The following is a 42,595-nucleotide window of genomic DNA, read 5'->3' as shown; positions in this document are numbered from 1 at the left end:
CCTCAACCAGCCGATGACCATGTATTATTTTGTGCTGGCGGTGTTCGTGCTGGGCGTGTTCGTCATCTGGCGCATCATCAACTCGCCCTTCGGCATGATCCTGAAATCCGTGCGCGAAAACGAAAACCGCGCCATCTCGCTGGGCTATTCCGTCAACCGCTACAAGCTTGCAGCCTTCGTCATGTCGGCAGCGCTTGCCGGCCTTGCGGGCGGCCTGAAGGCGCTCGTCTTCCAGTTTGCAACGCTGACCGATGTCGGCTGGCAGATGTCGGGCGAAGTGATCCTGATGACGCTTCTGGGCGGCATTGGCACGCTCATCGGCCCCATCGTCGGCGCCGCCTTCGTCGTCGCGCTGCAGAACTATCTCGCAACATCCGACTTCCCCGTCACGATCGTAACCGGCGTCATCTTCATGGCGTGCGTCCTCCTCTTCCGGAAGGGAATCATAGGCGAGTTCTACGCATCGCGCCTGGGAAAGAGGCTTTTCGGATAACCGACACTGCGGGGCCGCCCGCGCGTCCGGCGGCTCCCACCTTTTACTGGATATGAGATCATGACCGACACCTACGATTACATCGTGGTTGGCGCGGGCACGGCAGGTTGCGCCCTCGCGAACCGGCTCTCCGCAGACCAGAACCGTTCCGTGCTGCTGCTCGAGGCGGGCGGAAAGGACAATTATGCCTGGATTCACATCCCCGTCGGCTATCTCTATTGCATCGGCAATCCGCGCACTGACTGGTGCTTCACCACGGAAGCCGAAGCGGGGCTGAACGGCCGTTCGCTCGGCTATCCGCGCGGCAAGGTGCTGGGCGGCTGCTCGTCCATCAACGGCATGATCTATATGCGCGGCCAGGCCCGCGATTACGACCTTTGGCGTCAAGCCGGATGCGACGGCTGGGGCTGGGACGATGTCCTGCCGCTCTTCAGGAAATCGGAAGACTATTTTGCCGGTGCAAGCGACCTGCATGGCGCGGGCGGCGAATGGCGTGTCGAGAGCGCCCGCCTGCACTGGGATATCCTCGATGCCTTCCGCGACGCGGCAGTCTCTGCGGGCATCCCCGCCACCGACGATTTCAATCGCGGCGACAATGAAGGCGTCTCCTATTTCAAGGTCAACCAGAAGCGCGGCATCCGCTGGAACACCGCCAAGGCCTTTCTGCGCCCGGCATTGGGTCGCAAGAACCTCACCGTTGAAACCGGCGCGCATGTCCGCCGCATCGAGATCGAGGACTTGCGCGCCACCGGCGTCACCTTCGACCAGAACGGCACGACCCGGACAGTGAAGGCACGGCGCGAAGTCATTCTCGCCGCCGGTGCGGTCGGTTCGCCGCAAATCCTTGAATTGTCGGGCATCGGGCGCGGTGATGTGCTGCAGCAGGCAGGCATCCCGGTCAAGCTGGAGCGCAGGCAGCTCGGCGAAAACCTGCAGGATCACCTGCAATTGCGCTGCGCCTACAAGGTCACCGGCATTCCGACGCTGAACGAGAAGGCAAGCAAGCTGGTTGGCAAGGCCATGATCGGGCTTGAATATTTCCTCCGTCGCTCCGGCCCCATGTCCATGGCGCCAAGCCAGCTTGGTGTATTCACCCGCTCCGACCCGTCCTACGAGACCGCCAATCTGCAATATCACGTGCAGCCACTCAGCCTCGAAAAGTTCGGCGAGGCCGTGCACCCCTTCCCCGCCTTTACGGCAAGCGTGTGCAATCTGCGCCCTGACAGCCGCGGCTCGATCCACATAAAGTCGCCGGACCACCGGACACAACCGGCGATCAGGCCGAATTATCTCGCCACCGAGAGTGACCGCCGTGTCGCCGCCGACGCCATCCGCCTCACCCGCCACATCGTGGCGCAGCCGCCCTTGCAGAAATTCCACCCCGAAGAATTCAAGCCCGGCCCTGCCTACGAAACGCAGGAACAGCTGGAAAAGGCGGCGGGCGATATCGGCACGACGATCTTCCACCCCGTCGGCACCTGCCGCATGGGGCAGGATGCAGAAGCAATCGTCGATCCGCGCCTGCGCTTCAACGGCATTGCGGGCCTGCGCGTTGCCGACGCTTCGGTCATGCCGACCATCACGTCCGGCAACACCAACTCGCCCACTCTCATGATCGCCGAGAAAGCCGCGCAGATGATTATTGCTGACAATCGATAAGCAAGCCGGAAGAGCGGAAATGGCAATCCGCTCACCGTCTCGTGAACGCAATTTCGGCATTATCGCTTCGGCAAATTCTGAAATAATTTTCCTTGTTTATTGCCCGACAAAAGGGAATTATCGGCAACAAGGTGGGCAGGGGGAGAAAGATCATCTCAAAAGATCGCTTTCCGGGACCGGCTCTCCAAAGTCTTTGAACAAGGAAAACAAAATGTCGTCAGTCCTTTCCCGCTATAATCTGACCCGCCGCGCCGGTCTGAAAGCCCTTCTCTTCACCGCAGCCGCACTGACCGTCGGCTTCGCGTCGGCCCCGAGCCGCGCGGAAGACAAGACCATCAAGGTCGGCATCATGGGCGGTGAAGACGAAGACGTCTGGAAAGTCGTCGCCGAAGAAGGCAAGAAGCACGGCCTCAACATCGAGCGCGTGACCTTCAACGACTACAACCAGCCGAACGAAGCTCTGGAACGCAAGGAAATCGACGCCAACGCCTTCCAGCACAAGCCTTATCTGGACGAGCAGATCAAGCAGCACGGCTACAAGATTTCCGTTGCCGGCTATACCGCCGTCTGGCCGATCGGCATCTATTCCCGCAAGCACAAGAGCCTTGATGATCTGAAGGAAGGCGCGGTCGTCGGCGTGCCGAACGATCCGTCGAACGAAGGCCGCGCGCTGCGCGTGCTGGAAGAAAAGGGCCTCATCAAGCTGAAGCCGGATGCAGGCATTCTGGCAACCCCGATCGATATCGTTGAAAACCCGAAGAAGCTTGAGATCAAGGAACTCGACGCCGGTGTCGTCGGCCGTTCCATCGACGACCTCGATGCAGCCATCGTGAACAACGACTGGGCCGCGAAGGCCGGCCTCAAGAAGGAAGAGGCAATCGGCTGGGAATCGAAGGAAAACAACCCGTACAACAACTTCATCGCGGTGCGCACCGAAGATGAAAACGCCGAATGGGTGAAGAACCTCGTGGCTTCGTTCCAGAACGACGCCGTGAAGGCCGAAATCGACCGTGCCTACAAGGGCACCGGCATCCCGGCCTGGAAATAATCGCTTTTGAAGCTTGAAAGACCGCGCCGGAACCGTTTCCGGCGCGGCTTTTATTGACGTACCGACAAAAATTGCCCTAAAGCATCGCCACAGCAAAAGCTGATGGCTTGAGCGAGGCATCATCCTTCCTTGAACCTTAATAAAACAGCCGCTGTTCGCAGCGGCCTATCCAGACATAGAAGAAACGACCGTGACCATTGAAAAGCCACCCGCCACATCAGCGCCCATCGTCGAGATGAAAGACGTGCGCCGAATGTTCGGCGAAACGGCAGCCATCAACGGCGTTTCGCTTTCGGTCTCACGCGGCGAAATCCTCGGCATCATCGGCCGCAGCGGCGCGGGCAAGTCCACGCTGATCCGCTGCGTCAACGGCCTTGAAAAGCCGGATACCGGTTCGATCCTGATCGAAGGCCGTGAAATCACCGGCCTTGGCGAAGATGCGCTGCGCCCGGTGCGCCGCCGCATCGGCATGGTGTTCCAGCACTTCAACCTGCTTTCGGCCAAGACGGTTGCCGAAAACATCGCCTTGCCGCTGAAGATCGCGGGCAAGCCGAAGCCAGAACGCGCCCGGCGCGTGGCCGAACTTCTGGAACTGGTCGGCCTTTCCGACAAGGCGACGCATTATCCGGCCCAGCTTTCCGGCGGCCAGAAACAGCGCGTCGGCATCGCGCGTGCGCTTGCCGCCGAACCCGCCGTGCTGCTTTCCGACGAGGCGACATCCGCGCTCGACCCGGAAACCACACAGTCCATTCTGGCCCTGCTGAAAGACATCAACACCAAGCTCGGCCTTACCATCCTGCTCATCACGCATGAGATGGAAGTCATCCGCCGCATTGCCGACCGCGTGATCGTGCTCGACCACGGCATGATCGCCGAGGAAGGCCCGGTCTGGAAAGTCTTCGCCAATCCGCAATCGCCTGTGACGCAGAGCATGTTGCAGGTGCTGACACCGGAACTGCCTGTCGTCTGGCGCGACCGGCTGCAAAATTCGGGCAATCTTGCCGTGCTGAAAGTCAGACTATCAGGCGCGGCGGCAAAAGGCGCGTTCTTCAATGACATTGCAGCCGCTACGCAGATAGCGCCGCAACTGATCCATGGCGGCATGGACACGATCCAGGGCGAGCCGGTCGGCACGCTCTTCATCGGCCTGCCCGCACTAGAAAAGGCGAAGCTCGACGCCGCCATCACCTATCTTGACACCCATGCAGACGCCACGGAGGTACTCGGCTATGTCTCAGGCGATGCTTGATCTTCTCTGGCGCTCCTTCTGGGAGACCATCATCATGACCGGCTTTTCGAGCCTGATTTCGCTCGTCGTCGGCCTTCCGCTCGCGCTCATCATGATCCTGACGGAGCGTGGCGGCCTTGCCCAGAACCTGACGGTCAACACGATCCTCGGCGCCATCATCAACGGTTTCCGCTCGGTTCCGTTCATCATTCTGCTGGTGGCGCTCATCCCCGTCACGCGCTTCATCGTCGGCACGTCCATCGGCACATGGGCCTCCATCGTGCCGCTGTCCATCGCCGCGATCCCCTATTATGCGCGCATTGCGGAAGTGTCGCTGCGTGAAGTCGATCATGGCCTCATCGAAGCCGCCCGCTCCATGGGCGCAAACCGCTGGACCATCGTGCGCGAAGTGCTGGTGCCCGAAGCCCTGCCCGGCATCGTCGCGGGCTTCACGGTGACGATCATCACGCTCGTCGGTGCATCGGCAATGGCGGGCGCCATCGGCGCGGGCGGTCTTGGCGACCTTGCCATCCGCTACGGCTATCAGCGCTTCGAGACGCAGATCATGATCGCGGTCGTGATCATCCTCATCATCATGGTTTGCGGCATCCAGTGGATCGGCGACCGGCTGGTAAGCCGTCTCGACAAGCGCAACCTGCGGGCCTGAGCCCTATCTCTTCCTCTCACGGAAACCCGCTTCGAGCGTGTTTCCGTCGGGGTCGAAGACCAGCGCTGCATAATAGCCCATCTCTTCCGGTCCCTGATAGGCGGGGCCGCCGCTATCCCTGCCGCCTGCCTCGAGTGCTGCCTGATGAAACGCCTCCACGGCCTCGCGGCTTCCGGCGGTAAACATCAGGTGCAGGCGGTCGCCGGGCTTGTCCTCGCCGTCGGCTACCCCATCGGCACTGCCGTGGATCCACAGAAACGGAACCGGCGCCCGCTCTCCCCCGCTGACGAAGAAGCCGCTGCCGGAACGGGCAATGACCTCAAGGCCAAGTTCGGGCATGCAGCTTTCGTAAAACGAAAGGCTCCGGTTGACGTTGCGGGCTTTGAAACCGATGTGATCGAAGAGCGACATGAGATGCAATATATCGCGGCCAATTATAAAGAAAAGCGGCGCTTCCCAATTTGAAAAGCGCCGCCATCAATCTTCAATACTTCGCTATATGAGAGCGTGAATCAAAAAGGCGGCATGTGCGCGCGAAAATGGTGATTTTCGAGTACCGGAGCGGAGCGTACTCAACGTACGTGAGCACCGGAACGCAGATAAATTGCCATTTGCAGCCACACAAGGCGACTTTTGGAACAGGCTCTAAAGGTTATCCGCGCGTGCGAGCGAGACCATCCTTTGCAGGCTGGTATTTCGGGTCAAGCTGCACGGCGCGTGAATAGGAATTGGCAGCCTTGGCCTTGTCGCCGTTATGCTCATAGACAAGCGCCTGATTGGCCCAGCTTTCTGCCACGTTCTGGTCGAGCGTGATGGCGGTGTTGAAATCGTCGAAGGCGTTGTCGTAATCGCCGAGCGCCACATAGGAAATGCCGCGGCCATTATAAGGCTCCGGCGCGGTCGAATTCAGCGAGACAGCCTTTGAGAAATCCTCGATGGCCTGCTTGTGCTGGCCTTTCGCCTGATAGATCAGGCCGCGATTGTGATAGGCGCGACCGTCGGTCGTCTGCAGGGCGATGGCCTGATTGAAGTCGCTCAGCGCCTGATCGAGACGGCCTGCCTGACGATAGACATTGCCGCGCCCGATATAGGCGGCGTCATATTGCGGATTGAGCTGGATAGCCTTGCTGTAATCCTGCGCGGCCCTGGTGCTGTCGCCCATATAGCGATAGACCAGCGCGCGGTTGGCATAGGCCTGATAGAAATTCGGGTTGAGCGCAATTGCCTGGTCGAAGTCGCGCAGCGCTTCCTTGTAGCGGCCGGACTTGCCATAGGCGGACCCGCGCACATTATAGCCTTCCGGATCGCGTGGATTGCTCTGGATCACGCTCGTCAGCGAACTGATGTTCTCGCTCGACCCTTGCGCCTTGTCCACCGTGCTGAGCGCGGTGGTGGAGCTTTGGCAGCCCGCAATGGTTAAAGCCAGAAGTGCGGTGGCAATGAGAAGGCCGTTCCGGCCTGTTCCACCCAATGCCTCAATTCCCGAAACTTTCGTTCCAGACGATTGCATCATCTTCAAGCGCGTGGGCAACGACTGCATTCCTTTCAGCTCGCATCGGGTGCCAGGACCCTGTTGCTTCTTCTCCATCCCGTGGCCAGCCTGCCCGCAAGGGCTTGCTCCTGCCGGACTATTCTGCCTGTTACGGTACTATACTGGCCCCAAGCAGCAGATAAAAACAGCAAAAAGGCGGCATTGTCTTGCGCTTGTTTTATCTCTGGATGGCGCGCCGCACAGGCGGATATCCTAATTATTTGTTTTTACACATAATGACGCCCGATAAGTCCAGAAACTTTTCGTAACGCTGCATTAAAAATGGAAGCGGGATAAAGAAAATATGTCTGCCGTGGTCATGTCGACCCTTCGTTTCACATCGGAAACGAACACGCAAACTGAAGTCAAAACATGCAAAATCCGGCGCGGGCGAAAGCCGACACCGGAAAGCAGAAAAGGCGCTGTTCAACAGCGCCTGATTTCAAGGTCGATCAACGAGCGCCGGCGCGGCCGCCGACGAGGCCTTCACGCTGAGCGCGCTTGCGGGCCAGCTTGCGTGCGCGACGAACGGCTTCTGCCTTTTCGCGGGCGCGCTTTTCGGACGGCTTTTCATAGTGGCCGCGCATCTTCATTTCGCGGAAGATACCTTCGCGCTGCATCTTTTTCTTGAGAGCGCGGAGAGCCTGATCAACATTATTATCGCGGACGAGTACCTGCACGTGTATTCCCGTATCGGTTAGAATTTCGGTTAAGCCTGAGGCCGTTAGGGGGTCTTTTAACGATTTCAGCCGGTCTGACCGGCCGATCAACGCCCAAAGGCTCCCAAGCTTCGCAACGGATACGCTGCAAATTGGTCGTGGCTATTATCAGAAAGAGCCTCGCCTGTCCACATCAAGATGCAACTTTGCCCACCGGCTTGCGCGAAATACCGGCTTGCGCACGATTTACTATGGCCGCGACGTGCGAATAGGCTAAGCCGCACGGGTTTCTCGCATAAATCGGCCTTAATGGCACCCCATAGCACTTTGCCAGCAAACCGATAATGCCTCCTCTTATTATATCCGATTCTCCTTATGCCCCTCCGCAAGCGACTCGTTATCCAGTTCACAGGCTATGAAGGCCTGCATCCCAAGGCCGTCCGCGTGCGCCATGCGCAGGCATTGAAGGATTTCGACCGCCTGTGGAACGCCAGGACCAGGCTTCCGCCCATGGTGGATGAACCTGACGATTGCGGCACGACGACCGCCTTAACCACGGGTAATGGCTGGCAAACAGAAACCGAGTTCTGCCAGTTCGGCACTGCCGATATTTTCGACGATTACGCCGCGCGCTCGACGCCGAAGCGCATACTGACCGGCTTTCACGCCTTCCTGAACATCCTCTTCACCGGAACGCTGTTGCGCTATCTGACGACGAGCTGGCGCTTCGTCCTGTTTTTCCTGTGGCCGTTTCTGCTGTCGCTGGCGATTCTGGCCGTCGCCGCGCTGATCGCCCTTGCACCGCTGGCGGCGGGTCTCTCGGCCCTGCATCTTTTCTGGTCGACACCGCTGGCCGTCTTCATCGCCACCTTGCTGGTGCGCAAGCCCGGCGACCGGTTTTTCATGTCCTATCTGCTCGACGACTGGTCTGCGGCCTATGATCGTATCCATGGCCGCAACGAGAAGCTCAACCAGCGGCGCAAGGCTTTTGCCGAAGCCCTGAAACGGAAGATCGAGGCCAGCAATGCCGATGAAGTCGTCATTGTCGCGCATAGCCTCGGCACGGTTCCGGCGGTGGAAGCGCTCGCCGATCTCCAGCGCGAACGCCCCGACCTTCTGAAAAAACAGCCGGTTTCGATGCTGGCCATCGGCTCGTGCCTGATGATGATCGCGCTGCATCCCAAGGCAAAATCCCTGCGCGAAGATGTGCGCGTGGTGATCGAGGAAAGCCCCGTCCTGTGGTCGGAATTCCAGGTGCTGACCGATATCATCCACTTCTACGGTTCGGACCCGGCAAAGGTACTGAAGCTGAAGACCGCCAATCCGCCGCTCATCAACCGCATCCGCTTCAAGCATGTGCATAGCGAAAACCGCTACAAGCGCTCGAAGGGTAATTTCTTCCTGATGCACCTTCTTTATATGCGCGGTGCGGAGAAGAAGAATTTCTACGATTTCGGCATGTTCCTGCACGGCCCGTTCTTCTTCCGCGACCTGATGACCGGGCATAAGGGAAAAGCCGCCCCTCTCGATGAAGAAGGACGGCTTCCGGTTTCGTATCGCGAAGCGGCTTGAACCCCGATTGCTTAGCCTTCGGGCGGCTCCACCACGGCAATCGTCAGCCAGGTCGCCGTCAGCGCGGGCTTCAGCGAGTTTTCGATTTCGAGCGTCACATCATAGTGATTGACCACGCGGCCCGACGGACGGATATCCGCATCCGCCAGTTTGAAACGGGCGCGCACGCGGGAGCCCGTCTTGACCGGCGACAGGAAGCGCAGCTTGTCGAAGCCGTAATTGATGCCCATCGTTGCGCCTTCCAGCATCGGCAGCGCCTCATAGGCCAGCGTCGAAAGCAGCGACAGCGTCAGGAAGCCATGCGCGATGGTGCCGCCGAAAGGCGTTTCCTTCGCGGCGCGTTCCGGATCGACATGGATGAACTGGTGATCATCGGTCGCATCGGCGAACTGGTTGATCATTTCCTGCGTGACTTCGCGCCACTCCGAACATCCGATTTCCGTGCCGATTGCCTCGCGCAACTGGTCGAGCGTGATTGCGTCTTTCATTCGCTGGCTATTCCTGCTGATGTGATTTGCCTTGTGTTTAACCAATAAAGCCTGGTGTCTGAATCAAAAAGTGGCAGGCCATGGCGAAAATGGTGATTTCGAGAACCGGAGCGCAATGTACTTAAATGTACATGAGCACCGGAAGCGCAGAAATTGCCATTTGCAGTCTGGCATGGCGACTTTTGGATCAGACACTTAGGCGGCAACCAGAATTTCCCGTGCAATATCATCCCAATGCGAGAAAACCTGATGCGCACCCTTGCCCGCCAGTTTTTCTGCATGACCCTCATAGGTGTGCCCGCCGCCCGTATAACCGAATGCCGTCATGCCTGCTGCAATGGCACCTTCCACGCCGAAAGGCGAATCCTCGATCACCACGCAACGCGCCGGATCAACGCCCATCTTGGTCGCAGCAAACAGGAACAGGTCCGGCGCCGGCTTGCCGCGCTTGACCATGCTGGACGAATAGACCGCATCGCCGAAATACTGGCTGATGCCGGTCTTTTCCAGACTGAACGCAATGCGCTCCGGCTGCGACGACGAAGCCACGCAGCGCTTCTGCGGCAGTTCGCGCAGGAAGTCGGCGATACCCACGGTCGGCTGCAGGCTTTCCGCAAACAGGATTTTCGTGGCGGGCCAGAACAGGTTCGTCGCCTCCTCCGGCAGGCGGTGCCCGGTCATATCCTCGATCATCTTCATGATATCGGCCTGCTTCATGCCGATGCCTTTCGCGACCGTCCCTTCCGGCAGCTTCATGCCGTGATCGGCATAGACCTGCTCGAATGCAAGGCAGGAAAGCGGCTCGCTATCGACAAGCACGCCGTCGCAATCGAAGATCACGAGATCGAAGGGGGAAACGCTGCTCATTTTGGCTCCAGTGACATGCATATTTTGTCGCGCAGTTTGGAGGTGCGCGTCCGTCAGTGTTGATATAGAGACTGTTCGTCTATTACGCACCTATATCAACACAAGCGTGACAAAATTACCTCGCTTGCTGGGTTTCGAGATTTTGCGGAGATTTTCATGACGACAAATGTGGCACTGGTTGGACTGGCGCGCGATCTCGCGGCGCGGGCTGAAACCGGCAAGCCGATCCGCATCGGTCTTATCGGCGCTGGCGAAATGGGCACCGACATCGTAACCCAGGTCGCGCGGATGCAGGGCATCGAAGTCGGCGCGCTTTCCGCCCGCAGGCTGCCCAACACCTTCAAGGCTGTCCGCACCGCCTATGGCGACGAGGACAACGCGCAGGAAACCGCCACCCAGTCCGCAATGACCCGCGCCATCGAAGCGGGCAAGATCGCCGTCACCGACGACAATGACCTCATCCTTTCCAACCCGCTGCTCGATGTCATCATCGATGCGACCGGCATTCCGGAAGTGGGTGCGGAGACCGGCATCAAGGCCATCCGCAACGGCAAGCACCTCGTCATGATGAATGTGGAAGCCGATGTCACCATCGGCCCTTACCTCAAGGCCGAAGCCGACAGGCAGGGCGTGATCTATTCGCTGGGCGCAGGCGACGAGCCTTCATCCTGCATGGAGCTGATCGAATTCGTTTCCGCCATGGGCCACAAGGTCGTTGCCGCCGGCAAGGGCAAGAACAATCCGCTCAATTTCGATGCGATCCCCGACGACTATCAGGAAGAAGCCGACCGCCGGAACATGAATGTCCGCCTGCTGGTGGAATTTGTCGATGGCTCCAAGACGATGGTCGAAATGGCGGCGATTGCCAACGCCACCGGCCTTGTGCCGGATATTGCAGGCATGCACGGCCCCAGGGCAGCAATCGACGAGTTGAACCGCACCCTGATCCCGAAGGAGGACGGCGGCGTCCTGAACAAAACCGGCGTGGTCGATTATTCCATCGGACGCGGCGTGTCGCCCGGCGTCTTCGTCATCGCGAAGATGGAACATCCCCGCCTTGTGGAGCGTCTGGAAGACCTGAAAATGGGCAAGGGCCCCTATTTCACCTTCCACCGTCCTTTCCACCTCACCTCGCTGGAAGTGCCGCTGACGGTTGCCCGGGTCGTGCTGCACGGCAAGACCGACATGGTGCCGCTGCCGAAGCCTGTGGCGGAAGTGTGCGCCGTCGCCAAGAAGGACTTGCGGCCCGGCGATCATCTGGATGCCATCGGCCAATATTGCTACCGCTCATGGATCATGACGACACCGGAGGCCCGCGCGGCCAAAGCCATCCCCTGCGGCCTGCTGCAGAACGGCACGGTTATCGCGCCGATCCGCAAGGGCGAACTCATCACCTATGCCAATGCGGCCCCGAAGCCCGGCTCGAAGATCGCCGAACTGCGGGCCTTGCAGGATGCCATGTTAGGGCAGTAAGGCAGTAGGGCAATAAGACAGTATGTTAAGGGAGTAAGGCGAAGACGGGCAGCATGTCCACAAGTCCAACATACTGCCCTAATGCCTTACTGCCCTATTCCCTTCCCTAGTGATCGAGCGCCTTCACAATACTCTCCACCATCTTCTTCGCGTCGGCAAAGAGCATCATGGTGTTGTCGCGGAAGAACAGCTCGTTTTCCACGCCCGCATAGCCCGACCCCATGCCGCGCTTGATGAACAGGACCGTGCCAGCCTTGTCGACATCGAGGATCGGCATGCCGAAGATCGGTGACTTCGGATCGGTCTTCGCCGCCGGATTGGTGACGTCATTCGCGCCGATCACGAAGGCAACATCGGCCTGCGCGAATTCCGAATTGATGTCTTCCAGTTCGAACACTTCATCATAAGGCACGTTGGCTTCGGCCAGAAGCACGTTCATGTGCCCCGGCATACGGCCCGCGACCGGATGGATGGCATATTTGACTTCCACGCCTTCAGCCTTGAGCTTGTCGGCCATTTCGCGCAGCGCGTGCTGGGCCTGGGCCACCGCCATGCCATAGCCCGGCACGATGATGACTTTCGAAGCGTTCTTCATGATGAAGGCCGCATCGTCGGCAGAACCCTGCTTGACCGGACGCTGCTCCACCTCGCCGCCGCTGGCAGCGGATGTATCGCCGCCAAAGCCGCCGAGAATGACCGAGATGAACGAGCGGTTCATGCCCTTGCACATGATGTAGCTGAGGATCGCACCGGACGAGCCGACCAGCGCGCCTGTGATGATCAGCGCCAGATTGCCGAGCGTGAAGCCGATGCCTGCCGCAGCCCAGCCCGAATAGGAATTGAGCATGGACACGACAACCGGCATGTCTGCGCCGCCAATCGGAATGATGATGAGCACGCCGAAGGCAAGCGCCAGCAGCACGATCAGCCAGAACACGAAATGGCTTTCCGTGTTGGTGAGCACGACGATCAGCAGCACGATCGCCACGGCCAGAGCCGCATTGATGACATGGCGTCCCGGCAGCATGATCGGCTTGCCGGACATGCGTCCATCGAGCTTCAAAAAGGCAATGATCGAGCCGGTGAAGGTGATCGCGCCGATGGCGACGCCGAGCGACATTTCGACCAGCGCCTGACCGTGGATCTGGCCCACTTCGCCAATCCCGAACGAATGCGGCGAATAAAGCGCGGCAGCGGCCACCAGAACAGCGGCAAGACCGATCAGCGAGTGAAAGGCGGCAACAAGCTGCGGCATGGCCGTCATGGCGATGCGGCGCGCGATGACCGCACCGATGCCGCCGCCAATGGCGATGCCGATGACGATCAGGACCAGACCGCCGAAGCTCGGACGCGCCAGCAACAATGTGGTGAGGATGGAAATCCCCATGCCGATCATGCCGTACATATTGCCCTGACGGCTGGTCGTCGGATGCGACAGGCCGCGCAGCGCCAGAATGAACAGCACGCCGGAGACGAGATAAAGGAAGGCTGCGAGATTAACGCTCATGTTCGTTCAGCCTCACTTTTCTTTTTTCTTGTACATGGCGAGCATGCGCTGGGTGACCAGAAAGCCGCCGAAGATGTTGACGCTGGCAAGGATCAGCGCGATGAAACCGAAGCCGGTTGCCCAGCCGGAAAGCGACAGGCCGACGGCCAGAAGCGCACCCACCACGATCACCGATGAAATGGCGTTGGTAACAGCCATCAAAGGCGTGTGCAGCGCGGGCGTGACTGACCAGACGACGTAATAGCCGACGAAAATCGACAGGATGAAGATCGCGAAGCGAAACACGAACGGATCGATTGCGCCGCCCGATGCGGCATGCGCGGCAGCAGCCGCCGCATCGCCCAGACCGCCCGCATTTTCCGCCGCCTGACGCACGGCGTCTGCGGCCTGGTTCAGGCTCTCAAGAGCTTTATCGAGACTAGTTTCGGCCATTATGCCTCTCCTCCATCAACTGGAGACTTGGGGGATGAAGAAGACTTTGCAGCAGCCTTCGGTGCTTTTGCAGGCGCTTTCTTCGCCGTTTCCTTCGCCGTTTTCGGGGCTGCAGGTTTCGCAGCATCGCCAACGACTTCTGCCTTTGCAGCCCTGGGCTTCGGTGCGGCTTTCGGTTTTGCAGCCGGCTTTGCAACAACTGGCGTGGTTGCGGCAGGTGCTGCCTCAGCCTTGGCAAAAGCCGGATGGAGGATTTTGCCCTGATGGGTGAGAAGCGTCGCCTTCACCAGCTCTTCTTCCGGATCGATTTTCAGAAGCTTCGTTTCCTTGTCGACCAGCGTTTCGACGAAGGCGATCAGGTTGCGCGCGTAAAGCTGCGAGGCGCTTGCCGCAATGCGGCCCGGAACGTTGAGATGGCCGACGATCTTGACGCCGTTCACATCCGCAATCTGGCCAGCGACGGCGCCTTCGACATTGCCGCCGCGCTCGACCGCGAGATCGACAAGCACCGAGCCGGGGCGCATCGAAGCGACCATTTCCTTCGATACCAGCCGCGGCGCCGGACGGCCCGGAATGAGCGCCGTGGTGATGACGATATCCTGCTTGGCGATGTGGTCGGCAACAAGTGCCGCCTGTTTCGCCTGATATTCCTTCGACATTTCCTTGGCATAGCCGCCAGCGGTTTCCGCTGCCTTGAACTCCTCGTCCTCGACCGCGATGAACTTCGCGCCAAGCGAGGCGACCTGTTCCTTCGCAGCCGGGCGAACATCGGTGGCGGTCACGACGGCGCCAAGGCGACGGGCCGTTGCAATGGCCTGAAGACCGGCAACCCCTGCCCCCATCACGAACACCTTGGCGGCAGGCACGGTGCCAGCCGCCGTCATCATCATCGGCATGGCGCGGTCATAGGTTTCCGCCGCGTCAATCACCGCCTGATAACCGGCGAGATTGGCCTGCGAAGACAATACGTCCATCACCTGCGCACGGGTGATGCGCGGCATGAATTCCATCGTGAAGGCAGAAATGCCAGCTCTGGCAAGCGCCGCAACGGCATCTTCATGGCCGTAAGGATCGAGCATGGCGAAGAGCGCCGCGCCCGATTTATACCCCTTCAGTTCCGCATCGGATGGACGGCGCACTTTCAGGACGACATCCGCCGTTCTGGCATCCGCCACCGTGCCGATCCGGGCACCGGCTGCGGTAAACTCGGCATCGGGAATGCGCGATTTCTCGCCCGCGCCTTTTTCCACCACGACATCGAAACCGAGCGCGATGAACTTCTTCACCGTCTCCGCCGACGCCGCGACACGGCTTTCATTGGGGTCGCTTTCTTTCGGGATAAATAACGTCTGGGCCAAGCTGGTTTCCCTTTCGTGGCGTTCTTCCGGGATTGATTCCGGTCATGCACAGTTACGAGCTTCCGGGGCGAAGCCCGTTCAAATAACCTGAACTATAGACATGCATAAAACCTCGGCACGGTATTCCATGCCAAGGCATTCGATCAAATCGTGCGGGTTGACCCCGGTTCGCGCTTCAGTTCAACGATACTGCGCCGGAAGCTGAAATCCGGCGGCAGTGGTCACGAAAGAATGAACCAGGCAGCGACACAGACTAGGATGAAAAGAACGGTCGCGGAGAAGAAACCACCAGCAAAAAAGCCGAACGCCATGGCAATCATAAGGGCGATAAGCGCCACCGTGCTCCATTTAACCAGGCCCGTGAAACCGGCATAAGTTTTCTCATGCTCGGAATAGTCCATCGGTGCGCCAAGTTCAGCCGGAGCCGTCGTATGATGTTCTGCCATTTTAGTTCCACCCATTTAAAGCATGTCTCCCAATAGTGGGAACCGGTTTCGGGACAAAGACATGCGTGAAAACAAGATTAAAGCGCAACACGCTTTAAAATTTCCGCCCATACACCGTCATGTTAAGCGGAAATGCCTGCAATCTTCAATGTGCGAGCGAACAAACCGATGCATTGACCGCAAGGCTTTTCGTCGCAGCTACCCTCTCTCCGCAGAAGCGGTTCCGCAATCTTCGTAAAGCGAAACTGCCCTTCTGGCTATATTTAATTGTTTAAGCTCCGGCGATGTTTTCAGATTCCTATATGCCGAGCCCGGTATATTTCGCCGTCGGCAGGATTGTCAGCGGCACGGAACTGTCCCGCATGTCGGCAAACATGGCGCGGCGCTCATGCGGCTGCGATTTGAAGAATGGAAAGCGCACGGCCACCGCATCGCGGATATTGCGGATGGGTGCAGCACCCAGCCCCACCCTGATTCCATAGCCTTCATGCTCGCGGGCATCGGCCATGACCGAAGTGCCGAAAATGCGCTTGTAAAAGGCCATATGCTCGGGCTTCACCGAGGCAAGGCATTGATCCGCCGCGAAAAATTCCGACGCCATCGCCGCGATGCGCAAGGTGATATAGGGAATGGCGGGATATTCGCTCAACAGTTCCGGATCAGCCGCAAAGCGGGTCGGATCGACAAAATGCATGCCGCTGTTGAGCAGCGGATCGAGGATATCCGGGAAAAGCGCATAGCTCGTGCCGCGACGATGATCGGGCGTGATGTGATGGATGCGCAGCGTGCTGACCAGTTGCCCATCCACATGCACGCCATAGACGAAAGCATGGCTGTCACGGTCGATATCATCGACGATGGACGGCACTTCCGCCTCGTGCATCACATTGCGCGTGCGGTAGGAACGATAGCGCAGGCGGCCGATTTCCTCGAGGTCCTCCGCATGTACGATACGGCGATATTCCACCCGGTCGAGAAACTGCAACAGCTGCCGCGCAAAATTGGACAATGGCGGTTTATCGCCTGTAACAGCTGTATTCGTCATGCAATCGATTTTTCCGCACCCCGCAAATCAGTGTGCAGAATATGCGCCTTTATCAGCATGTAAAGATATAACTTTGTGGGCTGCCTTTTTGTCGCCGCACAATGAACGTTCGTTCGCCACAATTGAGGTGGGCTTTTACGCAGGAATATCCGACGAAAAGTGCAAAATGGCCCGATTACGGGCCATTTCAGCGTTCTGCCTTAATTTGAAAAAGGCTCTTCAAAGTGCGTTGGCGATCGCCTGAAACGCATGCATGGTTTCGTCTTTCATATCCTGCCCGTCGACATTGTAACTGGCATGGGCAGAAGTCTTGGCAATCACCACCCGCCTGGCGGGATTGACATAGATGAACTGCCCATAGATGCCGGCAGCGCTGAAATCGCCCTGCCAGTCAACCGGCGTCCACCACTGATAGCCATAGCCGAACGGAATCTTGCCGAACGCATCCTCGCGGCCGGGCATCAGATAGGGCGCATCCGGCGTCACCGAATCATGCACCCATTGCGCGGGCACAAGTTGCTCGCCCTTGAAGTTGCGGCCTTCGTTGAGATAGAGCAGCCCGAACCGCGCATAATCGCGCAGCACGGCATTCATCCCGCCTGCTGCGGCAGCCTCCCCGGTCGGGTCCACGATCCAGAAGGCATCGGCTTCGGCGCCAAGCTTCGACCAGAGCCTGTCCTTCATGTAATCCTGCAAGGGAATGCCCGTCGCGCCTTCCAGAACCAGCCCGAGGGCCTGCGTATCCGACGAAACATACTGGCTGAGCGTTCCTTGCGGACGCACGCTTTTCAGATGCGCGGTGAAATTCGTGATCGAGCCGGTCAGAAGCTCCACGGCATAGCGGACAATATCGGAATTGAGATCGCCATAGTTCTCGTTGAACCCGATGCCGGATGCCATCTGCAGCACGTTCTTGACCGTCACACCCTTGTAGCCGCCTTCGGCCAGCACCGGCGCATAGCGGTCGACCGGCTGGCCGATATCGATCAGGCCATCCCGGACGGCATTGCCGATAAGGAAGGAAACGACTGATTTTGAAACGGAAAATGCGATGGACTGGGTGGCCTGGCTGTTGCCGTGGTCATATTGCTCGTGGACGATGACGCCATCCTTAAGGACGATGAGGCCGGTGGTGCCGCCACGCTCCAGCCAGTCGGAAATCTTGCGGGTTTCGCCCTTGTAGACGAAAGTTTCCGGCAGGGGCTGGTCCGCCTTCGCAAGCGGGCTGACCTCGCCTTCATGCGGAATGCGCACGGACGGATAACGCTTGTAGACATTGCGGAAATTTTCAAAAATCTCCGGCCCCTTGAACATCTGGGCATATTGATAGACGGCCCAGGTTTCATGGATTTTCTTCCAGAAGACCGCCGTGCCGACACCGGCAACAACAACCAATGCGACCAGAACGTATAAAGTATAGTGATACAATCGTTTCATTAGCCTCCCCTCAAACAACAAGATTGAGCCGAATATCTTTTCTATAAGCACATGAATGAATACTTATATTCACTCCTCCAATCTATTATGAGCATGATAGTTCCCCGGAAGAATATCCCTATTATTCAGATTTATTCAGATTTATGTGTACTATAAATGAACCGCTGCAATGCACTGCGGAGAATACCGGGTAAAGCGCTTTTGCAGCGCAGCCCCCAACTGGAGGCACGCGCCCGAACGGTTCAAGTGGGGCGACTGGCGGGGCGATCTGGCGGGGCGTTTCAGCCCGAAAGATTCAGCCCGACGATCAGGTGGAATCGCAGCCGCTTCATTTCCTGTTTTCTGGAGTATTCCGCCTGAAAGGCGGCAATAGGCAAGCCCGCTCAGGCGACGGTTCGCCCACCATCGCGGCGCGCTGCGGCCTTCGCGGTCATGGCGCTGATTGCCTCCACCGGCACCGGCATGCCGAGCAGATAGCCCTGGACGAGATCGGCGCCCGCCGCCACGCGGATGAGCGCAAGCTGTTCCTCGGTTTCTACACCTTCAACCGTCACGCCGAGCCCCAGCTCATGCGAAAGCTGGGTAACGCCGCGAAGCAGCATCAGCGACCGCCGGTCGGTGGTGATGTCGCGCACGAAGGAGCGGTCGACCTTCACCTTGGTCAGGGGCAATGTATTGAGATAGCTGAGGCTGGAATAGCCGGTTCCGAAATCGTCGAGCGCGATATTGATCCCGGCATTCTTGAGCCGCTGCAACACCATCGACGTCTTGTTGCGGTCCGAAATGATGGCGCTTTCCGTCACTTCCACCTCGAGCCGATGCGCCGGAAGCCCGGATTTCTGCAAGGCATTGGCGATATCCCGGGCAATGTCGTTGCTTTTCAGGTCGATGGCCGACAGGTTGACGGACACGCCGATCCGGTCGCCCCATGACAGGCAGTCCGCACAGGCCTGCTCCAGCATGAAGCGGGTTATGTCGGTGATGATGCCCATTTCCTCGGCAAGCGGAATGAATTCGGCAGGCGGCACGAAGCCGAGCTCCGGATGCTCCCACCGCGCCAGCGCCTCACATGCGACAACGCGCAGGGACTGCGCGCTGACGATGGGCTGGTAAACGACCTTGATCTCGCCGTGATTGATGGCGAGCCGCAGATCCGCCTTGAGTTTCTGGCGTCCGCGATATTTGGTGTCCATCGCATCGACGAAGACCGACCAGGACTTTTCTTCCGTGCTCTTGGCTTCGTAAAGCGCCAGGTCGGCATTGATATGCATGCTGCCGACATCGGACCTTTCGACATTCTCGATCGCCACGCCCGCGCTGATATCGATCTGGACCTGATCGCCGTCGAGATCGTAAACCCCGGTCGCCACCGCCATGATGTGGTCCATCACCCCGGCAATATCGGCCTCGCCGCGCAGGTTGAAGACAAACACCACGAACTCGTCGCCGCCGAAGCGCGATGCAACGAAGCGCTGCGGATCGAGCGAGTTCAACCGTTCGGCGAACAGGCGCAATAGCACATCGCCCGTATGATGCCCCAGCGTGTCGTTGACATGCTTGAAATGGTTGATGTCGATGACGATGAGCGCAACCTGCGTTCCCTTCTTCTGATGGGGACGCAGCGAGCGGACCATGGTCTCGAAATAATTGCGGTTCGGCAGGCCGGTCAGGCCGTCATAGCGCGCCATATGCTGGATGCGCGCTTCCGCTTCCACGCGCTGCGTCACATCCTCGAACATCAGGACCGCCCCTTCATTGAGGGTCTGGTTGCCGATGCATTCGATATAACGGTGGTTAGAGAGCTGGAAAATGTCGCGGGCGCGCTTGCCGATCAGGAGGTCCTGCATGCGCACATGCACGCTTTTCAGGTCGGTCTGCGGAAACAGCCCCTTCTTGGCGCAATAGCGCAGAAGGACATCCAGCTTGCGGCCATGCAGCTTGGTATGCTCGGCAATCTGCAGCATCGCCTTGGCCTTGTTGTTGATGACGGCGATGCGCTGCTGGCTGTCGAACATCAAAAGGCCCTGCGGCATGTTGTTGAGCGCCGCATCGAAACGCCCGGCCACGATGGACAGGCGGCGCTTGCCCATGACCGCCGCGAAGAGAAATTCGCGCAACCCGTTGGCCATCTGGATGTTGGACAGGAAATACGGGATCAGCAGCAGGCCGATGATGACGTGAAACGGCGTCCCCGCCAGAATGAGCCCGGCCAGAACGGGAAGGAGCGTGCAGGCCGACATCAGGATGACGGCCTTTGCCGAGGCATAGTTGCGGCCCACGATGGAAACGACCGAGGCAAGCAGCACGGTCAGGCTGGCAAGTTCGGCAAACGAATCCCGCAGCACGAAGCTTGAGAAGAAACATAACATGCCGAGCGTCAGGCACACGGCGGATGCGCCGATCAGATAGCGCGTCTCCCACCGGTCAAGATCGGCATGGGAAAGCGGCTGCTGCCTTGCCTGATCGAACTTGTGCATGTCGAAGATGCGGCCAACCGCCACGATGGCGAAGACGCCGGCAAACATCAGATAGCGCCAGTCGTCGGTTTTCACATAGATGACGACACAGGCTACAACGTGCGCGAGCAAGCCGAACCAGAGCGTCGTACGATTACCATACAGCGCTCTGAGAAAAGATAGCCGCACATCTGCAGGTATCTCAGGTTTACGGCTTTGCCACATTCGATGCATTTAATCCCTTGTATGGGGCAGCAATATCGCACCAATGACTTAAAAATATCTTTCGGGATATTAAACCACAAGCTGTCATGCCGACCACCATAAGATGTATTCAGATGTTTTTTAAGGAAAACCATAGACGCACAACCCCCGTCCGGCAATTACAACCAGAGGCATGTATTGTTTTAGTTGTCCTAATATTACTGAAACAGCCATAATTGGAGAACAGCGCAGGTTAGTTGTCGCGTCGCGGAGAATTAATCCAGATTAGTCACGATGGATATTCTGCCGCCAGAGTCCCGCCTTTTAGAGAAAAATCCTGCCATCCAAGGTCCAGCGGCGGGAAATAACCGCAAGAAGCTTCCAACTCTGTCAGAGTTGGTGCCCCCCGTCGACGGTGATGATCGAACCGGTCATATAGCGGCTGGCGTCGGAGGCCAGCATCAGCACAACCCCGTCCAGATCCTGCGGCTCGCCAAGGCGCCGCATCGGGTTTCGCCCTTTGAAGTAGCCCCCTGCCGGTCCCTGCAGCTGTTCTTCATTGATTCGCGTTGGAAACCAGCCCGGCGAAATCGCGTTGACGCGAATATCGTGCGCGGCCCATTCCAGCGCCAGCGCCCGCGTCATCTGCGTCACGCAGGCCTTGGACATGGAATAAGCGGCGGCGCCCTTCTGCGGACGCTCGCCCAGAATGCTGGTCGTGTTGACGATGGAGCCGCCCTCGCCATGCCGGATCATGCGGCGCGCCGCTTCCTGCGCCACGAAAAAGGCACCCGCGACATTCACCTCGAAAATATGTTCGAGCATGTCGCGCGTCGTATCGAGCGCGCGCGCCATATGCGCAACGCCGGCATTGTTGAAAAGCGCCGTTATCGGTCCGAAACGCGCTTCCGCTTCATCGAAAGCACGGACGATTTCATCCGGATGGGTCACATCCGCCATGATTTCCAGCACTTCGCCGCCTGACGGGCAAATGCTTTCCCCTGCATGGGTGCGCGAGATCGAAATCACATGCGCACCGTGCCCTGCCAGCACATGGACCATCCTGAGGCCCAACCCTGAAGAACCACCCGTCACGGCAATGACCTTGCCCCTGACGGAGAAAAGCTGATCGTCAGTCATTCATCCCCTCAACTGCCAATCCGTCTTTATTCATTCCTAGATTATCGGAAGCAGCATTTGAACCATCTTCGACCGTAAAAATCAGTCCAAATCAACACAATACACAGAAGGCACAGTCAAAAGACCGACCGCAGGGCCGCAGGACGACACCTGTTCGTGATTGCGCGCCCCATTGCGGAGAAGTAAGGAACAGAGCAAACAGGGCATTTCCAGTTTGAACTGGATCGCTGGGAATGCCCTTTCTCTTTGTTTCTAGGCATTAACTCACGCAAAGCCGCTTCATATTCCGAATGGTGGAAACGAACCCTATGCCCAAGACTTCTCGCCCTCTCGTCGCCGTACCGACCGATGTGAAGCCATTTGAAAACTACACCTGGCACGCCGCGCCGGAACAATATCTGGCAGCCGCCATCGATGTTGCGGGTGTGACCCCACTTCTGGTGCCGAGCTTCGGCGACCGGATGGACCTCGACGCCATTCTGGATGCGGTGGACGGCCTTCTCGTCACCGGTTCCAAATCGAACGTTCACCCTGCCCTTTACGGCGTGGAGCCGAATCCGGCCTTCGAGCCTTATGACAATGCCCGCGACGCGACATCGCTGCCGCTGATCCGCGCCGCCATTGAAAAGGGCGTTCCGGTTCTGGCCATCTGCCGCGGCATACAGGAACTGAACGTCGCGCTGGGCGGCACGCTCGCCACCGAAATCCAGGAGCTGGAAGGCCGGATGGACCACCGCGCGCCGGAATCGGAAAGCCAGGCGGAGCGTTTCGCCATCCAGCATCCGATCAAGCTCAACCCCAACTCATGCCTCGCGGAAATCCTGAAGGAAGACAGCGTGCGCGTGAACTCCGTCCACCGGCAGGCGATCGACAGGCTTGCGCCGCAGCTTGAGGTCGAAGCCGTTGCGGAAGACGGAACCATCGAAGCCGTCTCGGTGAAGAATGCGAAGGGATTTGTCGTCGGCGTCCAGTGGCACCCGGAATACTGGGTGCATTCCGATGCCCCTTCCCGCAAGATCTTCGAGGCGTTCGGCGATGCAGTGCGCCGACATAGGGCAGTAGGGCAGTAGGGCAGTAGGGCAGTAGGGCAGTAGGGCAGTAGGGCAGTAGGGCAGTAGGGCAGTAGGGCAGTAGGGCAGAGAAGGATATGTGCGTTGCGGTCGTCCGCAAGCCAAACATACTCCCCTACTCCCTTATTCCCCTATTCCCCTATTCCCTTAACATACTGCCTTACTGCCCTATTGCCTTACTGCCTTAACGTGACCCGTCTCCGGCACGGGCGTCAGCGCCTCACCAGTGTCGAACCACGCGATGAGATTGTCGATCACCAGATTGGCCATGTCGCGGCGGGTCCGGACCGAGGCGGAGCCGATATGCGGCAGGAGGACCGTGTTCGGCGCATCGAGCAAGGCTTGCGGAACATGCGGCTCGTTCGCGAAGACGTCGAGACCGGCAGCGGCAATTGTTCCGTTCTGCAGCGCTTCGGCAAGCGCTTCTTCATCCACCACCGAACCGCGTCCGATATTGACGAGCACGCCTTCCGGTCCGAGCGCCTTCAGCACGTCCGCATTGACGGCCTTCGCCGTTTCCGCGCCGCCCGGCGCTACCAGAATGAGCGTGTCGACGGCTTCGGCCAGTTCCTTGAGGCTCGGATGATATTCGTAAGTGACATCCGGCGACTTGCGGCGATTGTGATAGGCAATCGGCAGGCCGAATGCCTCGATGCGCCGGGCGACCGCCTTGCCGATGCGGCCAAGGCCGAAAATGCCGACCTTGCGCCCACGCAAGGACAGCTTCGACAGCGGATAGCGGCCTTCTTTCACCCAGTTGCCGGCGCGCAGGAATTCCTGCGACTTCGACAATTCGCGCACCGTGTCGATCAGGAGGCCGATGGTCGTATCCGCCACTTCCTCGGTCAGCACGTCCGGCGTGTTGGTGACCATGACATTGTTCGCACCGGCATGTTTCGCATCCACCGCGTCATAGCCGACGCCGAAATTGCCGATGATTTCGAGATTGGGCAAGGCGTCGATCAGCGCCGCATCGACGGTCGACATGCTGGCGATGCCCTTCACGTCTTTCGCCCAGGCGGCATCGAGGAGCGCCGTGTCGCCGCGCGCGATACGCTGGACATTGAACTCGCCCGAAAGCCTCTGCACGGCATAGTCATCGAAATTGCCGAGCACCAGAATTGTCGCGTCGCGTTTTGTCATGGCATTCCTCATGCGTAGAGCATTTCCAGCAAAAGTGCGCAGCGGTTTTGCTTAGGATAATGCGTAAAGAAAACCGCCCCGTGAAGAACATGGGCGGTGCGGGGGAAATCAGCCGTGTTTCGGCTTGGACGTCGATTGCCGGATATGCAGTTCCGGCTTGATGAGTTCCTGCATCGAGGACACCTCGACGCCGTTCAACTGGTCGAGCAGCGCGCGCGCCGCACGGCGTCCCACCTCGCGCTGGCCGTTCCAGACGGTCGTCAGCGCTGGCGTCGCAATGGCCGCTTCCTCGAGATCGTCATAGCCGGTCACGGAAATGTCCTCGCCCGGCACCAGCCCGGCGCGGGCGATGCCGTTCATCAGGCCGATGGCCGTCAGGTCGTTCCAGCAGACCGCCGCCGTCGGCTTGTCCTTCAGCGCCAGAAATTGCGGCGCGACCTCAAAGCCGCCCTGTTTCGTGCGCGGCCCGGCGATGCGCCAGTCGGGACGAACCTCAAGCCCGGCCTTTTCCATGGCCTGCACATAGCCGCGATAGCGGTCGCGGCCCGTCGAGGTCTGGTCGGTACCGCCGATCATGGCGATGCGCGTGTGCCCCAGCGAAATCAGGTGATTGGTGGCAAGACCGATGCCATAGGCGTCGTCGCCCCGGAACACCGGCGCGTGAACGCCCTCGACGCTGCGCGCGATCAGCACGACCGGCAGGCCGTTATCTTCGGCAAGCTGGATATCTTCCGGCGGGGTGCCGATGGCGGGCGACATGATGACCCCGTCCGCACCGAGCTGCAAAAGCGTATCCATGAAGGTGCGCTGCTTTTCCAGCTGGTCGTAGTGATTGGACAGGATGAAGGTCTGCCGCGACCGGTCCAGTTCCGTTTCGATGGATTTGAGGATTTCCGCGAAGAACGGGTTCATGATGTCATGCACCACGACGCCGACAATGCCGGAACGCGAGGTGCGCAGGCTCGCAGCGCGACGGTTATAGATATAACCGATGGCGCGGGCATGTTCCTTGATCTTCTCGCGGGTCTGGTCGGCAACGAGGGGGCTGTCGCGCAAAGCGAGCGAAACTGTGGCTGTCGAAACACCAAGCGCGTCAGCGATGGTCGATAGCTTTATTTTCTGGGCCAAGTCGCCTCCCCAAATTGGTCCGTGCCGCAGTCGGAGACGCAGCCGCAACCTGACAAGGCAGGACGCGACCGTTCGTCCTGCGAACGGTTATGCCATTGCCATCCTTGAATTGGAAGCATTTTCGATAGCACGCAACCTGAAAAGTGTTTCACGGTTTCCCGCCAAGATGCGCGTCAAAACAAATAGTTAGAGCCGGCGAAAGGGCGGACTTATTCCACCTCGTCCTCTTCCAGCACTTCCGTTTCCGGTTCTTCCGCAAGGCGCACGACGCCACGAAGCGCAAGATTGCTCTCCATCCGGCTCAGCATCTTGAGGAAGGTCTTGCGATCCTTCTTGTCGAGGCCTTTCAGCATGTCCTTCTCGGTCTTGCGAATGGACTTCTCGATTGCCTTGATGGTCTCCAGACCAGCCTGCGTGAGATAGATATGCGACTGGCGCTGATCGGTTTCCGAGGCGCGCTTGGCGACGAAACCCTGGCTTTGCAGGCGCGCAATGGTTTTGGTGATGGTGGGCGGACGCACACCCAGGCGCTGCGCCAGAACGCCGGGCGTCAGCCCGTCCTCGGCCGCCAGTTGCAGCATGACCGCATCCTGCCCCGCATAGAGCCCCTGCTCCAGAAGCCGCGTGGCCAGCACCGTCCGCGACAGCCTCGCCACGGATTGCAGCCGGTAAAGTACAACCGCCTTATTGTCCTTGCTCATCGCCACCTCGCCCTTGTTTCTTTGGAGCACATCCCCGAAAAGCGAAACGGTTTCGGACGAGGTGCCTGTTCAAAATAAACTATTTCCTGTCGCCTGATCGATAGTCCCGTCCATTCATATATCGTAAAATATTGTCCGACTTATGAAACAACAAGGCCCGGTTGCTGTCATGGCTAACGAGCGTTAGGGTCTCAGGCTCGAAGAAAAGAATAAAGCGAGGAAAACATGACCGATCTGCGCGAGCAAAACAGCGACATGATTGTCGTCCTGCCCCTTGGCGCTCACGAACAGCATGGACCTCACCTGCCGTTTGAAACGGATACGATCATCGCCGAAGGCATTGTCGCGCGCGTCAGCGATGCGCTGCCCGCCGAACTCAACGTCAATTTCCTGCCCGCCCAGCCGGTCGGCTATTCCATTGAGCACATGGACACGGAAGGAACCCAGAGCCTCGCCTATGCCGAGGCCGTGAACCAGTGGATCGGCATCGGTGAAAATCTTCATGCGGGCGGCATCCGCAAACTGGTCATGCTGAACGCGCATGGCGGAAATTCGCCCCTGATGACGATTGTCGCGACGGAGCTGCGCACACGGCTCGACATGCTTGCCGTTGCCACGAGCTGGACCCGCTTCGGCCTGCCGGAAGGCCTGATCACGCCGGAGGAAAAGGCGCTCGACATTCACGGCGGCTTCATCGAGACATCGGTGATGCTGGCCCTGCGCCCCGATCTGGTGGACATGTCGAAGGCGCGCAATTTCTCCAATGCCCAGTCACGCTATGCCGAGGAGTTCAGGTTCCTGCGCGCTTACGGCCCGCATGCCTTCGGCTGGAAGATGCACGATCTCAACCCGGAAGGCGTTGCCGGCAACGCCGCCGCCGCAACGGCGGAAGCCGGGGAAAAGCTGATCGCCAACGCGGTCGCCGGTTTCATCGACCTGCTGCGCGATGTCGACAGGTTCGATCTTGCCCGGTTCAAATCGCAACGTCTCGCCAGTCAGGCGAGCTGAGCCCGGATATATCGGGATGGGCACGCTCGTCGCACGAAGGGAACATGCCGAGGCATGGGCGCAATTGCGCCATGCGCTCTGGCCCGACACCAGCCTTGAGCAGCATCTGCAGGAGATTTACGAGACGCTCGATCAGGAGGACCCTGATGCCGTAACATTCATCGCGGAAAGCGCTGGCGGTCAGATCGCAGGCTTCGCGGAGGCAGCGTTGCGGCGCGACTATGTCAACGGCTGCGGGACATCGCCTGTCCTGTTCCTCGAGGGAATCTACGTCTCTCCTGAATATCGCCAGCGTGGCACCGCGCGCTTGCTTTGCGAGGCAATCGCAAACTGGGGCCGGGAAAAAGGCTGCACCGAATTTGCCTCCGACGTTCTGCTCGAAAACCGGGACAGCCAGAGCTTTCACACGGCGCTGGGTTTTGATGAAACGGAGCGGGTGATCTTCTATCGGAAACTTCTTTAGAGGGGTGAGATCTGACGTCCGCATACGGCAAGCTTCGGGAAAAGCCACTGCCATCATCGTGAACGACGAGAATGTAATATTATAGCATTGCATATGGCATTCACGCCGCCCTTCCCTTATATGAATTGTCCTATCCGGGGTTTCGGTGCCGTGCCGCTTCGCGCTGGCTGCCCTCGACCCCGACTTCACAAGGCCACAACTTCAAGAGGCATGACCATGAGCCAGGCTGAAGCCCAAACCGAAGCTCCGTCTGAAACCAAGACGACCACTGAAGCTGGCCGCATCCCCGTGACCGTTCTGACGGGTTATCTGGGTTCGGGCAAGACCACCCTTCTCAACCGCATCCTGACCGAGAACCACGGCAAGCGTTATGCCGTCATCGTCAATGAATTCGGCGAGATCGGCATCGACAACGACCTGATCGTCGAGTCGGACGAAGAAATCTACGAAATGAACAATGGCTGCATCTGCTGCACCGTGCGCGGCGACCTGATCCGCGTGGTGGAAGGCCTGATGCGCCGCCCGGGCCGTTTCGACGCCATCATCGTGGAGACCACCGGCCTTGCCGACCCGGTTCCGGTCGCGCAGACCTTCTTCATGGATGACGATGTGCGCGCCAAGACCGGCCTCGACGCGGTTGTCGCCCTTGTCGATGCCAAGCACCTGCCGCTGCGTCTGAAGGACAGCCGCGAGGCGGAAGACCAGATCGCCTTTGCCGACGTGGTGCTCATCAACAAGACCGACCTTGTCACGCCGCAGGAACTGGCCGCCATCGAGGCGACCGTGCGCGCCATCAACCCGCACGCCATCATCCACCGCACCGAGCGCGCCTCCATCCCGCTCGACCGCGTGCTGGATCGCGGCGCCTTCGACCTCAAGCGCGTTCTGGACAACGATCCGCACTTCCTCGACCACGACCATCCCGACCACGTATGCGGACCGGATTGCGATCACGATCACCATGATCATGACCACCATGGACACCATCACCATGCGCATGATCACGACCATGATCATCACCACGACCACGACCATGTGTGCGGCCCTGATTGCGATCATGACCATCATCACCACCACGATCACGCCTCGCCGATCCATGATGTGACGGTGAAGTCGGTATCGCTGAGGGCAGGTGAAATCGACCCGGCGAAATTCTTCCCGTGGATACAGAACATCACCCAGACGCAGGGACCGAACATCCTGCGCCTCAAGGGCATCATCGCTTTCAAGGACGACCCGGACCGCTATGTGGTGCAGGGCGTGCACATGATCATCGAAGGCGATCACCAGCGCGCCTGGAAGGAAGACGAAAAGCGGGAAAGCCGCCTCGTCTTCATCGGACGCGAACTCGACCCCGCCGCCCTGAAGGCCGGTTTCGAGAATAGCCAGGCGAAATAAGCCTCCGGTTCGGACTGAACCGGGAGCGCCCCCTGTTTCCTCTTGCGCATTTCCAGTAACCGCTCCAAAGCTTTGCTGGAAATGCCCTCATCAATAAACAATACCGGAAGCCGATGCCTACAGTAGCTCCGCTCGACCTTGAAGGTCATTGTCTTTATGCGCGCTTTGTCGGCGGCATTCCCTTCTTCGCCATGGCCGATGGCGCGATCCATCAGCTTAACAATGGAAGCAGGACCTTTGCCGCCCATGACGGGCTGTTGAGCGCGACCGTTTCCGTTGATGGAAAATCGCTCATCACCGGCGGCGAAGACGGTCGCGTGTGCCGCACCGACGTCGATGGAACGGTGAGCGAACTTGCAAAGGTTCCGCGCAAATGGATGACCGCTGTCGCAGCAGGCCCCGGCGGAACTGTCGGTTTTGCGTCTGGCCGCACTGCGTGGGTGCGCACGTCCGACGGCAAGGTGCAGGAATTTGCGCAGGAACGCAGCGTCGAAGCCATCGCCTTTGCGCCGAAGGGCCAGCGGCTGGCGATTGCACGCTATAACGGCGCAACGCTGATCTGGACCGGCACGGCGGCAAAGCCCGTCGAACTGGAATGGAAAGGCGCGCATATCGGGGTGATCTTCTCGCCCGATGGCCGCTTCCTCATCACCTCGATGCAGGAAAATGCGCTGCATGGCTGGCGTCTCGAAGATACCAAGCACATGCGCATGACCGGCTATCCGGCCAAGGTGAAGGACTGGTCTTGGAGCGCCAAGGCCAAGTGGCTCGCCACTTCCGGCGCGCCCGCGGCAATCGTCTGGCCTTTTGCGGGCAAGGACGGCCCGATGGGCAAGGCTCCCCTGGAGCTTGGCCTTCGCGGCGACAGCATGGTGACATCGGTTGCCTGCCACCCGGTCGAGGACATTGCGGCCATTGGCTATAATGACGGCATGATCCTGATCGCACGTTTCGCCGACAGCAAGGAAGTCCTCCTGCGCCGCCCCGGCAAGGGCGCAATCACCAGCATGGGCTGGGATGAACAGGGCCACCGCCTCGTCTTCGGCTCGGAGGCCGGGGATTGCGGCGTGGTTTCGATAGCCGATTAGGGCAGTAGGGCAGTAGGGCAGTAGGGCAGTAGGGCAGTAGGGCAGTAGGGCAGTAGGGCAGTAGGGCAGTAGGGCAGTAGGGCAGTAGGGCAGTAGGGCAGTAGGGCAGAGAAGGCTATGTGCGTTGCGATCGTCCGCAACCTAAAAACATACTCCCCTACTCCCTTATTCCCCTACTCCCTTAACATACTGCCCTATTGCCTTATTGCCTTACTGCCTTTTCATCGAGACCGCCGGTGCGCCATCCGGTCCGAGCGACGCGACCCATTGGCTGATGGCCGCGACATCCTTTTCGCCCAGCATATGATCCGCATCGATGGTGCGGGCGTCGACGCGCGCGCCGCCGGAGCGCAGAAGCGCTGAAAGCGCTGGCGCAAAGGGCGAATAAAGCTTGTCATCCTCGCCCGTGATGGTCAGAACGCGCGCCTTGCTCAGATTGGCGGCGGGCGCATTGTCCAGAACCGGCATCGAACGCATGAGGACAGCCCGCTTCACCAGATCGGGGTGGAGCATCATCGTCGCCGCCAGAAGATTGGCGCCGTTCGAATAGCCCACGAAGGTTGCGTGGGTGAGGTCGAGTTCCTTGTCGTCGGCCAGTCGCGTGAGGAAGGTCACGAAGGCATTGGCTTCGAGCTTGATATCCTTCTGGTCGAACTTTACGGGCGTGATGCGCTTGTACCAGCGCGTGCCGCCATCCTGCATCACGCGGCCACGAATGCCGAGCAGCGTGGCCCGCGGCCAGATTTTGGATGCCATCGGCACGAGGCTGGTTTCATTTCCGCCCGAACCGTGCAGCAGGATCACCAGTTCACTGGAGGCGTTTTCCGGCTTGTAGAAGCGATGGATGAACTGCCTGCTGCGCGAAAAATTCTGTTCCGGCGTCGTTTCCGTATCCATCTTCTTCTCGCGCATTGTCACCCCTTCACCCAGCTTGGGAGCGCCCTGCTCTTCTTTCATCGATGCGGCGATGGCGCTCAGGGCCTTGCCCTGACCGTTGGTCGAAACGGGCTGTCCCTCAGCCAGAGCCGAGCCAGCCGCCACCGTGAATGCAGCTGCCGCCAAAGCGGCCATAAACATCTTCTTTACCATGATCTCAACATAGCCAATGAGACGTTAACGAAGGTTTGAAGGCAGCTCTTCCCGGGTGCGTCCCCACCCCTGCCGGCGATAGCGAATTTAGTCCGAAGTCGCTCGTTCGGTTGCGCTAATGTAATGCGGTTAACAGCAGAGTTTTAGCGAGAATATGGCAGAATGCACGAAAAGTTACATCGTGTTACAATTCTGTTACGCATTCACGCGGCTTCAACAATGCGTGACCACCGCACTGGCCGCAGATTATCCATGCTTTTGACGCCTTTACGTGGAATCATGTCTGCAACTTGAGGGTCAATTATTTTGGAAGTGGGAACGACAATGAGCAGCTTCAAACCGGGGCGTTTTTCATCCGCCCGCCTCACTTATGATGCGGTGACGCCCAAAAGCCTCTATCTCAACCGCCGCTCGTTCATGGTTGGCGCCGGCGCCCTCGCCGCCGCTGGCATTGCCTCTTCGGCTTTTGCCGAACCGCTGAAGGCCAAGGCTTCCGCCTATAAGGTGGACGAGAAGCTGACGCCGCAGGATGCCGTCACGACCTACAATAATTTCTACGAGTTCGGCACGGACAAGAGCGACCCTTCCGCCAATTCCGGCAATTACAAGCCGCTGCCCTGGAAGCTCACCGTCGACGGCCTCGTCAAGCAGCCGAAGGAATTCGACATTCAGGATCTGATTGCCCGGATGCCGCTTGAAGAGCGCATCTATCGGATGCGCTGCGTCGAGGCGTGGTCGATGGTCATTCCGTGGATCGGATTTCCGCTCGCAAGCCTGCTGGCGCAGGTGGAGCCGCTCGGTTCGGCCAAATACATCGCCTTTACCGGCCTCGTGCGACCGGAGGAAATGCCGGGCCAGACCGGCCTCTTTCAGGTTCTCGACTGGCCCTATATCGAGGGCCTGCGCCTTGACGAGGCCATGCATCCGCTGACCATCCTCTCGGTCGGCCTTTACGGCGAGACATTGCCCAATGCGAACGGCGCGCCGATCCGGCTGGTCGTGCCGTGGAAATACGGCTTCAAGGGGATCAAGGCGATCACCAAAATCAGCTTCGTCGAAAAGCAGCCGCCAACCTCGTGGCAGCAGCAGGCCGCCAACGAATATGGTTTCTACGCCAATGTGAACCCGGAGGTCGACCATCCGCGCTGGAGCCAGGCGACCGAGCGGCGCATCGGCGAAGGCGGCTTTCTGGGCTCGGGCCGACGCCCGACATTGCCGTTCAACGGCTATGGCGAGGAAGTCGCATCGCTTTATGCGGGCATGGACCTGAAGGTGAATTACTGACATGGCGGCAGCGACCCGGACAGAGCGGAAGAAAACAATCCGGCCCGGTGAATGGAAAATCTGGCTGCTTTACGCGGTCGGTCTCGTCCCGGCTGTCTGGACCTTCTATCTGGGCGCAAGCGGCAATCTCGGCGCCGATCCGGTCAAGACCTTTGAACACACGCTCGGCCTGTGGGCGCTGCGCTTCCTCATTCTCACCCTCATGGTCACGCCGATCCGCGACCTGACCGGCATTGCGCTGCTGCGCTACCGCCGGGCGCTCGGTCTCCTCGCCTTCTATTATGCGCTGATGCACTTCGCCACCTACATGCTGCTGGATCAGGGCCTGAATATTTCCGCCATCGTCACCGATATCGTGCGGCGGCCCTTCATCACCATCGGCATGATCAGCCTTGTTCTGCTGGTGCCGCTGGCGCTTACCTCCAACAACTGGTCGATCCGCAAGCTCGGGCGGCGCTGGAACAGCCTGCACAAGCTGGTCTATGTGGCAATCGCAGGCGGCGCGATCCATTTCATCATGTCGGTGAAAAGCTGGCCCGCCGAACCGGTCATCTATGCCGGGATCGTCGGCGCGCTGCTGCTGTGGCGTCTGGTGCGTCCGCACGCCCGAAACCGCAAGCCTGTTTCCCGCCCGCGCGGCGAAGCAATCGCGGCAAAGAAATAAGCCGCCAGCGAGAGCCTTTTTGCAAGAATTCTAATATAGAATCTAAATTTCGTGTTCCCACACTTACCCCCATGACATGACGATGCAAATCATGTCAGTATCGCCGCGATTTCCGCACACGGAATAGTTCCCGGCGGCGGCAACTGACGAATACGGAATGCATATGTCTTCTCTCCTGAAATCGGCTCCCGTCCGCATCGCAGGCAAATTCGTCTTCATTCTATTCACCCTTGTCTTTGCGATCTGGGCCAGCTTCGCCATGTGGTTCCAGCTGCCCTTCGGCGATGCCATGCGCGGCTCCGTCATCGCCATCTGGCTACTGATCGCCCTTGCGGTGATTGCAGGCGAAAGACATTACAGCTGTTGGCGCAGGCGGCTCTTCTTCTGTCTTCTTGCGCTGGCGATGCTGGCGGCCTGGTCCACGGTGCGCCCGTCCCTCAACCGCATCTGGGCGCCCGATGTTGCCCGCACGGTGACCGGGCAGGTCAATGGCGATCTCGTCACCCTTTCCAATGTCCGCGATTTCATCTGGCGGACGACGGAGGATTTCACGCCCAACTGGAAGGAAGAAACCTACGATCTGAGCAAGATCACATCGGTCGACGTCTTTCTTTCCTACTGGTCGAGCCCGGCTATCGCCCACACACTTCTGTCGTTCGGCTTCGAGGATGGTCGTCATGTGGTGTTTTCAGGCGAAATCCGCCGCGAGCATCACGAGGTCTTTTCCGCCATTGCCGGGTTCTTCCGCCAGTTCGAGCTGGCGATGATCGCTGCCGAAGAACGCGACATCATTTATCTGCGCACCAATGTCCGCAAGGAAAACGTCTATCGCTATCGCGTCAACCTGCCGCCCGCAGGCGCGCGCGAACTCTTCCTCTCCTATGTCACGCTGGGCAATCAACTGGCCGAGCAGCCGAAATTCTACAATACGCTGACCGCGAACTGCACCACGATCATCTTCCACATGGCGCGGGTGCTGGACCCGAACTTCCCCTTCGATTACCGCATTCTTCTGTCAGGCTTCCTGCCCGGCTATCTGTACGATCACGGCTGGCTGGAGAATGGCGGCACGCTGGAGGAACTGCGCCAGCGCGCATCGATCGATGCAAGGGCGCTCGCAGGCGGACGCGACGGCTTTTCGGAGCGCATACGCGAATAGGGCATTTCCGGCAAAAGTGCGAAGGGTCTGCACGGGATAACCCGTAAAAGATGGAGCGGTTCTACTGGCACTGCCGACGGGAACCGCTCATGAAAAACCCCGCCGAAGCCGCAACTTCGACGGGGTAATCTTTTTGTGCCAGATTACACCGCGGCGGTGATGATGATCTCGACCTTGTAGTCAGGCGTTGCCAGCGCTGCCTCGCCGGTGGCGCGTGCAGGCGTGTGAGCCGGATCGACCCATGCATCCCAGACGGCGTTCATTTCGGCAAAGTCCTTCATGTCGGCGAGCCAGATTATGGCCTGAAGGATCTTGGTCTTGTCGGAGCCCGCTTCCTTGAGAAGACGGTCCACCTCGGCCAGAACGGCCTTGGTCTGGTCTGTGACGCTGGCGCCAGGATTTCCCACCTGACCGGCGAGATAAACGGTGTTGCCGTGAATGACGGCCTGGCTCATGCGCGGGCCGACTCCGATGCGACGGATGCTCATGGTGGACTCCTCTCGATACTGCTCTTCCGCGGGCATGGCCCGCATGTGAAAATGTTGCGTATCCTTATTAAAGCCCTGATCCGCTTTGGCAATGCCAATGCCAGCCTGAATGATGCTATTTCAGTGAAAACAACATTTCCCGCAAAAGCGTGGAGCGCCCACGCGGGGAAATCCGTTCATTCGACTGGTTTCTATCCGGCTGCGATGCGCAGTATAATGCGACGAAATAGCCGGCGCGGCTCCGGCAAGCTCGTTTTGACCGAACCGCTCTCCAGGAGGAGGAAAGCATGGCGCAACCGCTCGCCGAGATTTACCGCGACTATATCGCATGCCTGAACCGGCAGGACTGGGACGACCTCGGACTTTATGTGCATGAAGAGGCTGTGCACAATGGCAGGGCATTGGGCCTTGATGGCTATCGCAGGATGCTGGAACAGGATTTCGAGGCCATCCCCGACCTGCGCTTCAACATAGAGTTTCTTGTCAGCGAGCCGCCCCGCATCGCCAGCCGCCTGCAATTCGACTGCACGCCAAAGGGGATGCTGTTCGGGTTGCCGGTCAACGGCAGGCGGGTGCGGTTCGCGGAAAATGTTTTCTACGAGTTCGAGAATACGCTGATAAGACGGGTCTGTTCGGTCATCGACAAGGCGGCGATTGAAGCGCAGCTGTGATCATATGGCGATGGCGGCCGATGACAGCCCATGACAGCCCATGATGACAGCCCATGATGACGGCCCATGATGACGGCCCATGATGACGGCATTGACTCTTTCCCGCCCTCACCCTATAAGCCGCGTCACGTTCGCCCGCGCGGTTTTACGGATGGTTTTGTGCTGTCCATCGCAAGGGAAAGAACCAGCTCCTGTTCAATAGAGCATGACCCCGAAAGTGAATAACGGTTTCGGACAAGGTCATGTTCAACGGAAAAACAGAATCAAGAAGGGCCGCACACCGCGGTATTAAATAAATGAAGCGCACTTACCAGCCATCCAAGATCGTCCGCAAGCGTCGTCACGGTTTCCGTGCACGCATGGCAACCACCGGCGGCCGCAAGGTTCTCGCCGCTCGCCGTTCGCGCGGCCGTAAGCGGCTTTCCGCTTAATCTTTTCCCGCGCTGTCGCGCGGTGACTAAAGAAATGAACAAGCCGAAACAAATACTCCGCCTTCGCAAGAGAGCGGAGTTTTTGGCTTTGAGGAATGGTGAAAAGCGACGTGGTCCACTGTTTCTTCTTGAAGTCCGGGAACGGACCGAAGAGGAATCGCAAGCCGCCAGGATCGGCGACAAACCCCGTGCAGGTTTCACCGTAACGAAGAAGAACGGCAACGCCGTGATAAGAAACCGCATCCGCCGCAGGCTCAGAGAAGCGGTTCGTTGTCACGCAGGGCGTGACATGGCGCCTTCGACCGACTATGTGATCGTAGCGCGCGAGCAAGCCCTCACTGCGCCCTTTTCGCGACTGACCGAAGAACTCTCCCGCCGCATCAAGGCGAAGGGTGAACGGCGGGGCGATGGGAAACGCCGAACGGAAAGACCGGAATCAGGACCCGTCAATGGAAAATAATCGTAATTTCTTCATCACCATTGCCCTGTCCATCCTCGTGCTGACGCTGTGGCAAGTGTTTTATCTGGGTCCGAAATCGGAAGCCCAGCGGGAGCAGGCACGCATTGAGGAGCAGCAGCAGCAAAAACAACAGGCGACGCAGCAGCAGGCGCAAGGTGGTCAGAACGGCGACACGCCGCAGATGCCCGCCGCCTCCGGGAACGTTCCCGGTCACAGCGATGTTGCAGCCGGCGGCGGCACGCTGACCCGCGAGGCAGCCGTTGCCCAGACGCAGCGCATCGAAATCGACACGCCTTCGCTGCGCGGTTCGATCAACCTGACCGGCGCCCGCCTCGATGACATCTTCCTGAAGAACTATCACGAGACCGTCGACAACAATTCGCCGAACATCGAACTGCTCGCGCCGTCGCCGCTGCAGCAGGGCTATTTCGTCGAACTGGGCTTCACCGGCAACGAGACCACCGGTCCCGTCCCCGGACCGAACACGGTCTGGACCGTGGAAGGCAACAACAGGCTGACGCAGACGACGCCCGTTACGCTGACCTATACCAACGAGAAGAACATCACCTTCAAGCGCATCATCTCGGTCGACGAATCCTACATGTTCTCGGTCGAGGACACGATCGTGAACAATTCCGGTGCGCCGATCTCGCTTGCCTCCTATGGCCGCGTGACCCGCTTCAACCAGCCCGAACATGCCAGCGCCACCTATGTGCTGCATGAAGGCCTGATTGGCGTCATGGGTCAGGACGGCCTGCAGGAAATCAAATATTCCAAGATCGAGGACAACAAGGACATCTCGTTCAAGGATGTCCAGGGCGGCTGGCTCGGCATCACCGACAAGTACTGGGCGGCAACGCTCATTCCGCCGCAGGACGAAAAGTTCACCGGCCGTTTCTCGCATTTCACCAATGACCGTCCGCGCTATCAGGCCGATTTCCTCGGCGCGCCGATGACCATTGCGCCGGGCCAGACCCAGACGGTGAAGAACCATGTCTTCGCAGGCGCGAAAGTGGTTTCCCTCATCAAGAATTACGAGGAAACGCTCGGCATCAAGCAGTTTGAACTGCTGATCGACTGGGGCTGGTTCTACTTCATCACCAAGCCGATGTTCTATCTCATCGACTGGATCTACAAGTTCTCCGGCAATTTCGGCGTCGCCATTCTGGTCGTCACCGTTCTGCTGAAGGGCCTGTTCTTCCCGCTTGCCAACAAGTCGTACAAGTCGATGGCGCGCATGAAGCTGGTGCAGCCGAAGCTCACTGAAATCCGCGAGAAATATGCGGATGACAAGATGCGGCAGCAGCAGGAGATGATGAAGCTCTACAAGGAAGAGAAGATCAATCCTCTGGCCGGTTGCTGGCCGGTGCTGGTGCAGATTCCGGTGTTCTTCGCGCTTTACAAGGTGCTCTATGTCACCATCGAAATGCGCCACGCGCCGTTCTTCGGCTGGATCCAGGACCTTGCAGCGCCCGATCCGACCTCGCTCTTCAACCTGTTCGGCCTGCTGCCTTTCGCCGTGCCGCACTTCCTGATGATCGGCGTCTGGCCGCTTCTGATGGGCATCACCATGTTCCTGCAGATGCGCATGAACCCGACGCCTCCGGACCCGACGCAGGCTGCCATCTTCACCTGGATGCCGGTGATCTTCACCTTCATGCTGGCTTCGTTCCCGGCTGGTCTGGTGATCTACTGGGCATGGAACAACCTGCTCTCCATCACCCAGCAGGGCATCATCATGAAGCGCCAGGGCGTGAAGATCGAGCTCTTCGACAATCTCAAGAGCCTCTTCAAGCGAAAGCCGAAAGAGGCGAAGAAATAGACTTGAAAGAACCCCGCTTCGGCGGGGTTTTTGTACCCTCATGTTGACAATGCGGCCCATAACATTGATGCGTGTACGCAAGAGAACACACCGACCGGGACAGAACCATTGAGCGAGCAGGATAAGAAGCAGGCGGCGATCAGGGCCGCTCAGGCAGCGGCGGATGCAGTCCGGGAAGCCCAGGCGGCACTTGTCGAGGAAGGACGCCTGCTTTTCAAGAAATCATGGATTTTCATTCGTGGCGTACCGTCGATGAAATTCCTGCCGCCGGAAGGCCCGGTGGAGATCGCCTTTGCGGGCCGCTCCAATGTCGGCAAGTCGTCGCTGATCAATGCGCTCGTCAACAAGAAGGGCCTTGCGCGCACATCCAACACGCCGGGCCGCACGCAGGAACTGAACTATTTCGTGCCGGACGGCTATTCCGGCGAGAATGGCGACCTGCCGCCGCTGGCCCTGGTCGACATGCCGGGTTACGGTTTCGCCGAAGCGCCGAAAGCGCAGGTCGATGCCTGGACGCGCCTTGTGTTCGATTACCTGCGCGGACGCACCACGCTGAAGCGCGTCTATGTGCTGATCGACGCCCGCCATGGCATCAAGAAGAACGATGCGGAAGTGCTCGACCTTCTCGACAAGGCGGCGGTTTCCTACCAGATCGTGCTTACCAAGATCGACAAGATCAAGCCTGCTGGCGTGCCGCGCCTGCTGGAAGAAACGCACAAGCTCACCTACAAGCGCGCGGCCTGCTTCCCCGGGATCATCGCCACCTCGTCGGAAAAGGGTGTGGGTCTCGACGAACTGCGAGCGGCAATCGCGCTCGTGACGAAGGAGTAGAAATCTACGCACCGTCAGAGCAGCGCCGTCTTTCGCAATAACGCACTCCCATAGAGATGCTGTCAGTATCGACAGCTCCAAAGGAATATTTGAAACAAATATATTGCCATGATTCATCGTAATAAGGGTTTGAATCTATGGCTCGCTATAAATACGACTACAAAAATCAAACATATACAATGGATAACGACCTCACGGCGGATATGAAGACCATTGTAGATGGATTTATTTATAATAAACAATATAAAAATTTTCAAAATGGTCAAACCCCCGGCAGGCGCGGAGCTTTCATAAAGACTCATGGGGGAGTTTGTGCGAAGTTTACGATCTCGCATGACGCGCTTGATCCAAACGATCAGCATGTTGCGCTTCTCAAGAAAGGTCTTTTCGCACAGGAAGCCCAATATGACGCATGGGTTCGGTTTGGAAGTGACATCAATTTCGGCGAAAGCGACCGAAACAGCACCATTGGATGCAGTATAAAACTATTCAATGTTCCTGGATTGAATGTGCTCGACTATCCTCCATCGCAGGACAGCCCCAGTCAGCGTACTACCGTCGATTTTCCGCTCCAGAACTACCAGGTATTCTTCGCCAGCGATGCGAAGCAGATGGCCGGATATATGGCAGCAAAAGCCAGCGGCACCCTGAAGGATTTCCGAAATAGACCGGAAAACGAGGCGCTCAACGAAATCATCAATGGCATGATAGCTTCGGATCCTTCGAGCGCCCTGACCGAGACTTACTGGAGTTGTGTGCCTTTCATCCTGGGCATTCCGGAAAGCAATGGCTTTACAAGTTATTGCAAATACATTCTCTCTCCCCGCGCCAATCAGACAACATTGCCCACCAAGGACAAAACCGATCCCGGATTCTTGCGGGCGGATCTGATCGATAATCTAAAAACGGCTCCTTATATTTTCGATTTTTATATCCACCTCCACACCTCACCTTACCAATCTGTGGAAAACGCCTCTGATAACTGGATGGATCCGAATAATCCGGATGGTCCTGAGACGGAGCCTTTCAAAACGAATGACAGCAAGAATATCTATAAGATCGGCACGCTGGAAATTCTGCAGCAGGATATGGCCCAACGAGGCCAGGATGACTACATCGAATCTCTTGCCTTCAATCCTTGGCGCACCCTGCCGGACAACGTTCCTTATGGAGAGATCGCGCTGGCACGAAGAATCTCCTATGAAATCGCCGCCAAAAGCAGGCGTGACCTGAACGGGCAATCCGTTGGTGAACCCGTTAGCCCCCGCCCCCCGGCATTCAACGATGCTGCCTATGATGCGCCTGAGCATGACACCCCGTGGTCAGACGTGAGTTCCAATGTACAGCCGGATACGGAAATCGTCCGCGTGGCCATTCATCCTGGCATCGGCGTCGCACGGGTTGGCAACAGTGAGCTTAAGGATGGCTCGTGGATTCGCGGCGAGGACGACTATACCGATATGTATATCGGTCCGGAAACCGATACGCCTCCTCCCATGCCCCTCAAGAAAATACGGGATGAAAGCGGCAGGATAAAGCGGCAGGCTGCCCGCTTCAGGCTATATGGTTTCAATGCCAAAGGAGACGTCGTCAAGGAAATCCTGCCCGGCAACGGCGTCAACGTCACATGGAAGGTAACCCTGGCCAACAGGAAGGCGCAATGGTTCACCGCCGACCATGCCTGGGACACGGCGTTTTTCGCCTCGGAGGAGCACAAACCCTCCGGCGTCAGGAATCCGAAAGTCGAGGACAGGGCTTCCCTTGCGATCACTCCCGAACCGATGACCATTACCGGCAAATCCCAACGATCTGCGCCGATGACAGGAAAGTTCCTGACGGAAGAAGTGAGTTTGGGAGAATTGCGGACAGACAGCGAAGGCCGGCTTCTGGTCCTGGGAGGTAAGGGACTGGCGGATTCACCATATCCGAACAATCCTGTTCTTGATGGTAACGAAGGTTACTTCAACAATGCTGTAGGCTGGTACGACGACATCGCAGACGGCCCCGTGCATGCCGAGGTGACAATTAACGGCAAGACCTATGATGCGGACTCTGCGTGGGTGTTTAGCGCACCGCCCAATTACGCTCCTGACATTATAGGTTTCAGGACACTTTATGAACTACTCGAAGAGGTGCATACAGAGGCTGGCATGTTGCCGATGCCCAAGGAAGTTTCTTTCATGGAGCACATACTTCCATGCTTGCAGCGGCTCTCCAACTTGTCTTGGGTGAACAAGGGCTTTCATGAACTTTTCGGACCGGGAAAAGAATATGATTTCACGGACCAGAACCTCATTGACAAGCTTAAGACGCCCAAAACTTCCGGATTAGATCCCCATAAGGAAAAGCGGCAGGAAATATTCAGCAAGTTTCACAGCCCGTATGAGGACAAATGCGATCCGCACCAATGGCCATTGCTTTATGGCGACTCCTTTGGCGAGATCGAGGATGATGCAACTCAACATCTATTGAATGTCAATAATCCGCAAGACGTCTTCTCCCTTTCCTATATTCGCTATTCCTGGCTCAAGAAATGGGCTGATGGCGATTTTGTAACCGGATCTCCGTCTCCGATTCATGCATCCTTTGACGATGTACCGATCAATGACCAGCCTGCGATGCTGGACAAAGCCGCCCTTCACTTCTGTCTTGCCGACGCATTCCACCCTGGTTGCGAGCTGACATGGCCAGTCCGCCAAGCCAGTATTTATCGGGGCCCTTTCAGGATAAGAGAGGCAAATGCAGATGAAATTGACGTGCCCGAGCAACACGAACAATTTGAGTACATGGCCGCGCATACGCCGGACAGAGGACTGGGTGCCCAACCCCCCGGTGGCCTGACCCGCTGGATGGCGCTTCCTTGGCATGGAGATACCGCCCGCTGTCGGGCAGGCTACGACGCACAGAATCCTGCCAACTACGGCGAGTACACGCCCGCGTACTGGCCGGCCCGCGTGCCAAACCATGTGCTGACATTTCAGGATTACTTGACAGTGATCGGCCCCCAGAGCCCCGCCGACCGAATTGCGGCCTTTGAAAATCGGAGAAAGTGGTGGCGGTCCTTATCCTCCAATTCCGACAGCCGCGAACCGGGCGAGGCGGAACAGCAGATGCAATATATGATACATAACTTCGATAAATTGGGCATTGTTCTTCTAAAAGAAGGGCCCACCGATTTGGAAAATGTCCCACACAATATCTATGTTGAGCATATCGCGGAATGATATACGACTGCCTCGTGATCGGAGGCGGTACGGCGGGTTCTGCCGCTGCCTTCACGCTCGCAAAAGCCGGTCTCCACGTACTGGTGGTGGATCGGCCGCCGAGCAGGTCACTATACCGGATCGGTGAAAGCCTGCCCGGCCAGGCAATCCATCTGCTGAAAAGAAAAGGCCTTTTCGAATGGGTGCAGCATAGCCATCCACTTGAAAACCCCGGGGACCTGTCGGCTTGGGGATCCCGGGAACTCGTTTCGAATGATTTTCTTTTCAGTTCATACGGGAACGGCTGGCATATCGACCGGGTTGCATTCGACAAATGCCTGCAACAAGCCGCTCAGGCCGCCGGTGCAACTTTTTTCTCCGGTCACATCCGGCGCATCAACCGAGCGGACCCAGAACTGTGGTCCGTTCAACTTGCCCAGGCGACGTTTCGTACTCGATGGCTGATCGATGCCAGCGGACGCCATAGCATCCTATCCCGCAGTCTTGGAATAAGACGCATAAAGGATAGTCCCCTTGTTGCGGTTTACAGCTGGGGGAAAAACCGGTCCAGGGAATCCCGCACCCTTGTGGAAGCAGTTTCCGAAGGATGGTGGTACACTGCTGCCCTGCCGGACGGGCGACGGGTTGCAGCCATGCAGACCAGCGCCGAACATGCCCGTTTCCTGCTTCGGAGCCCGGCCATGTTCGCTGAAGCGATGCGGGATGCGCTGCATCTGAAACGGTATTGCAGTTTCGATCAGACTTGGGAGCGCCCGCGGGGCAT

At 58.5% G+C, this 42,595-nt stretch carries 40 protein-coding genes and 1 pseudogene (1 of these 41 running past the window's edge); 22 read left to right on the top strand and 19 right to left on the bottom strand.

Going from position 1 to position 42,595, the window contains the following annotated elements; genetic code table 11:
• The 5 genes from ACOWVS_RS20160 to ACOWVS_RS20140 all read left to right on the top strand — a co-directional run.
• The coding region (locus ACOWVS_RS20160; protein ID WP_420984188.1) for a branched-chain amino acid ABC transporter permease at positions 1–493 on the top strand (493 nt) is incomplete at its 5' end.
• 60 nt (positions 494–553) lie between these two features.
• Positions 554–2,152: a GMC family oxidoreductase gene (locus ACOWVS_RS20155; RefSeq protein ID WP_075042307.1), complete on the top strand. Its 1,599-nt coding sequence runs from the start codon at positions 554–556 to the stop codon at positions 2,150–2,152.
• A gap of 211 nt (positions 2,153–2,363) precedes the next feature.
• Positions 2,364–3,200 carry a MetQ/NlpA family ABC transporter substrate-binding protein gene (locus tag ACOWVS_RS20150; protein ID WP_075042330.1) on the top strand — a complete coding sequence of 279 codons (837 nt, stop codon included), beginning with the start codon at positions 2,364–2,366 and terminating at the stop codon, positions 3,198–3,200.
• Between the two features lie 190 nt (positions 3,201–3,390).
• Positions 3,391–4,449: a methionine ABC transporter ATP-binding protein gene (locus ACOWVS_RS20145; protein ID WP_075042308.1), complete on the top strand. Its 1,059-nt coding sequence runs from the start codon at positions 3,391–3,393 to the stop codon at positions 4,447–4,449.
• Positions 4,430–5,095 (top strand): methionine ABC transporter permease, encoded by a 666-nt coding sequence (locus ACOWVS_RS20140; protein ID WP_006471185.1) that lies wholly within the window; start codon positions 4,430–4,432, stop codon positions 5,093–5,095. The genes ACOWVS_RS20145 and ACOWVS_RS20140 overlap by 20 nt, the downstream gene beginning before the upstream one ends.
• A 3-nt stretch (positions 5,096–5,098) precedes the next feature.
• Here ACOWVS_RS20140 and ACOWVS_RS20135 read toward each other — a convergent pair whose 3' ends face one another.
• The 4 genes and pseudogenes from ACOWVS_RS20135 to rpsU all read right to left on the bottom strand — a co-directional run bounded on the left by ACOWVS_RS20135 (position 5,099) and on the right by rpsU (position 7,306).
• Positions 5,099–5,506 (bottom strand): VOC family protein, encoded by a 408-nt coding sequence (locus tag ACOWVS_RS20135; protein ID WP_025090834.1) that lies wholly within the window; start codon positions 5,504–5,506, stop codon positions 5,099–5,101.
• 103 nt (positions 5,507–5,609) lie between these two features.
• Positions 5,610–5,706 (bottom strand): annotated as a pseudogene (locus ACOWVS_RS20130) (flagellar basal body P-ring protein FlgI); the annotation flags it as partial.
• A 41-nt stretch (positions 5,707–5,747) separates the two neighbouring features.
• On the bottom strand, positions 5,748–6,635 hold the full coding sequence (locus ACOWVS_RS20125; RefSeq protein WP_006467536.1) for a tetratricopeptide repeat protein: 888 nt from the start codon (positions 6,633–6,635) through the stop codon (positions 5,748–5,750).
• Between the two features lie 443 nt (positions 6,636–7,078).
• Complete coding sequence (rpsU, locus tag ACOWVS_RS20120) at positions 7,079–7,306, bottom strand: 30S ribosomal protein S21 (protein WP_006471186.1); 228 nt, start codon at positions 7,304–7,306, stop codon at positions 7,079–7,081.
• Positions 7,307–7,660: 354 nt separating this feature from the next.
• Between rpsU and ACOWVS_RS20115 the strand changes: the two genes are divergently transcribed.
• On the top strand, positions 7,661–8,857 hold the full coding sequence (locus ACOWVS_RS20115) for an alpha/beta hydrolase (protein WP_075042309.1): 1,197 nt from the start codon (positions 7,661–7,663) through the stop codon (positions 8,855–8,857).
• An 11-nt stretch (positions 8,858–8,868) separates the two neighbouring features.
• Here ACOWVS_RS20115 and ACOWVS_RS20110 read toward each other — a convergent pair whose 3' ends face one another.
• Both ACOWVS_RS20110 and ACOWVS_RS20105 read right to left on the bottom strand, forming a co-directional pair.
• A complete protein-coding gene (locus ACOWVS_RS20110; protein WP_006471187.1) occupies positions 8,869–9,345 on the bottom strand; it encodes a MaoC family dehydratase in 477 nt (158 codons plus the stop codon).
• Between the two features lie 195 nt (positions 9,346–9,540).
• Entirely contained in the window at positions 9,541–10,212 is a 672-nt protein-coding gene (locus tag ACOWVS_RS20105; RefSeq protein ID WP_063881510.1) for an HAD family hydrolase, read from the bottom strand.
• Between the two features lie 156 nt (positions 10,213–10,368).
• Between ACOWVS_RS20105 and ACOWVS_RS20100 the strand changes: the two genes are divergently transcribed.
• Entirely contained in the window at positions 10,369–11,685 is a 1,317-nt protein-coding gene (locus tag ACOWVS_RS20100; RefSeq protein ID WP_075042311.1) for a 1-deoxy-D-ribulose 5-phosphate reductoisomerase, read from the top strand.
• 106 nt (positions 11,686–11,791) lie between these two features.
• On the opposite strand, the gene ACOWVS_RS20095 is transcribed toward ACOWVS_RS20100, so the two are convergent.
• The 8 genes from ACOWVS_RS20095 to ACOWVS_RS20060 all read right to left on the bottom strand — a co-directional run bounded on the left by ACOWVS_RS20095 (position 11,792) and on the right by ACOWVS_RS20060 (position 21,710).
• Positions 11,792–13,192, bottom strand: coding sequence for an NAD(P)(+) transhydrogenase (Re/Si-specific) subunit beta (locus ACOWVS_RS20095; protein ID WP_021587082.1), 1,401 nt, complete (start codon positions 13,190–13,192; stop codon positions 11,792–11,794).
• Positions 13,193–13,204: 12 nt separating this feature from the next.
• Positions 13,205–13,624: a proton-translocating transhydrogenase family protein gene (locus ACOWVS_RS20090; protein ID WP_021587083.1), complete on the bottom strand. Its 420-nt coding sequence runs from the start codon at positions 13,622–13,624 to the stop codon at positions 13,205–13,207.
• Positions 13,624–14,982 carry a Re/Si-specific NAD(P)(+) transhydrogenase subunit alpha gene (locus ACOWVS_RS20085; protein ID WP_063881512.1) on the bottom strand — a complete coding sequence of 453 codons (1,359 nt, stop codon included), beginning with the start codon at positions 14,980–14,982 and terminating at the stop codon, positions 13,624–13,626. Before ACOWVS_RS20085 ends, ACOWVS_RS20090 begins: the two co-directional genes overlap by 1 nt.
• A gap of 221 nt (positions 14,983–15,203) precedes the next feature.
• Positions 15,204–15,428 carry an aa3-type cytochrome c oxidase subunit IV gene (locus ACOWVS_RS20080; RefSeq protein ID WP_006471190.1) on the bottom strand — a complete coding sequence of 75 codons (225 nt, stop codon included), beginning with the start codon at positions 15,426–15,428 and terminating at the stop codon, positions 15,204–15,206.
• 298 nt (positions 15,429–15,726) lie between these two features.
• Positions 15,727–16,473, bottom strand: a complete 747-nt coding sequence (locus ACOWVS_RS20075; RefSeq protein WP_006467548.1) for an N-acyl amino acid synthase FeeM domain-containing protein — start codon at positions 16,471–16,473, stop codon at positions 15,727–15,729.
• 219 nt (positions 16,474–16,692) lie between these two features.
• The gene (locus ACOWVS_RS20070; RefSeq protein ID WP_075042312.1) at positions 16,693–17,910 is read right to left on the bottom strand and encodes a serine hydrolase domain-containing protein; all 1,218 of its coding nucleotides are present in this window, start codon (positions 17,908–17,910) and stop codon (positions 16,693–16,695) included.
• Between the two features lie 383 nt (positions 17,911–18,293).
• On the bottom strand, positions 18,294–20,591 hold the full coding sequence (locus ACOWVS_RS20065; RefSeq protein WP_075042313.1) for a putative bifunctional diguanylate cyclase/phosphodiesterase: 2,298 nt from the start codon (positions 20,589–20,591) through the stop codon (positions 18,294–18,296).
• 369 nt (positions 20,592–20,960) lie between these two features.
• Positions 20,961–21,710 (bottom strand): SDR family NAD(P)-dependent oxidoreductase, encoded by a 750-nt coding sequence (locus ACOWVS_RS20060; RefSeq protein ID WP_006467551.1) that lies wholly within the window; start codon positions 21,708–21,710, stop codon positions 20,961–20,963.
• A gap of 308 nt (positions 21,711–22,018) precedes the next feature.
• Here ACOWVS_RS20060 and ACOWVS_RS20055 point away from each other — a divergent pair, with 308 nt between their 5' ends.
• Entirely contained in the window at positions 22,019–22,780 is a 762-nt protein-coding gene (locus tag ACOWVS_RS20055) for a gamma-glutamyl-gamma-aminobutyrate hydrolase family protein (protein ID WP_036592939.1), read from the top strand.
• Positions 22,781–22,948: 168 nt separating this feature from the next.
• Here ACOWVS_RS20055 and ACOWVS_RS20050 read toward each other — a convergent pair whose 3' ends face one another.
• The 3 genes from ACOWVS_RS20050 to ACOWVS_RS20040 all read right to left on the bottom strand — a co-directional run bounded on the left by ACOWVS_RS20050 (position 22,949) and on the right by ACOWVS_RS20040 (position 25,752).
• Entirely contained in the window at positions 22,949–23,923 is a 975-nt protein-coding gene (locus ACOWVS_RS20050; RefSeq protein ID WP_075042331.1) for a 2-hydroxyacid dehydrogenase, read from the bottom strand.
• 108 nt (positions 23,924–24,031) lie between these two features.
• Positions 24,032–25,051 (bottom strand): LacI family DNA-binding transcriptional regulator, encoded by a 1,020-nt coding sequence (locus ACOWVS_RS20045; protein ID WP_006471199.1) that lies wholly within the window; start codon positions 25,049–25,051, stop codon positions 24,032–24,034.
• 209 nt (positions 25,052–25,260) lie between these two features.
• On the bottom strand, positions 25,261–25,752 hold the full coding sequence (locus ACOWVS_RS20040) for a MarR family winged helix-turn-helix transcriptional regulator (RefSeq protein WP_063881516.1): 492 nt from the start codon (positions 25,750–25,752) through the stop codon (positions 25,261–25,263).
• A 225-nt stretch (positions 25,753–25,977) separates the two neighbouring features.
• Between ACOWVS_RS20040 and ACOWVS_RS20035 the strand changes: the two genes are divergently transcribed.
• The 4 genes from ACOWVS_RS20035 (at position 25,978) to ACOWVS_RS20020 (ending at position 29,709) form a co-directional block, all read left to right on the top strand.
• Positions 25,978–26,760 carry a creatininase family protein gene (locus ACOWVS_RS20035; protein WP_063881517.1) on the top strand — a complete coding sequence of 261 codons (783 nt, stop codon included), beginning with the start codon at positions 25,978–25,980 and terminating at the stop codon, positions 26,758–26,760.
• A gap of 16 nt (positions 26,761–26,776) precedes the next feature.
• Positions 26,777–27,223 (top strand): aminoglycoside 6'-N-acetyltransferase, encoded by a 447-nt coding sequence (gene aac(6') / locus ACOWVS_RS20030; RefSeq protein ID WP_063881518.1) that lies wholly within the window; start codon positions 26,777–26,779, stop codon positions 27,221–27,223.
• 216 nt (positions 27,224–27,439) lie between these two features.
• Positions 27,440–28,621 carry a CobW family GTP-binding protein gene (locus ACOWVS_RS20025; protein WP_031346844.1) on the top strand — a complete coding sequence of 394 codons (1,182 nt, stop codon included), beginning with the start codon at positions 27,440–27,442 and terminating at the stop codon, positions 28,619–28,621.
• 113 nt (positions 28,622–28,734) lie between these two features.
• Positions 28,735–29,709 (top strand): WD40 repeat domain-containing protein, encoded by a 975-nt coding sequence (locus tag ACOWVS_RS20020; RefSeq protein ID WP_063881519.1) that lies wholly within the window; start codon positions 28,735–28,737, stop codon positions 29,707–29,709.
• A 210-nt stretch (positions 29,710–29,919) separates the two neighbouring features.
• On the opposite strand, the gene ACOWVS_RS20015 is transcribed toward ACOWVS_RS20020, so the two are convergent.
• The gene (locus ACOWVS_RS20015; RefSeq protein WP_006467559.1) at positions 29,920–30,798 is read right to left on the bottom strand and encodes an alpha/beta hydrolase; all 879 of its coding nucleotides are present in this window, start codon (positions 30,796–30,798) and stop codon (positions 29,920–29,922) included.
• Positions 30,799–31,122: 324 nt separating this feature from the next.
• Between ACOWVS_RS20015 and msrP the strand changes: the two genes are divergently transcribed.
• From msrP to ACOWVS_RS20000, 3 genes are all read left to right on the top strand, one after another.
• Positions 31,123–32,082, top strand: a complete 960-nt coding sequence (gene msrP / locus ACOWVS_RS20010; RefSeq protein ID WP_063881520.1) for a protein-methionine-sulfoxide reductase catalytic subunit MsrP — start codon at positions 31,123–31,125, stop codon at positions 32,080–32,082.
• Between the two features lies 1 nt (position 32,083).
• Entirely contained in the window at positions 32,084–32,746 is a 663-nt protein-coding gene (msrQ, locus tag ACOWVS_RS20005) for a protein-methionine-sulfoxide reductase heme-binding subunit MsrQ (protein ID WP_025090817.1), read from the top strand.
• 157 nt (positions 32,747–32,903) lie between these two features.
• Positions 32,904–33,905, top strand: coding sequence for a DUF4105 domain-containing protein (locus ACOWVS_RS20000; RefSeq protein WP_021587095.1), 1,002 nt, complete (start codon positions 32,904–32,906; stop codon positions 33,903–33,905).
• Between the two features lie 143 nt (positions 33,906–34,048).
• On the opposite strand, the gene ACOWVS_RS19995 is transcribed toward ACOWVS_RS20000, so the two are convergent.
• A complete protein-coding gene (locus tag ACOWVS_RS19995; RefSeq protein WP_006472300.1) occupies positions 34,049–34,393 on the bottom strand; it encodes a RidA family protein in 345 nt (114 codons plus the stop codon).
• A gap of 287 nt (positions 34,394–34,680) precedes the next feature.
• On the opposite strand from ACOWVS_RS19995, the gene ACOWVS_RS19990 reads away from it, so the two are divergent.
• The 7 genes from ACOWVS_RS19990 to ACOWVS_RS19960 form a co-directional block, all read left to right on the top strand.
• On the top strand, positions 34,681–35,064 hold the full coding sequence (locus tag ACOWVS_RS19990; protein WP_063881523.1) for an ester cyclase: 384 nt from the start codon (positions 34,681–34,683) through the stop codon (positions 35,062–35,064).
• 296 nt (positions 35,065–35,360) lie between these two features.
• Entirely contained in the window at positions 35,361–35,495 is a 135-nt protein-coding gene (gene rpmH / locus ACOWVS_RS19985) for a 50S ribosomal protein L34 (protein WP_006467565.1), read from the top strand.
• Positions 35,496–35,529: 34 nt separating this feature from the next.
• Positions 35,530–35,955 carry a ribonuclease P protein component gene (gene rnpA / locus ACOWVS_RS19980; protein WP_036565519.1) on the top strand — a complete coding sequence of 142 codons (426 nt, stop codon included), beginning with the start codon at positions 35,530–35,532 and terminating at the stop codon, positions 35,953–35,955.
• The gene (gene yidC, locus ACOWVS_RS19975; protein ID WP_063881524.1) at positions 35,945–37,777 is read left to right on the top strand and encodes a membrane protein insertase YidC; all 1,833 of its coding nucleotides are present in this window, start codon (positions 35,945–35,947) and stop codon (positions 37,775–37,777) included. Before rnpA ends, yidC begins: the two co-directional genes overlap by 11 nt.
• Before the next feature lie 63 nt (positions 37,778–37,840).
• The gene (gene yihA, locus ACOWVS_RS19970) at positions 37,841–38,608 is read left to right on the top strand and encodes a ribosome biogenesis GTP-binding protein YihA/YsxC (RefSeq protein ID WP_374846608.1); all 768 of its coding nucleotides are present in this window, start codon (positions 37,841–37,843) and stop codon (positions 38,606–38,608) included.
• A 137-nt stretch (positions 38,609–38,745) separates the two neighbouring features.
• Positions 38,746–41,832, top strand: coding sequence for a LodA/GoxA family CTQ-dependent oxidase (locus ACOWVS_RS19965; RefSeq protein ID WP_075042314.1), 3,087 nt, complete (start codon positions 38,746–38,748; stop codon positions 41,830–41,832).
• Positions 41,829–42,595, top strand: the 5' portion of a protein-coding gene (locus ACOWVS_RS19960) for an NAD(P)/FAD-dependent oxidoreductase (protein ID WP_063881526.1). It continues 301 nt past the right edge of the window; the window shows 767 of its 1,068 coding nt (coding positions 1–767); its start codon is at positions 41,829–41,831; its stop codon lies off the right edge, out of view. Before ACOWVS_RS19965 ends, ACOWVS_RS19960 begins: the two co-directional genes overlap by 4 nt.

It is taken from the genome of Brucella sp. IR068, from assembly GCF_049065885.1.
Classification (GTDB): Bacteria; Pseudomonadota; Alphaproteobacteria; order Rhizobiales; family Rhizobiaceae; genus Brucella; species Brucella intermedia.
Note: the sequence above shows the minus strand (reverse complement) of the source record. Positions and strands in the feature narration are given on the sequence as shown.

Coding starts and splice junctions, on each gene's coding strand:
- ACOWVS_RS20155 (WP_075042307.1), top strand. CDS start 554: ATGACCGACACCTACGATTACATCGTGGTTGGCGCGGGCACGGCAGGT.
- ACOWVS_RS20150 (WP_075042330.1), top strand. CDS start 2,364: ATGTCGTCAGTCCTTTCCCGCTATAATCTGACCCGCCGCGCCGGTCTG.
- ACOWVS_RS20140 (WP_006471185.1), top strand. CDS start 4,430: ATGTCTCAGGCGATGCTTGATCTTCTCTGGCGCTCCTTCTGGGAGACC.
- ACOWVS_RS20135 (WP_025090834.1), bottom strand. CDS start 5,506: ATGTCGCTCTTCGATCACATCGGTTTCAAAGCCCGCAACGTCAACCGG.
- ACOWVS_RS20125 (WP_006467536.1), bottom strand. CDS start 6,635: ATGCAGTCGTTGCCCACGCGCTTGAAGATGATGCAATCGTCTGGAACG.
- ACOWVS_RS20115 (WP_075042309.1), top strand. CDS start 7,661: ATGCCCCTCCGCAAGCGACTCGTTATCCAGTTCACAGGCTATGAAGGC.
- ACOWVS_RS20110 (WP_006471187.1), bottom strand. CDS start 9,345: ATGAAAGACGCAATCACGCTCGACCAGTTGCGCGAGGCAATCGGCACG.
- ACOWVS_RS20105 (WP_063881510.1), bottom strand. CDS start 10,212: ATGAGCAGCGTTTCCCCCTTCGATCTCGTGATCTTCGATTGCGACGGC.
- ACOWVS_RS20100 (WP_075042311.1), top strand. CDS start 10,369: ATGACGACAAATGTGGCACTGGTTGGACTGGCGCGCGATCTCGCGGCG.
- ACOWVS_RS20095 (WP_021587082.1), bottom strand. CDS start 13,192: ATGAGCGTTAATCTCGCAGCCTTCCTTTATCTCGTCTCCGGCGTGCTG.
- ACOWVS_RS20090 (WP_021587083.1), bottom strand. CDS start 13,624: ATGGCCGAAACTAGTCTCGATAAAGCTCTTGAGAGCCTGAACCAGGCC.
- ACOWVS_RS20080 (WP_006471190.1), bottom strand. CDS start 15,428: ATGGCAGAACATCATACGACGGCTCCGGCTGAACTTGGCGCACCGATG.
- ACOWVS_RS20075 (WP_006467548.1), bottom strand. CDS start 16,473: ATGACGAATACAGCTGTTACAGGCGATAAACCGCCATTGTCCAATTTT.
- ACOWVS_RS20070 (WP_075042312.1), bottom strand. CDS start 17,910: ATGAAACGATTGTATCACTATACTTTATACGTTCTGGTCGCATTGGTT.
- ACOWVS_RS20065 (WP_075042313.1), bottom strand. CDS start 20,591: ATGTGGCAAAGCCGTAAACCTGAGATACCTGCAGATGTGCGGCTATCT.
- ACOWVS_RS20060 (WP_006467551.1), bottom strand. CDS start 21,710: ATGACTGACGATCAGCTTTTCTCCGTCAGGGGCAAGGTCATTGCCGTG.
- ACOWVS_RS20055 (WP_036592939.1), top strand. CDS start 22,019: ATGCCCAAGACTTCTCGCCCTCTCGTCGCCGTACCGACCGATGTGAAG.
- ACOWVS_RS20050 (WP_075042331.1), bottom strand. CDS start 23,923: ATGACAAAACGCGACGCGACAATTCTGGTGCTCGGCAATTTCGATGAC.
- ACOWVS_RS20040 (WP_063881516.1), bottom strand. CDS start 25,752: ATGAGCAAGGACAATAAGGCGGTTGTACTTTACCGGCTGCAATCCGTG.
- ACOWVS_RS20035 (WP_063881517.1), top strand. CDS start 25,978: ATGACCGATCTGCGCGAGCAAAACAGCGACATGATTGTCGTCCTGCCC.
- ACOWVS_RS20025 (WP_031346844.1), top strand. CDS start 27,440: ATGAGCCAGGCTGAAGCCCAAACCGAAGCTCCGTCTGAAACCAAGACG.
- ACOWVS_RS20020 (WP_063881519.1), top strand. CDS start 28,735: ATGCCTACAGTAGCTCCGCTCGACCTTGAAGGTCATTGTCTTTATGCG.
- ACOWVS_RS20015 (WP_006467559.1), bottom strand. CDS start 30,798: ATGGTAAAGAAGATGTTTATGGCCGCTTTGGCGGCAGCTGCATTCACG.
- msrP (WP_063881520.1), top strand. CDS start 31,123: ATGAGCAGCTTCAAACCGGGGCGTTTTTCATCCGCCCGCCTCACTTAT.
- msrQ (WP_025090817.1), top strand. CDS start 32,084: ATGGCGGCAGCGACCCGGACAGAGCGGAAGAAAACAATCCGGCCCGGT.
- ACOWVS_RS20000 (WP_021587095.1), top strand. CDS start 32,904: ATGCATATGTCTTCTCTCCTGAAATCGGCTCCCGTCCGCATCGCAGGC.
- ACOWVS_RS19995 (WP_006472300.1), bottom strand. CDS start 34,393: ATGAGCATCCGTCGCATCGGAGTCGGCCCGCGCATGAGCCAGGCCGTC.
- ACOWVS_RS19990 (WP_063881523.1), top strand. CDS start 34,681: ATGGCGCAACCGCTCGCCGAGATTTACCGCGACTATATCGCATGCCTG.
- rpmH (WP_006467565.1), top strand. CDS start 35,361: ATGAAGCGCACTTACCAGCCATCCAAGATCGTCCGCAAGCGTCGTCAC.
- rnpA (WP_036565519.1), top strand. CDS start 35,530: ATGAACAAGCCGAAACAAATACTCCGCCTTCGCAAGAGAGCGGAGTTT.
- yidC (WP_063881524.1), top strand. CDS start 35,945: ATGGAAAATAATCGTAATTTCTTCATCACCATTGCCCTGTCCATCCTC.
- ACOWVS_RS19965 (WP_075042314.1), top strand. CDS start 38,746: ATGGCTCGCTATAAATACGACTACAAAAATCAAACATATACAATGGAT.